Genomic DNA, 54,785 nt, shown 5'->3' on the forward strand with positions numbered 1-54,785 from the left:
ATGTCCCGCGTCATGACCGCGCTCACCGATCCCCGCCGTATCATCGGCAACATCGTCCGCATCGGCACGATCGAGTCCGTCGATCTTGCCGATGCGACGTGCCGCGTGCGTGTGGGCGAGATCGTCACCGGCGACGTATGCTGGATCGTCCAGCGCGCCGGTAACACCCGGATCTGGTCGCCGCCAACGGTCGGCGAGCAATGCCTCCTGATCTGCCCCGAGGGGGACACCGATGGCGGCGTCGCGATTCTCGGACTGTTCTCCGACGCGATGCCCGCGCCATCGAGCGACGACATCGACCTGATCCGCTTCGGCGACGGCGCGATCGTATCCTATGACGCGACCGCCCACCTGCTCGTCGCGCAGCTCCCCGCCGGTGGAAAGGTGCAGATCGATGCGCCGGGCGGCGTAACGATCACCGGGCCTGTCTCGATCATCGGTGCCGTCTCGATTACCGGCAACGTCGACGTCACCGGCAAGGCCACCGCGAGCGACGACGTGATCGGCGGGGGCAAGAGCCTCAAGGGTCATAAGCACCTCGGCGTCCAGACGGGCGGCGGTGTGTCGGGTACGCCGCAATGACGGAAGCTCTGATCATTGCAGCCGCGATCATCATCGCCGCCTGCATCATTGCGGACAGCGCCTCTCCCGTTTCGCGCGGTGGCTACCGGCCGCTAACGAGGCCGTTGGCACCGCCCCCTCGATCCAATTCCGAAGCAACACGTCCGTCGAGACCGACGCGATGAACGGCATGAGCGCAACAACCGGCACGCCGCTCGACGGCGTCGCGCACATCCGTCAGTCGATCGGCGACATCCTTTCGACGCCGATCGGCACGCGTGTCGCCCGGCGCGATTACGGATCGCTACTACCCGAGCTGGTCGACCAGCCGATGAACGCGCTCGGCCGCATGCGTCTGATGGCGGCAACCGCACTGGCGATCCAGCGCTGGGAACCGCGCGTCAAACTGTCAGCCGTCGCGATTCAGCAGACCGGCCCCGCCGCCTTCTCCGCGGTCCTCGACTGCCAGCGCACCGACGTCACCGGTTCGAACGCCCGCGCCCGTCTCACCATCCCGCTGCCGAGCAGCAGCACCACCGTTTACGCCTGAAGGAACCACCATGCACGGCATCACCATCACCGAACTGACCGAGGGCGCACGTTCGCTCGTCCTGACCGCAACCGCGGTCATCGGTCTGGTTGCGACCGCGACCGCGCCCGCCGGTGCGGCGACGGATGCACTCGACGCGGCGTTCCCGCTGAACCGCCCCGTCCTCGTCGTCGACCTCGAGGCGGCGATCGGCGTCGCCGGCACGACCGGCACGCTGGCATCGACGCTCCGCGCCATTGCCGATCAGGCGAAGGCTCCGGTCGTCGTCGTCCGCGTCGCGGCTGGCGCAGACGCCGCGACGACCAGCGCGAACGTCATCGGCACCACCGTGAACGGTGTGAAGACCGGCATGCAGGCGCTGCTGTCGGCTGAATCGCAGCTTGGCATGAAACCGCGGATCCTTGGCGCGCCGGGTCTCGACACGCAGGCGGTCACCACCGCGCTGGTCGTCATCGCGCAGAAACTGCGCGGGTTCGTCTACGCTGCGGCGATCGGCGCGGACATTACCGCTGCGATCACGTACCGGGCCAACTTCGGCGCACGCGAGCTGATGCTGATCCATCCCGACTTCATCGCCTTCGATACGCGCGTCGCCGCCAACGCGACCAGCTACGCCGTAGCGCGTGCGCTCGGCCTGCGCGCCCGCATCGATCAGGAGCAGGGCTTTCACAAGTCGCTGTCCAACGTGACGGTCGAGGGCGTCGTCGGTCTTACCAAGGACATCCAGTTCGACGTTCAGGATCCGAACAGCGACGCCGCGCGCCTCAACGACAAGCAGGTCACTGCGCTGATCCGTGCCGGCGGTGGCTTCCGTTTCTGGGGCAACCGGACTTGCGTTGAGGCGACGTCGTCCTTCAGCTTCGAGACCGCCACCCGGACCGCGCAGGTCCTGCTCGACACGATCGGCGCTGGCATGATGTGGGCGATCGACAAGCCACTGCGGCCGAGCCTCGCCAAGGACATCGTTGAAACGATCAACATCTCGATCGCCGGCATGGTGACCGCCGGGCAGCTCATTGGCGGCAAGGCATGGTTCGTCGCCGACAAGAACCCGGCGTCCAGCCTCGCCCAGGGCAAACTGTCGATCGACTATAATTTCACGCCGGTCCCGCCGCTCGAAAACCTGCTGCTCACCCAGCGGATCACCGACACGTATCTCGCCGACTTCAGCGTCGCCTGATCGCCCCCGCTTTCCAGATCCGAACTTAGGAGCCGACCATGGCACTACCCCGCAAACTGAAGAACATGAACCTGTTCAACGAAGGCCGGAGCTATCTGGCCGAGGTTCCCTCGGTCACGCTGCCCAAGCTTGCCCGCAAGCTCGAGGAGTATCGCGGCGGTGGCATGGACGGCACCGTCAAGATCGACATGGGCGCGGAACCGTTGGAGATGGAGTTCACCGCCGGCGGTCCGCTGCGCGACGTGCTGCTGCAGACCACCGCCTCGGCGATCGGCGGGATCTTCCTGCGCTTCGCCGGTCAGTATCAGAACGATTCGGCCGGCACGTCCGACGCCGTCGAGGTGACCGTGCGCGGTCGTCACGAAGAGATCGACATGGGCGAGCAGAAGGTCGGCGAGGGCGGCGAGTTCAAGGTCAAGATGGCGCTCGTCTACTACCGCCTCGAGTGGAACGGCGAGGTGCTGATCGAGATCGACGTCCTCAACATGATCCACATGGTCGGGGGCGTCGATCGTCTCGCGGACATGCGCGACATCATCCTGTGAGGAAGCCCCGGCGCCAGCGCCGGCTTCATGACCATCCCCGCCTCAATCCACGGAATTTCGCATGACCGACACCAAGACCGAACTCGCCACCGTCAATCTCGACTTCCCGTTCACCCGCGGCGATCAGACGATCGACAGCGTGAAGGTCCGCCGCCCGCGCTCGGGCGAGCTGCGCGGCCTCAACATCGCCGATCTGGTGCAGATGAACGTCGCTGCGACTGCAAAGCTGCTGCCGCGCATCACCGTGCCGCCCCTGACCGAAACGGAGATCAACAATCTCGATCCCGCCGACCTGACGCAGTTCGGCATGGAAATTCAGGATTTTTTGTTGCCGAAAGCAGCGAAGGAACAGGGCTCCCCGGACTGATCGACGACGCGATGGCGGATCTCGCGATCGTCTTCCATTGGCCCCCCGCCGCCATGGACGAGATGACGATCGCCGACCTGATGCGCTGGCGCGTGCGTGCGGCCGAGCGGCACAACCCGGAAAGCTGACGCCATGGACCGCAACCTCCGGATCCGCATGCTGCTTGAGGCGAGCGACAAGGTCACCAAGCCCTTGCGCGATATCGTCGGCGGATCTGCGAAGGCGGCAGCGGCGCTGAAGATTACCCGGCAGGGGCTGAAGGATCTGAGCGCGCAGGCGCGTGCCATTGGCGAGTTCAAGCTCGGGCAGGTCAAAGGCGGCGAGATGTTCGCGCAGATCGACGATGCCCGCCGCCATATCCGGGGCTTGCGCGACGAGATCGCGCGGACCGAGACGCCAACCAAGCGCATGACGAACGCGCTCGCCGCGGCCGAGGCAAAGGAGCGCAAGCTCGTCGGCGCCAGTGAGGAACACAGCGCTCAACTCGTAAAGATGCGGGGCGCGCTGACGTCGGCCGGTGTCGATGTGCAGAATCTCGGCGCGCACGAGCAGCGTCTGCGCGACAACATCGCTGCAACGACCGCGACGATGGGTCGGCAGCGCGCTGAGTTCGACCGCCTCGACGAGCGCCAGACCCGCTTTGCGAAGGCGCGCGCCGGGTTCGCTCGAACGCAGAACATGGCGACCGGCATCGCCGCGGGCGGGGCGGCTGGCATTGCCACTGGTCGGACGCTCGCACGTCCGATCCTCGGTGCGGTCGAGGACGCGCAGGCATACCAGTCGGTCATGACCGATATCGCTCAGAAGGCTGATCTCGGCCGCGATCGGGCTGACAGGATGGGGCGCAACCTGCTCGCGGCTGCGCGCGCCGCGAACCAGATGCCGGACGAACTGCAAAAGGGCGTCGACACGCTGGCGGGTTTCGGCCTCGATCCGACCAAGGCGGTCGCAATGATGAAGCCGATCGGGCGCGCGGCAACTGCGTACAAGGCCGAGATCGCCGATCTGTCCGCCGCGGCGTTTGCCGCCAACGACAATCTGAAGGTGCCGATCGAGCAGACCGGGCGCGTGATCGACATCATGGCGCAGGCGGGCAAAAGCGGAGCGTTCGAGATCAAGGATATGGCGGGTGCGTTCCCGGCGCTGACCGCCGGTTATCAGGCGCTCGGCCAGACCGGTACCGGGGCGGTCGCAGATCTCGCCGCAGCGCTGCAGATCGCGCGGAAAGGCGCGGGCGATTCGTCAACCGCGGCATCGAACGTCGCCAACATCATCCAGAAGATCGCCTCTCCAGCCACGATCAAAGCCTTTTCCAAGTTCGGCATCGATCTGCCGAACGCGCTGAAGAAGGCGTATGCGGAGGGCAAGACGCCGCTCGAGGCGATTGCCGAGCTGACGAAAAAGGCGACGGGCGGCGACCTCGGCAAGATCGGTTTCCTGTTCGAAGACGCCCAGGTGCAACAGGGCCTGCGTCCGCTGATCCAGAACATGGAGGAATACCGCCGGATCCGCGCAACTGCGGCGGGCGCGAAAGGCACGACCGATACCGACTTCGCCGAGCGGATGAAGGACTCGGCCGAGCAGACCAAGCGGCTGCGGATCAATGCGAAGGTGCTGTCGGTGTCGCTCGGGTCGATGCTGCTGCCGGCGGTCAATGCGATCACGCAACGCGCCTCGGTTCTTGCTAGCGGCCTAGCGCGATGGACCGAGCGTCATCCGGTTCTGGCGAAGGCGATCGCGATCACAGCCGCTGCGCTTGCCGTCATGTTCATCATTCTCGGGGGCTTTGCGATCGTCATCGCCGCGATCATGGGACCAATCGCTATCCTCAATGGCGGGTTGATCGCCATGGGCGTGGCGGGCGGCACTGCTTCTATGGGGCTACTGCCGATCCTCGGCACCGTACTGGCGATCGTCGCTGTGATCGCGTTGCTCGCGGGTGCGGCATATCTCCTGTACGCGAACTGGGACCCGATCAAAGCTTGGTTTGCTTCCTTGTGGCAGGGGATGATCGGCGTCGTCACCGGCGTCCTCGGCTGGTTTGGCGCGCTGCCTGCGCGCTTCGGCGAGTTCGGCCGCAACATGATTATGGGAATGATCAACGGCATCACCGGGATGCTGGGGGCGCTGAAGGCGACGATCGTCGGCGCGGCATCGTCGGCCGCGAACTGGTTCAAGCAGAAACTGGGGATCCGCTCGCCGTCGCGCGTGTTCGCCGGCTTCGGCGGGTTCATGATGCAGGGTCTCAGCAACGGCATCGCGGGCGGTGCACGCGAACCGGTACGTCGGATCGACCGATTGTCGCGCAACCTGACCGGGGCCATGTCCGCCGCCTCGCTACGTCCGCCCAGTATGATGACCGATGAAGATGCTCCGGTACGCCGGGTCGATCGTCTGTCGCGCCGTCTCACCGCTGCGCTTGCGATCGGCTCCGCGCTGCCCGCGCTGACCCCCGCGACTGCTACCACGCCCGCCGGATCCGCAGCCTATGGTCGCGCGCCCCCCCCGCCAGCGCCGATCACGATCAACGTCTACGGCGCGCCGGGGCAAAGCGAGCAGGCGCTCGCTGCGGCCGTCGAGCGCGCTCTCGAGCGCGCGCAAAGCCGCCAGCGTGCCGTGTCGCGATCGTCCTTCTCCGACACTCCCGATGGAGCCGACCAGTGAACATGATGGCCCTTGGCATGTTCGTATTCTCACTGCCGACGCTGGCCTATCAGGAGATGCAGCGCAAAAGCGCCTGGCGGCATGCGCGCAGCGGCCGGATCGGCGCGATCGACGCGACGCAGTTCGTCGGCCGCGAGAACGATACGATCAGCTTGTCGGGAACCGCCTTTGCCGAGCTGATGGCAGGACGCACATCGCTCGACGATCTACGCGACATGGCGGCGAAGGGCGAAGCGTGGTCGCTGATCGATGGCACCGGGCGGGTTTACGGTGCCTTCGTCATCACCGGCATCGACGAGGGTATGAAAGAGATCTTCGCGGACGGCACGCCGCGCAAGATCGATTTCACCGTCGAGCTACTCGAGATCGCCGATAGCGCGACGGGTGCGGCATGACCGCGGTCAACAACGTCCCGGACTTCAAGGTAACACTCGACGGCGCCGACCTCACCGATCGCATTCGTCCGCGCCTGATCTCGCTGCGCCTTAGCGAGAAACGGGGCGGCGATGCCGACCAGCTCGAGATCACCGTCGACGATTCGGACGGCAAGCTCGCGGTGCCGCGTGCCGGCGCAACGCTGACGGTACAGCTTGGCTGGTCGGCCGGTGCCGGCGTGACGGTCGGTCTGGTCGACAAGGGCAAATTCACCGTCGACGAGATCGAGCATAGCGGCCCGCCCGACCAGATCACGATTCGGGCTCGAGCGGCCGACTTCACCAGCGCCATCGCCACCCGGCGCGAGAAGAGCTGGCACGACACGACCCTCGGCGCGATCGTCAGGGAAATCGCCGGGCGCAACAAGCTGACGCCCCGCTGCGCGCCTGCACTGGCGTCGATTGCGGTCAAGGCGATGGCACAGACCCGGGAAAGCGATATCGCGCTCCTGCGCCGTCTGGGGCGGGAGAACGACGCTGTCGCGACGGTCAAGGCGGGCGCGTTGATCCTCGCACCCACCGGCGCTGCCACGACCGCGACCGGCACGGCGATTTCAGGGATCACGATCCGCCGCGCCGACGGCGATCGGCACAGCTTCCGCCTCAAGAAGCGCGACGAGGCCGGTAGCGTGTCGGCCGACTGGCATGACCGTAAGGGGGCGAAGAAGAAGACCGTCACGGTTGGCACCGGCACCGGCGAGACGAAACGCCTGTCCCGCGTCTACTCGTCCGAGGATGCCGCCCGCCGCGCCGCAGCTGCCGAGCAGGGCCGCGCCGCGCGCGAGCCGCGCATATTGGACCTCGGGCTCGCCCTCGGCCGGTTGGAGATCTACCCTGACCGACCGGTGACGGTTGCCGGGTTCAAGGGCGAGATCGATGCAGTGAAGTGGCTCATTTCTGATGTTTCGCATGAGCTAATCGCCGATCGCGGCTTCACAACAGCCTTAACATTGGAAAGCGCAAGTTAGCTGCCGACTGCCTCGCAAAATGCAGATGAATGTCTCGCCTTGCAGTATGGTCCAACAACGTCATCGTTGTTTGGCAACCAAGTTCCGACGTCGCGCGCAGAGTCGAGTACCGTGTTTCCATCAACGCCCATGTTTGCGAGTTGCCGTAACTCCTGCGCCGGAAATGTATAATGGGCGATTTTACGACCGACCGATGCGTCGCCTCCGGTGCCACCAAGTACGACGAAATTTATTGTGTCAAGCTTCCCAGAAACCATCGATTTTCCGCTAATCAATGCTTTGCCGATCGACAGGGTTTGGTTGCCAGCCTTTTCCAATATTGCGGGGCTACGAGCGTCACCGAAATCTAGCTCAAGATTTAATACGGGTTCATAATAACCCGCCTGCTTAACTGTCACAGCCGGCGCTTGAACAGGCGGAGTCGTAGTCTGCTGACATCCAGCTGCAGCACACAAAACTAAAAGATATCTAGCTCGAAACATCAACTATCATCCTAGTATCCCATCGCCTCATCCCACGGCATTATCCTGTGTACGGCAGCGACCTGCTCCGTCGGGACAGCAAATTCTATCAGAGGATTAAACTGCCTCAGGACAACAGCACCGGGGCGGCGCCTGACTAGCTGTTTGATCAGCACGTGCCGGATCTCCTCACCGTCAAACGTAGGACCGCGCAGCTGCACCACGACATCTTCGCCGATGCCTGGGGAACGACGCGGATCTACGAGCAACCGACGGCCGGGGTCGTGTCGGGGTTCCATAGAATGGCCGGATACCTCAACAACGTAGAGATCCGGACGGCCCGTAACCCCGATCGGTCGTGCCATATAATCGAGGGGGGCTGACATGTGGACTTCCGTCTGTTCGACCAGCACGATTAGACCACCGTCGTCACCAAATTCTAAATTCGCGCCGAGGGCGGTGCCGTAGATGGGCAGCGTCTTAGGCAGGCGGTGTAGTGCTTCAGGCTTGATCGTATCGGCGGGGAATGTGCGTTCAATTCCCTGCTCGCGGCCTAGCAACCACTCGGTCGTCGTACCCAGCTCCGCAGCGATCGCATCAAGGCGGGCTGCATTCGGCATGTTGCCCCGCTTGATGTTACGAATCACGTCGGCGTTTCCAATCGCCAACGAGATTTCGCGGGCAGTTACGTTGCGCTCAAGAAGCTTCGCTTCGATACGCTCCATCAGGATTGCGGGCACGGCACTCATGCCGCGCATATGCCCCAGGCAGAAAACCCGCGCGAGAGGCGAATTCCCCGTTGACCAGTGCGGCGTATTCGCCGTACATGATCTGCATGGCACAGACTTACGAAGACGCGCTGCGGATCATAGCAGAGAGTTACGGCAAGGCGATCGCGGTCAGCGGGGGCATGTCCCTCGCCCGGATCGCCACCGTGGTTGTCAATCGCGGTTCGTTTTTTAAACGTCTGGAGCACGACACTTCCTTCTCGGCTAAGAATCTCGACCGATTTGCAACTTGGTTTCGAAACGAGAACCACTGGCCCAACAACAGCATTCCCGAGGATGCAGCGGCGGCGCTTTTCAGCATCGGCCGCCCTCCTCTATCTGCTGCACAATGCGGGGAATTCGCCTCTAAAGTCGATTTCGATCGCAGTGATGTTTTGAAGCGAGTGGCAGCGTGACCATTGTGCGTCCCCCTAAAACGTTCGCGCAGGCAACGACGACGATAGCCGGTGTGCTGAGCTGGGACGTTATGAAGAAGATCGTGAAGCGTTCGACGCGGACGATCCGGTACTGGAGCCAGCCGAACTGCAAGACGACGCCCATGCTGCACCAAGCTGCTGCGCTCGATGCCGCGTATCTCGCAGCTGGCGGTGAATATGCACCCTACGCCCAGGCGCTCGCGTTCGCGGTCGACGTCGAATATTCCAGCGAGATCGCCTGTTGCCGGGCGCTCGCTGCTGACACCGCCAAATTCGTCCGCGAAGCCGGGGAACTCGGTGCAGCTCTTATTGAAGCCGGTCAGCCCGGCGCCTCCCCGCACGCACATAGCCGTGCGCTGGTCGAGGCGCAGGAGGTTGAGACGGCACTTGGCGCGCTCATGCGACGCCTACCAAGTTTCTTCCGGTTCGGCGCGGGGTCGCACTCGGGGAAAACCGGGGGGACCCAATGACGATCTCGAAGCCTACCAAGCACAGAATTCCCGGCCTTTCCTGTCCGCATTGCGACGGTCCGGCTGGCATCCGTAACAGCGCGGCACTGACCACGACGGTTCGCCACATTCGCTATCGCTGCGAGAATGACGAGTGCGGTCACATTTTCGTCGCCGAGCTGCAGGTCATTCGCACGATCGTGCCGAGCGCCTGCCCGAACCCGGAGGTCCGCCTCCCTTTCTCGAACCCGAACGTCTGCCGGACGCGACCACTGCCGGCTAATGACGACACCCGTACACCCGCCAACGACGACGTCGTGACGTTGCCGGCAGCGACCACCCCCGTCCCTAGCTGATCCCCCGCGGCACTCGCCGCGACCGACCCCGCACTGCCTCGATCCACCCGGCGCGACCCTGTCGCCGGGAACGCCCTCCGCTTGTCCGAAAGAATTGCCCCCTCCCATGCGTTCAGATCTGCACAAAGACCTGCTGCTCCGACTGAAGGCCGACTTCGGTCTTCAGGTGAAGGGCACCTACCTGCGCGGCGGTCGATGCCCCTCCGAGCATGGCGGTTGCGGCAAGAAAGACGTGCTGTGGTCCAATGCCGAAAAGCCTTGGGTCCTGCGCTGCGGACGCGCCGACAAATGCGGCGAGACGTTTGCCGTAAAGTCGCTCTACCCTGAGATTTTCGACGACTGGTCCAAGCGCCACGTCAAGACGCCGGAGGCCCCCAACGCCGCGGCCGACGCCTACCTGTCCCACGCCCGCGGTTTCGATCTGCTCGGCCTGCGCGGCCTCTACACGCAGGAGGCTTATCATGATCGCAAGCTCGGCCTTGGTTCAGCGACCGTCCGGTTCCCGCTGCCCGGTGGCACCTACTGGGAGCGCCTGATCGACCAGCCCGGCCGGTTTGGCGACAAGAAGGCGAATTTCGCGTTCGGCGGATCCTACAAGGGCGAATGGTGGTCGATGCTGCCGATCGAGCAGCTCGCCGCAGCCGACACGATCTGGTGCGTCGAGGGCATCTTCGACTCGATCGCGATTATTCAGACCGGCGGTCAGCCGGCGGTCAGCCTCATGAGCTGCAACAACTACCCGGAGAACGCGCTCGACGCCCTGCGCCGCGCCGCAGCCGACCTCGGTAAGGCACCGCCCAAGATCATATTCGCCTTCGACGTTGGGAAGGCTGGCGTCAGCTTCACCCGCAAATTCGTGAAGCGTGCCCGCGAGGATGGCTGGGAAGCCGGGGCCGCGCAGGTCCGCCCCGATGGCGAAGGCGAAAAGCGCGACTGGAACGATCTCGCGCTCGCTGACGAGCTGACCGAGGAACATCTCGCCGAGTACCTCTACAACGGTGCCGTCACGATCGCGACGGATGCGTCTGAGAAGGCGCTGCTGATCTACAAGCGCAACCGCTATGCGTCCTTCCCGCTCATTTTCGGTGGGCGTCAGCTTTGGGCCGTCTTCTCGGTCGAGCGCATCAATCAGGTGCAGCAGCAGTGGATGGAAAGCGACGACCCTGAGTTCGCCGCTTTCAAGGATATGCCCCCGCAGGACCGGTGGGATCAGGCGGCAGCCGAAGCGATCGACATCACCGAACTCGCCAACTGCGTGTTCCGCACCCTGTATTTCCAGAAGGACCCGGCGCTTGAGGAAGGCGCATACTTCCTCCGCGTCGATTTTCCCTCCGACCGCGCGACCGTAAAGGCGACATTCTCGGGTTCGGCCGTCACCACCAGCGGCGAGTTCACCAAGCGGCTCGCATCGGTCGCGCCGGGCGCACTGTGGACCGGCACGCAGCCCCAGATCGCGCGCCTCATGCAGATGCAGTGGGGCAATATCAGGACCGTCGAGGCGATCCAGCACACCGGGTATTCGATCGACCATAGCGCATGGATCTTCGGCGACATTGCCGTTCACAATGGTCGCGTATTCAATCCCAACGAGGACGACTATTTCGTTCTCGGCAAGCGGTCGGTGAAGCTGCGCACGACCGACCGATTGCTGCGGATCTCGTACGACGCCGAAAAGCTGGATCTGGCATGGGTCCGCGATTTGGTCACGGCGTACCGCGGCAAGGGCATTGTGGTCCTCGCCTTCTGGGTCCTGTCGCTGTTCGCCGAGCAGATCCGCAACATGCAGGACTCGCTGGCGTTCCTCGAGGCGACCGGCCTGCCGGGCACCGGCAAGTCCACCCTGCTCGAATTCCTGTGGAAGCTGTACGGGCGCGCGAACTACGAGGGCTTCGACCCGACCAAGGCGACCGGCGCGGGCATCGCGCGCAGCATGGGACAGGTCGGCAACCTCCCGGTCGTTCTGATCGAAGCCGATCGCGGCAAGGACAACCCCCACGCAAAGCGGTTCGAATGGGACGAGCTGAAGACCGCGTACAACGGTCGCGCCGTCCGCACCCGCGCCATTGCCAACGCCGGCATGGAGACATTCGAACCGCCGTTCCGCGGCGCGATCGTCATCGCCCAGAACGACGTCGTCGAGGGCTCGCCAGCCATCACCGAGCGTATTCTCGGCATCCATTTCGACAAGTCGCACTTCAGCGCGGCCGGCAAGGTCGCGGCCGAGCGCCTGTCGGCGATGCCGATGGACGATATCAGCGGCTTTCCCATCCATATCGCTCGCCGCGAGAAGGATATCCTAGAGCGGTATCGCGCCGCCTTTGCACACCACGAAGCGGCAATGCTTGCGCACCCCGGCATTCGCAACGGGCGTCTGGCAAAGAACCACGCGCAGCTCGCCGCCATGCTCGACGCCATGCTGCTGGTCGTGAACATCGACCCGGCCGACGTCGGCGAAGCGCACCGCATGATCGTGAACATGCTCGAGCAGCGCCAGAAGGCCGTCGAGACCGATCATCCGCATGTCGAGTGGTTCTGGGAACGGTTCGATCACTTTCGCAGCCTCGAAGGTCCGTCGCCTGACAAGCCGATCAATCACAGCCGCACGCCGGACAAGATCGCCGTCAGCTTGGTCCATTTTGAGCAGCGCTGCGGCGAACTCAACCAGCGCATGCCGTGTGACGCCAACGAGCTGAAGCGCCTGCTGAAGTCGTCGAAGGCCCGCAAATTCGAGGCCGTGAAGACGGTCAACTCGGTCGCCGACAAGTCGGTGAATTGCTGGGTCTTCCGCAACCCCGACCACGCCCAATCCCCCGCGAACTGAAGGATCGCATGATGTTGCACGTCTCCATACCCGCGCGCCGCACAGGGAACTCCCTTGCCGCTCGCGTCATGACACCCGCCAACTACCTCCGCCTGCGCCGCAAGGCGTCCGGCCTGACGCTCGAACAGGTCGCCAAGCGGCTGATGCCCCGCGCCGGCTTCCGCCCCATGGTGGTCGCCTTCCTGCGCGTCCTCGAGACCGACGGCTGCACTGCCAAGCACCGCGATCACATCGACCGTCTGACGTCCGTCTTTCCGCTCGATACCGACGTTTACTATCAGCTCGTCAACGATCCGGCCGACAAGATGCCGCGGATCTGCTCGGGCTGTGGGTGCTCGGCTTATGACCCGTGCAAGAACGGTGACGAGGTCTGCGGCTTCGTCGCGCCGGATGCCTGCAATCGCTGCCTGGGCGAAACTGCAGAGCGGGAGGCCGCATAATGCCGCGCCCCATCGCAGGCCACGCTGAGCCCGACGATCACGCCTGCGCCAATGGCTACGAGATGTTCGTCAGCATCGTCTCTGGCCTCGCGACCGGCGGGATCATGGTCGCGCTGATCGAATGCGCGACGCCCGTAGCCCACTTCGTAACGAGGGTTTTCTCATGAACATGATGACGATGCGCACCGTGCGCGATGCCGGCGGGATGGTCCGCCACATGCCGACCGCGTTCGTGCCCAACGCGCCCGCCAAGGGCCGCAAGAAGGCGCGGGTCGTCCCCGATCCGATCAAGACGAACGGCGAGGGCACGGCAGAAGAGCTGCGCCTGCTGGTCGAGCGCTCCGAACGGATTGTTGAGGAGATCAAGGGTGCGCAGGACGATCTGAAAGACGTCATGGCCGAGGCAAAGGGCCGCGGGTTCGATCCCAAAGCGCTCCGGAAGATCATGGCGATCCGGCTCAAGAAAAAGGAGGAGTTTCAGGAGGAGGAAGCGATCCTCGAGGTCTACCTCCAAGCGCTGGGGATGATCTGATGATCGCGCAGACCAACGAGCGCTGGTCTCACCTCGCGCGCGTACGGCTGATCGTCGTCATAACGGCAGGTCCTTGGATCGCCGCGTTCGCGTGGTTCGTTTCGTGACGGCCCCTCGCTGGCAGCACGATTACGAGCTGCTCGCCTGCGTCGCCACGCGACTGCATGTGCAGCGGATCGTCGGATATCCCGAGGTGGTTCACGCCGGTCGCATGACCGCCCGCGCCGCGGCAGATGGTATCCGCGTCATGGGTACGATCGCTTGCACATGGTGGGCGATCGCCGAGGGTCAGCCCGAGGCCCTGTGGACGCGGGATCCGGATCTGGGCGGCGCATGGCCGTATGAGCGTATTGCGGCGCTGACGATCGCCGCACGCCGCCCCCGCGCCGAGGCGATCGAGCTGCCCAACGATTACGAGCTCGTCGGGTTCGCGGATGCGATCGCCACGCTGATTTGGTGGGAAACCGCGCGGCCGAGCGCGCGCCTAATCGCCGACTGCAATCGCAAGCTTCGAATGCCGGCGCGTCCCGCCGACATCACTCCGATCGCGCCTGTCGCCCCCGTTCCCCAACCTTCCGCAATCACACCGGCCGCGTCGCGCGCCGGTCAACCTTTCCTGTTCGAGGTAGCCGCATGACCACCCAGAGCACCCCAAACCGCTGGCGTAAAATGAAGACGTTGCTCGCGATCGTCGTGGCGATCATCGGTGCCCCGATCGTCATTATTGCCCTGTTCGCCAGCCTTTCCGGGGGGCGCCGCTAATGTGTGTTCTAGGAATCAGAGACGATAGGCATCAGCATCGAACGCTTCCCGGACGTGTCGTCGGCGGTCGGAGCTTCACCCATCGTTTCAAGCAGGAAATCCAGCTCAAATCGAAATGCGGCACATATCGTTTCGACCCGGTCAAAGGTCTCATCAAGCATTCCGAGATACTGAATATTATCGAATGCCAGCGCCGCATGCCGCAAGTCTGCGGCGTTATACTTCAATATGCGCCGCAAGCGATGCACAGCAACATGGGACCGCGGCGAATCAAGCGACGCCGCAAAACCGCTAGCATCCAAAATCTCTCCGAACTCCCCCAGATCTGCGCATTGCTGCGCGAAAAATATGCGCTCCACGTTACCGCTGTGCCCCTCCATCTGCGCATCGGCGAACAGCGTTCTCGCGTTCTGTATGGTGTCGAGATCGCCTTGGAATCCGCTCAAGACGCCGAGCGCCTGTTCCCGACGTACGCTATTTTGTTGATCGCGCTTCCGCGCTTCCACCCACAGCGCGCCGCCAATGGTAAGAAACGCACCCACAGCAGCCCCCAAGAAGCCCAGCAGATCGCCAGGATCAGCTATGCCTTGAAGCCCTGCGACAACGACCGCGCCGGTCGCGCCCGACGATACGCCGATGACGGCAAGCTCTGTAAAGTGCTCAATCTTCTTCTGCATAGCGCTAATCTATCTTCACCGGATGGTTTCTCGCTAGTCAAAGCACCGCCGCGCATGGACCCACGTTTCCAGGAAAAGCAGCTATTTGATTCGACGGACGTAAGGTCCCGTCGATGCCGCATTTTTCAATCCGACGCGAGCGACAGCGGTGACGCTCCATGACGCTGCTCACACCGGATGAAGCAGCCGATCGCATCCACGTCTCGACGAAGACCTTGCGCCGACTCAGACAAGACGGCCACATTCGCTACGTCGCCATCACCGATCGCAAAATTAGATACCGGCCGGAGGACTGCGACGAGTTCGTCGCGAGCCGTGCCCGGAAGGCCCCTGAATGTCCGTCTACAAGCGCAAGACCTCGCCCTACTGGCACTTCGACTTCATCTGGCAAGGTCGTCGTTTTTTCGGCTCGACCGGGTGCAAGGGCAAGCGAGAGGCACTGAAGCACGAAGAGATCGAGCGGGCGAAGGCGCGCAATGGCGGCGCGATCCGCCCGCCGATCACGCTCGACGAGGCCTGCGGCCTCTATCAGGACAAGGTGGAGGAGCTGCCATCGTGGATCGACACAAGGCGCACACTCCTATCGATGATCGACGGTCTCAATAAGAACGATCTCCTCTCGAATATTAGTCAGCGTGACCTGCTGGCTCTCGTCGCCCGCCGGCGGGTCGGCCGCGTCAACGCGTCGGTCAACCGCGAGATCGAAGTATGGCGCGCAGTTTGGCGCTGGGCTCAAAAGGCGCGCTATGACGTAGGCGAGATGCCCGATTGGGGGGCGCTGATGCTGAAGGTTGTCAGAACTGACCCGCGCGAGCTGAGCGCAGCCGAGGAGATCTTACTATTCGCCGAGATCCGACCGGACCTCTACGATTTTTGCGAGTTCGCACTCAAGACCGGCTGGCGGCGGGGCGAGGTCATCGGCCTGCGCTGGTCCGACGTCGATCTCGGCACCCGAACCGCCACGACGCGGATCAAGGGCGGCGACGTCGTGAAGCGTCCGCTAACTCAAGACATGCTGGTCATCATCGCCAACCAGAAGAAGGTCGGGCCGTTCGTCTTTACCTATATCGCAGCGCGAACGAAGGCCGAGTTCGTTGACAAGCTGGGTCGCAAACAGCCGGCGCGCAAGAAAGGCGATCACTATCCGATGACCGCCCAGGTGCTGCGCAAGCCATGGGCGGTCGCCAAAAAGGCGGCGGACATTCACGGTTTTCGGTTTCATGATCTGCGGCACACCCGCGGGACGCGGATTCTCCGCGCGACCGGCAACCTCAAAGCCGCCCAGCGCGCGCTGGCGCATCGTTCGATCAAGACGACACTACGCTACGCCCACGCAACCGACGAGGACGTTCGCAACGCGCTAGATGCGAGCGAGCAGCATTTTATTCGGACAAATGCCGACCGTCGAACACGCCGTAGCGAATAACGTCGCTGCGGCTTTTATTAAGTCGATATAATATCGTCCAAATTTGGATCAGGCACCGGTTCATCAACAGGCCGCTCATCATCCTCACGGATTTGCGCCAATGCCTCACCATAATATGAGTCGAGGGCGCTTGCGACGATAGTATCAAGCAATCCAAGCTCTTGGCCCAGCTCATCCGAACGACGACCTTTGCCATTGGCTGCAACGAGATACTCGCGAAGAGCGGGGGGAATAAGTGCGAGTAGCGCCATCCATCGAGCTTTCAGCTCCACAGAAATCGCATCATTAGTTTTTTGAAGAGGCTTGTTCTGTAGATCGCGTAGGAACTGCGCAAGTTTATCTGCGCTGTCCGTCCAGCTGTCTGGCGGATCGAAGCAATGCATCAATTCCTTCACCAACACATAGTGAAGGTAGCGAGGATCGTCGTCCATTTTGGAACAGTAGCTGATTTGCGCTACGTATACCGGGTCATCATACCGGTCTTCACGCTCGTCGAACAAGGTGAACCGAGCATCATACGAGTGCATATCGCTTGGCTCTCGCCAAATAATCACTTCACTAATGAATGACTTATCAGCAGTAACCGCGGCACTAAGGAAATTAAACCCTACCGGACGCCATGCTCCGGTTTCTGCCTGCGTTTTGATTACAGCTTGCTGTACTTTATTCAGTAGATCAGAAAATTTCATGACGCCCCCTGGGGAGGGCGTCAGTACGTCAGCCCGCTAGCGACGTCAAATGCGCATCAACATCGTTGATTCGCAACGCACGATTGCCGCGAATGGCAGCCTCAGAGAGAACTATCCGCTCTGCGAGTCGCTCGGCCGATACGTTATCAGAGCCACCACACAGAAATCGAACGTTTAGCGCACAACGACCTTCGCCGAACAGCACGGCGGCCGCACGATCAATAGCGATAGTCATCCGACACCTACTCCATCTGCCCATCCGGGCCCGAGAAAACGTAAATCTTGGTGGTCTCCCATCCGGTCTACCAACGTGCCACCTCCACGTTGTATCCTGATACCCACACCAATCTTACACCCGCGTTAACGTGCAGAAGTAGATTCTCGTGGTAGGACAGCCCTGACAGTCGCTTAGCGGTTCAGTACTATTTTGGCAACAACCTATGCCGCTACGTACATTACGTGGATGCTGACGTTCCAATTTCAAGTTGGCATCGGCGACACAAACCCGGTTCACGCGGATTCCAGTCACGGGCTAATCCCGACCTATTCCCGACGTGAAAAAGACTAAGCCACAAAAAGGCTAGGATTTCTGCGGCTCACAGCTATCTCGGTACACTCAGTGTAAACGAGACGCTCTACCAACTGAGCTAATCGCCCCTCTCGGGTTGGGGTGCGATGCCAAAGCCGGACGGCCGGGGCAAGCTAAAAGGGTGCGGGCCGTCACGGAATCCGCAGGTCGGCGCCTCTGGTGGCCACGATATACCCGCGCATCGCCTCGCTCGCGCGATCGGAGAGCACCATGAACGCGCGCCGCCGGTCGTGCATATCGGGGCGGCGTTCGAACAATCCGGTGTCGGTCATCCGCGCGATCCAGCGCAGCGCGGTGGTCGGCGCGACCGCGGCGGCGATGCACAGGCTCGACACCGACACGCGGCCACGCTCGAGTTCGGCGGCGTAGAGATCGAGCAGCATGTCCCAGCCGGGATCCTCGAACAATGCGGTGCCGAAGAACTGGTCGCGCAACCGTCGCGCACGGATGGCACGCCGGACGTCGGCGGCGCTCGGCTCGGTCAGCGATGGCGGCGCGCCGTAGCGGTTCGTCCGATCGCCGACGATCGGCGCGGCGGGGGCATCGCCGTCGATCTCCGCACGGGTCAGCCGGGCAAGCGCTTCGGCGATCCGCGCGACCTCGGTGTTCAATCGCTCAAGCCGCGTACCGTCGGTCTCGCGCGTGACATCGAACACCCCCGCCGGGCTGCGGACGCGCTCGGCGGCGACGACGATCGCCGCGATGCAGTCCGCGACGCTCGGATCGACCAGCAGGATCGTCCCGCCGCCAAGCGTTGCCGCCGCGACCGCGTCGATCTGGTCGCTCCCCATCGCGACCACCAGCCCCGCCTCCAGCACGGCCGCGCGCTCGACGATCCGCGGCAGATGTTCGGCAAGGATTGCAACGTCCACCCCCGCGGTCTCGACCACGATAACCTGCGGCGTGGCATGCAGGCCGAACGGCGCCTGCCAGTCGATCGTGGCGACCACCCGCCCCCCATCGCGGCAAGCGCGGCGGAGAACCGGTCGGGCGCGTCGGTCGCTGCAACAAGGACCGCGGCGATACCCGTATCGTAGCGCGTGTCGTCGGCCTCGCCGTCCGGTAGGATCATGATCATCTCCGCTGTGTCGCGAAGACTAACCTCGATCATCTCCGGATTTACACTCGAACTGGATCGACTTCGGTTGGATTGAGGGCCCGCCTATACGAGACCTAGTCGAGCGCCTTGACGATATCCTCGACCATCTTCTTCGCGTCGGCGAGCAACATCATCGTATTGTCGCGGTAGAACAGGTCGTTATCGACGCCGGCATAGCCGACGCCGCCCATCGACCGCTTGATGAACAGCACGGTCTTGGCCTTTTCGACGTCGAGCACGGGCATGCCGTAGATCGGCGAGGACTTGTCGGTCTTGGCGGCGGGATTGGTCACGTCGTTCGCGCCGATCACGAACGCGACGTCGGTCTGCGCGAACTCGCTGTTGATGTCCTCAAGCTCGAACACGTCGTCATACGGCACGTTCGCCTCCGCCAGCAGGACGTTCATGTGGCCCGGCATGCGGCCCGCGACGGGGTGGATCGCGTATTTCACGCGGACGCCCTCGGCCTTGAGCTTGTCGCCCATCTCGCGCAGGACGTGCTGCGCCTGCGCGACCGCCATGCCGTAGCCAGGGACGATGATCACTTGCTCCGCCTGGCTCATCAGGAACGCGGCATCCTCCGCCGAGCCACGCTTCCATGGGCGATCGCTGGCCGCAGCCGGACCGCCGGCATCCGACGACTGGCCGAAGCCGCCCGCGATCACGCTGATGAAGCTGCGGTTCATCGCGCGGCACATGATGTAGCTGAGGATCGCGCCCGAGCTGCCGACCAGCGCGCCGGTGATGATCATCGCGCTGTTGTGCAGCGTGAAGCCCATCGCTGCCGCCGCCCAGCCCGAATAGGAGTTGAGCATGCTGACCACGACCGGCATGTCCGCGCCGCCGATCGGGACGATCAGGAGGAAGCCGATGACGAAGCTCAAGACCGTGATCGTCCAGAAGATCCACGCCGACTGATCGGTGACGAAATACGCGATCAGTCCGAGGATGCCGGCGAGCAGCGCGATGTTGATGACGTGGCGACCGGGCAGCATGATCGGCTTGCCGCCCATGTTGCCGTTGAGCTTCAGGAACGCGATGACCGAGCCCGAGAAGGTGATCGCACCGATCGCCACGCCGAGCCCGAGTTCGATCCGGCTGACCGGGTGGATGACCGCGAAGGGCTGGCCGATCAGCGGGATGACGAGGTCGGAGATCCCGAACGCCTGCGGGTTGAGGTACGCGGCGACGCCGACCAGCACCGCGGCGAGGCCGACGAGCGAATGGAAGGCGGCGACGAGCTGCGGCATTGCGGTCATCGCAATGCGGCGTGCGGTGACGAGGCCGATCGCAGCGCCTACGCCGATCGCCGCGAGGATTTCGACGACCGTGACCCAATCGATGGTGCGCACGGCCATCGTAGGTCCGGCGTCCGAAACGAGAAGATGCTGAACGACGGGCACATGCGTCACCAGCGTCGTCACGACCGCGATCGTCATGCCGATGATGCCGAAGCGGTTGCCGCGCTGGCTCGACGCCGGGCTCGACAGCCCGCGCAGCGCGAGGATGAAGCACACCCCCGCGACCAGATAGGCGAGCGATGCCCAGGGGCTGACCGTCAGTGCGTGTTCCATTCCATCCCCTTGCCGTCATGCCAGCGAACGCTGGTATCTCCCGGTAGTCGCACGCGTCCCTGCGGCACGAGACCCCAGCGTTCGCTGGGGTGACGGCCTTAAGGCTTCGCGACCGGCCGTTCCTTCTTCTTGTACATCGCCAGCATCCGCGCGGTGACCGCAAAGCCGCCGAAGATGTTGATGCTCGCCAGCACCACGGCGAGCAGCCCGAGCGCCTTCGCGACGCCCGACCCGGCTCCGATCGCCCCCAGGACCGTCGGCGCCGCGGCGGCTATAAGCGCGCCGACGATGATCACGCTTGAGATCGCGTTGGTCACCGCCATCAGCGGCGTGTGCAGCGCCGGCGTGACCGCCCACACCACGAAATACCCGACGAAACACGCCAGCACGAAAATCGACAGGATCGCGATAAAGTCCATTATTCCTCCCCGCCACGGGGAGGGGGACCAGCCGCAGGCTGGTGGAAGGGGCTGGCCGCGGACGATACGATCATCGTCACCACAGCCTCGATATCCCTCAGCACGTCGCCTGCCGCCACTCGCAGCACCCGGTAGCCATTCTGCTCAAAAAACTTGTCGCGCTCGGCGTCGCGCAGGGGTCGGTCGCCGCGGCCGTGGAATTCGCCATCGACCTCGACCGCCAGATGCACGGCAGCGCAGTAGAAGTCGCAGACGTACGGCCCGATGGGATGCTGGTGGCGGAACTTGAAGCCGGTCTTCTGTCCTCGGAGATGCTCCCATAGGAGCACTTCCGGGAGGCTCATCTCTCGGCGCAGACGGCGCGCGAGCAATACTTCGGGGCGTAGCATGTGCGGAACGCCCCCTCCACCGGCTGCGCCGGTCCCCCTCCCCGTGCCGGGGAAGATTATCACAACAGCAACCGCGGGTTCACGATCTTGCCGCCCTGCGTCAGCCGCACCGCGTCGCCGATCTCCGCGTCGAGCACGGGTTTGCCCGCCTCCTTGTCCCAGAAGGCGTTGAGGAAGTTGAACAGGTTGCGGGAGAACAGCGCGCTGGCGTCTGCCGCCAACCGCGACGGCACGTTGCGGTGGCCGACGATCTTGACGCCGTTCACCACGACCACTTCACCCGCGACCGAGCCCTCGACATTGCCGCCCTGCTCGACCGCAAGATCGACGATTACCGAGCCCGGCTTCATGCTGGCCACCTGCGCCGCCGAAATCAGCCTCGGCGCCGGACGCCCGGGGATCAGCGCGGTGGTGATGACGATATCCTGCTTGGCGATATGACCCGACACCAATTCGGCCTGCGCCGCCTGGTATTCGGGGCTCATCTCGCCGGCGTATCCGCCCGTCCCTTCGCCCTCGATCCCAGCGACCGATTCGACGAAGATCGGTTTCGCCCCAAGCGACTGGATCTGCTCGCGGGTTGCGGCGCGGACATCGGTCGCCGACACCTGAGCGCCCAGCCGTCGTGCCGTCGCGATCGCCTGGAGTCCGGCGACACCGACGCCCATCACGAATGCCTTCGCCGCGGAAATCGTCCCCGCCGCGGTCATCATCATCGGAAACGCGCGACCATATTCGGCCGCCGCGTCGAGCACCGCCTTGTAGCCCGACAGGTTAGACTGCGAGGACAGGATATCCATCGACTGCGCGCGCGTGATGCGCGGCATGAACTCCATCGCCAGCGCCTCGTACCCGGCCGCGGCATAGGCTTCGACCCGGTCTCGCTCGCCGAACGGATTGAAACTGGCGACCACCCACGCCCCCGACGATACGCCGACGAACGTCGCGGGATCCGCCGCCTGCACGCCGAGCACGATATCCGCCCCCGCCAGCGTCGCCGCACGGTCGCCGACCGACGCACCCGCATCGGCATAGCCAGCATCCGCGATCGACGCGGTCTCGCCCGCCCCGGCCTCCACCGCCAGCACCGCCCCCAGCGCGATGAACTTCTTCACTGTTTCCGGCGTCGCGGCGACCCGCCGCTCGCCGTCCGCTTGCTCTTTCAGGACGGCGATCTTCATGATGTTACGAAATCAACCAGATGACGAGCGCGACGACCAGCGCGCACCCGACCGAGCCCCATTTCATCATCCCCGTCACGCTCGAATAGGTCGCAACGTGCGCCTTCATGTCTCCGTTGCCGGCCATGGTTCGTGCCCCTGTCTTTTGGCCCCAATCTGCGGAGCGCCATCCTCTATGGCACCGACCTTAACCCGCACATCCGGGATCGCCAAGCGCGACATTTAAGGCGCTCTTTACTAGCCTGCGCTATTGCACGTGCCGGAACGGGACAGGATTCGCCATGACGCGCAACGGCCAGCGCCTAGTATTATTGATCGACGACGAGCCTGCACAGCGCCGGTTGGTGGCGACGCTTGCCGCCCGTGGCGGCTGGCGTGCGGTGTTCGCGACCGATGGCGAGATGGCGATCGCCACGCTCGGCACGCAGGACGGGATGCAGCTCGATGCGATCCTGCTCGATCATTCCGCCCCCGATGGCGACGCGACCGCGCTGATCGCCGAACTGCGCGAACGTCGCCCCGCGCTGCCGATCCTGATGCTCACCGCCAATGGCTCGGTTGCGCACGCGGTCTCGGCGATGCGCGCGGGCGCCACCGACTTCCTGGTCAAGCCGCTCGCCCCCGACCGCGTGCTCGCCGCGCTCGAGGCCGCCGTCGCCGGCACCGCGGCGGGCGAACTGCGCCCGCTCACCGAAAAGATTCCCGCGCTGCTCGCGTTCGACGAGATCGTCGGCTCCTCCCCCGACTTCCGCGCCGCGCTGGCGATTGCAGCCAAGGCGGCGCGCGCGCGCGTCGCGGTGCTGGTCGAGGGCGAGAGCGGGGTCGGCAAGGCGGTCGTCGCCGAGGCGATCCACGCCGCCTCGCCGCGCGCCAAGAAACCGATGATCACCGTCAATTGCGCGGCGATGCCCGCCAATCTGATCGAATCGGAGCTGTTCGGCCATGAGGAAGGCGCGTTCACCGGCGCGTTCGAGCGCAGGATCGGCCGCTTCCACGATGCCGATGGCGGCACCTTGTTCCTCGACGAGATCGGCGAGATGCCGCTCGAGGCGCAGGCCAAGCTGCTCCATCTGCTCCACACCGGCGAAGTCCAGCCGATCGGCGCACGGCATGCGCGCGATGTCGATGTCCGCGTAATCGCCGCGACCAACCAGCGGCTGCTCGACGAGGTCGAGGTGGGGCGCTTTCGTGAGGATCTGTATTACCGGCTGAACGCGGTACAGGTGACGATTCCGCCGCTTCGCGAACGCACCGGCGACATTCCCGCGCTGGCCCGTCACCTCCTCGCGCGGATCGCCGAGCAACCGGGGCTACGGCCGCTCGGGATCACCGACGCCGCACTGAAGCTCCTCGTCCAATACGACTGGCCTGGCAACGTCCGCCAATTGCAGAACGCACTCTTCCGCGCTGCCGTACTGTGCGAAGGCGCCGCGCTGACCGAAGAGGATTTCCCGCAGATCGCCGCGCTCGGCAACCGCCAACGCGGCCCTGCCGCAGTTGCAGCAGGCGGCGGCGGCGTCACGCTGTTCCGCCCCGACGGCAATTTACGCGCCCTGGAAGAGATCGAGGCCGACGTTATCCGCCTGGCTATCGGCCATTACCGCGGCCGCATGACCGAAGTCGCCCGCCGCCTCGGCATCGGCCGCTCGACGCTGTATCGCAAGCTCAGCGACCTAGGGATCGACAACGCCGCATGAGGCAAAACGGGATGGCGACCGCCCTGCCGTCGGAATAGCCTATCCCAAGCTTGGACAATCGAGATTGCTCGAATCGCCGTTTGTGCAGCCGATTTTACGTTTCGAGTCAGATTTTCCTGCTGGCACCAGTTCTGCAACGCCCCCGTCCGAAAACTTGATGTGCAACGTCCTCGCTTGCAGCGACCATGCGTTCGCTATGTGCATTTTTCGCCAGAAACGATCGGCGACCTCGGTTGCGCGCCCGTCTAGGCATCCGACAACCGTAGTAATCGTCGCTTCGGTCCGATCGCGTTTGACCGCGCCTGCCTTGCCGGAGGGGCCCGAAAACCACTTGAGCTCGTTGCCGCCGACATCGTTACAGACGGATGTTCCCACGACGCCGTGATCGGCCAGGAACTGAATGGTTGCCGTTTCGGGGCGGGCGCGGTGCACAGATTTGCCGTCGAGCCGGCGAAGCGCCCATACTTCGTTGGTCACCTCGGTTCGTAAGGTTGGCTGCTCGACGGCGGCTGATCCGCCACATCCCGAAACGGCCATGAGGACGAAAGCTGGCCATCGGAAGGCCCGAAGAACGCCAGCGTGCGGCATCACCCAAACCACGCCGAGGAAGATAAGGCTTTGGCCGGCATTATCCGCGTCAGGTCCGTTTTCGCCGGTTCTGGCCCGCTGCCAAGACGACGACTGCGGTCGACAGAAGAATACCGGAAACGAGCACACCGACCGAAAGCAGTCCGACACTTGTCATGCGGGCGTCGAATGTCACGCGGGTTCCGATGTGGACCGACACTTCGGCAGCGGAATAACTCCCGCCGCCGCTTCGTTCGATATGCTGCGATTTCGCCATGCGTAAAACTGGGCTGTAGTTCGCCGTTGGACAAGTCATTTTACGTGCCGTCGACCTGACGGTCTTGCCGCGACCGCCGTCTGCCGCGGTTCAAATTACCAGAGCACACCCTTGTCGGGCGTCAACGGCTCGGGTGCGGGATCGCCGATCGCCTGGAGCAGGTCGATCTCGATCGTCCGGCACATCGCGTTGAGCGGCACGTCGTGGATCGTGTCCGCGAACGGATCGACCAGATCGTCACCGATCTGCAGCACGGCGAGGAACATCAGCCCGGCGATCGTCGAGCCGACCGGGGTCGCATAGCCCAGCGTCTCGACCAGGCCGATCGGGAGAAGGACGCAGAACAGTCGCGTGAACAGGCTCGGGAAGAACCGGTACTGGTTGGGCAACGGCGTGTTCTTGATCCGCTCCATCCCCCCTTGCGCATTGGCGATGTCGACCAGGATCGCCTCGAACTGCGTCTGCTGGATGGTATCGATCCAGCCGTTGCGCCGCGCGATGTCGATCCGGCGGCCCGTGCCGTCGAGCAGGCCGTTGGCGATGTTGGTCCGCTCGAGCGCAAACGACGCCTCCTCCTTCGACAAAAAGCGCAGCACCTCGGGCGGTGCGGGCTGCTTGCGCAACTGACAGCGCAACGCATTCACATACGCGATCTGGCGGAGCACGATGGTCCGCTTCATGTCGTGGCCCTCGGGCTCGGGCAACATGTTGCGCGCCATCCGCGCCAGGTTGCGCGAGGCGTTGATCATCAGGCCCCAAAGCCCGCGGCTTTCCCACCAGCGCTGATACGCCGAGTTATCGCGGAAGCCGAGGAACAGCGCGAGCGCGGTGCCGAAGAGGGTCAGCGGCAAGGCCGGCGCGTGGAACGGCAGGACGTAATAGGTGATCGTGACGATCACGTCCCAGACGAAGAGGCCGAGCAGCGGGCGCCAAACCTCGCTCAGGATCTGACTGAGGCGCGGTGTTGCAGTGACGATCAAACGAAAGCTCCCTTGTTTAATGCGCTTTTAATGCGCGAAGAGGCGTTTCGCTGCAATGCAGCGCCAGTTACCGTCGACGATCAGCCCCCGACGAGCGACTGATCGCGCAGGCCGCGCCAGATCTTCACCGCCTGGACCGTCTCGGCGACGTCGTGGACGCGCAGGATCTGGACGCCGGCCTCCGCGCCTTTCAGCGCCAGCGCGAGCGAACCGGCAAGCCGCTGGTCGACCGGCGCTTCGTTCGAGAGCGCGCCGATCAGCCGTTTGCGGCTCGCGCCAAGCATGATCGGGCAACCGAGCCCGTGGAAGATCGCGAGGCCGTTGAGCAGCGCGAGGTTCTCGGCGAGCGTCTTGCCGAAGCCGATGCCGGGGTCGACGAGGATCCGCGATCGCTCGACGCCGCCCGCTACGACCGCGGCGATGCGGGTTTCGAGCCAGTCGAACACGTCGGTCAGGACGTTGGTGTAGCCACCGTCGCCGTGGCCGCCTTTCTTGGGGTCGGGCGAGTGCATCAACACGACCGGGCAGCCGCTTTTCGCGACCACGTCGAGCGCGCGGTCGTCCCACAGAAGCGCGGCGACGTCGTTGACGATGTGCGCGCCGGCGGCGAGCGTCGCCTCCATGACCGCCGCCTTGCGCGTATCGACCGAGACGATCGCGCCGGCGCGCGCGAGGCGTTCGACGACAGGTACCAGGCGCGCGATCTCGTCGCCTTCCCACACCGCGGCGGCACCGGGGCGGGTGGATTCACCGCCGACGTCGATCATCGTCGCGCCGGCGGCGGCCATGTCGATCCCGGCAGCCGCAGCGGCGGCAGGGTCGTCGACATGCTTGCCGCCGTCGGAGAAGCTGTCGGGGGTGACGTTGAGGATGCCGGCGACGATCGGCTGGTCGAAGCGAAGCGTGCGTTCGCCGAGCTGGAGTGCAGCGCGGGGGGCGATGATCGCGGCATGGAGGTGCGCGGCGCGCTCGCCCAATGTTGCGACGTCGGCGACGGGGATCGTGCGGCGAGCGCGGCCTTCGATCACCTCGTAGGCGGCGAACCATTGCATCCCGCCCGCGAGGCGCGCGACGCTGCCGTCTTCGTGGCCGATGGGGGTGTCGACGAACTGGACGGGGCGGAGGTGGAGGCTGGTCATCGGTGTGATCTACTCCAGTCCATCCACTCCGCGAAAGACGTTGCGCTCGCTAACCGTCACGTTCGCCGGACCGGCGCGTAGCCAAACCGGCACGTCTGCCAAGACCCGTCATCCCAGCGAAAGCTGGGATCTCCCGCCGCATCCGTGGCGCGTCGTCGCGGGAGACCCCAGCTTTCGCTGGGGTGACGGACTTGGTTGAACGGGACGGGGTTGGTCGGACGGGACAGACTCGTCCGCGTGGCTCAGACCGTCGTCGCGAGCAGATACGTCTGGCGGAGGTCGTCGATCGGTTTCAGCCCTTTGTCGCTCTCGTAATGCCAGAAACTCCAACCGTTGCAGGCGGGGGCGTTCTGGAGCGTCGAGCCGAGCTTGTGGATCGAGCCGATCGTGCCGCAGTCGCTGAGCAGCGAGCCGTCCGCGCGGATCGTCGCGCGCCAGCGACGCTTCGAGTCCGTCAGTACCGCACCGGGGGCGAGGTACGCGTTCTCGATGAGCACACCGAACGCGACCTTGGGCTGCGTGCGCGGGCTCATCATCGTGCGGATCGCCGATTCGTCGAGCGGCAGCGCGGCCTCGATCCGCTCCTGCGCCGCCTCGATATAATCGCCCTCGCGATCGATGCCGATCCAGCTGCGGCCGAGGCGCTTGGCGACCGCGCCGGTCGTGCCGGTGCCGAAGAACGGATCGAGCACGACGTCGCCGGGCTCGGTGCAGGCGAGCAGGATGCGGTAGAGCAGCGCCTCGGGCTTCTGCGTCGGATGGACCTTGGTGCCGTTCTTCTTCAGCCGCTCGGCGCCGCCGCAGGTCGGAAATTCCCAGTCGCTGCGCATCTGGAGCTCGTCGTTGAGCGTCTTCATCGCGCGGTAGTTGAAGTGGTATTTCGCCTTCTCGCCCTTTGACGCCCAGATCAGAGTCTCGTGCGCGTTGGTAAAGCGGGTGCCCCGAAAATTCGGCATCGGGTTGGTCTTGCGCCAGACGATGTCGTTGAGGATCCAGTAGCCGAGATCCTGCACCGCCGCACCGACGCGGAAGATATTGTGATAGCTGCCGATGACCCAGAGCGAGCCGTCGTCCTTGAGGATGCGGCGGGCTTCCTTCAGCCAGGCGCGGGTGAAGCGATCGTAGGCGGCGAAGGTGTCGAACTTGTCCCAGTCGTCGGTGACCGCGTCGACGTGACTGCCGTCGGGGCGATAGAGTTCGCCGCCGAGCTGGAGGTTGTACGGCGGGTCGGCGAAGATCATGTCGATCGAGTTCGACGGAAGCGCCTTCATGTGCTCGATGCAGTCGCCGCGTAAAATCTGGTCGAGCGGGAGGACCGGCTGAACTGCCGGCTCCGCTGCCTTCTTCGCACGCGGCCGCGCGATCGTGTCGATCAAACCCATGATTTCCGCCCCTTATCGACGCCCATAGCGGCGGAATTGTCCGACTCCGTCAAGCAAACATTCGTTAACGGCGTTTCGGTGCGATTCCGCCGTTGAGACCAATCGAGTCGGCTTCGTCCAGATGTTGAGTCGTGGGAGACTCGCGGCTCAAGCCCTTGGGGTGTGGCGCGAAAGACTCAGCTCGTCGTTTCCTTCGCGAAAAGTCCCTCGCGCGCCAGATAGGCGGCGGCGACCGGCGCGAAACTGCGGCGGTGAATCGGCGTGGGGCCGTGTTCGCGGAGCGCCTTCATATGGTGCGCGCAGCCGTAACCCTTGTTCGAATGCCAGTTATATTCGGGATGCACGTCCGCCGCGGCGATCATGATGAGGTCCCGCGTGTGCTTGGCGACGATCGAGGCGGCGGCGATCGACAGCGATTTCGCGTCGCCGCCGACCAGCGGCGTGGCGGGGTAAGTCCAGCGGGGCAAGCGGTTGCCGTCGACGAGGACGTGGCCGGGGGCTTGGCCGAGTTCGACCGCCAGCGCGTCAACCGCGAGCGTCATCGCCTTCATCGTCGCCCAGTAGATGTTGAGCGTGTCGATCTCTTCCGGCTGGACGATACCGATGCCAACGATCGCACAGCCTTTGAGGCGCGCGCAGAGCCGTTCGCGCTCGGAGGCGGAGAGTTTCTTCGAATCGTCGATGCCGCGAGGGACACCTTTTGATGGGAGGATCACCGCGGCGGCCACTACGGGCCCAGCAAGAGGCCCCCGCCCTGCCTCATCGACACCGGCGACAGGGCCGATGCAGAGTTTTTCGTGTTTCATGCCGGGCATTAGGTGTCTTTCAACTGGTCAAAAGGGCTGGTGCCGAGTGCGTGCCCCATCGGGCCGTGCCCTGCGCCGAGCCCCGGTGCGCTGGCAAGCGCGGCACGGACGAACGCGATGGCGCGCGCGATTGCGGCGTCGAGCGACAGGCCCTGGGCGAGCCCGGTGGCGATGCCGCTGGCAAGCGTGCAGCCTGTGCCATGCGCGTGGCGGGTTTCGATGCGGGGGTTGGTCCAGCGGGTTTCGCCGGCGTCGGTGACGAGACGGTCGACGATGTGAAGACCTTCGGCGTGGCCGCCCTTGATGAGAACTGCGGGGCCGAGCGCGCGGATCGCGGCCTCGCCGCCAAGGGCTGCGAGTTCGGGGAGGTTGGGGGTTACGAGCGTGGCGATCCGCATGAGGCGCGCGAAGGCGGCGATCGTGTCGCTGTCCGCGAGGACGGAGCCGCTGGTGGCGATCATCACGGGATCGAAGACGATGGGAACGCACGCAGGGTGATGGTGCCCTGCCCCCCCTTGTTCTCCCGCGAAGGCGGGAGTCCAGTCTGGGCCCCCGCCTTCGCGGGGGAACAAGGAGGGCAGAAGGTCGGCTACGGCGTTTGCCGTGGCTGCCGAGCCGATCATGCCGATCTTCACCGCATCGACGCCGATATCCGACACGATCGATTCGATCTGCGCAAGGACGATGTCGGTCGGAATCTGGTGGACCGCCTGAACGCCGAGCGTGTTCTGTGCGGTGATCGCGGTGACGGCGGTCATCGCATGGCCGCCGAGCATGGTGACGGTCTTGATATCCGCCTGGATGCCGGCGCCGCCGCCGGAATCCGAGCCGGCTATTATGAGGATTCTGGCGGTCATTGGAGGTCGGCGGAAAAAGTGAAGTATAGGAAGTGTAGACGCTCGCACGGTTTCGTTTGGGCGCCGTTTGGGGTCGCTGATCGGGGTTTGGCGGGGTTGGCGGTCATATGCTGGGCTATGTCATACCTGGTGAGATGTAGGACAGGGGTATGCCCCCTTTACCACCCCGGCGGAGGCCGAGGCCCAATTGGGAAGGGCAAAGTAACGAAGCGATGCCCTTGGTTAGCACCGTCCCCCCATTTGGGCCCCGGCCTTCGCCGGGGTGGTAGACGGGGTTAAAGTGGCCGAAAGGAGCCAGGTGGCGCCTAATCGAACGGCGCCTAGTGCCGCCTGCCCGCTGCTGGCTTTTGCGGCGGTGCCTCGCCCAGCCTTGTCGGGCGGTCGAGCAGTTCGCCACCGCAGTTCGGACAACGCTCGTCGAGCGCGTCCGCACACTCCGCGCAGAAGGTGCATTCGAACGAGCAGATGAATGCGCCGGGTGCATCGGCGGGCAAGTCGGTCGTGCAGCGTTCGCAGGTGGGGCGCATCTCCAGCATCAGGCGGCGGCCTTCCGGACGGCGTCGCAGATCCGGTCGACGACCTGTTCGACCTGCGTGAGATCGTCGCCCTCCGCCATCACGCGGATCACTGGTTCGGTGCCCGACGGGCGGATGACGAGCCGTCCCTTCCCCGCGAGTTCGGCCTCGGCTTCGGCGATCACCGCCTTGACCGCGTCGTGGTCGAGCGGCTTGCCGCCGGCGAAGCGGACGTTCTTGAGCAGCTGCGGCAAGGGCTCGAAGCGGTGGAGCACTTCGCTGGCCGGTGCGCCCGAGCGCTTCACTTCAGCAAGAATCTGCAACGCCGCGACGAGGCCGTCGCCGGTCGTCGCATAATCGGACAAGATGATGTGGCCCGACTGCTCGCCGCCGACATTATAGCCGCTGGTGCGCATCTTCTCGAGCACGTGGCGATCGCCGACCTTGGTGCGGACGAGGCCCAGGCCCTGCGCGGCGAGGTGACGCTCCAACCCGAGGTTGGACATCACCGTCGCAACCAGCCCGCCACCCGCGAGCCGGCCCTGCCGTGCCCAGCTTGCCGCGATCGTCGCCATAAGCTGGTCGCCATCGACGATCGTGCCGGTCTCGTCGACCACGATCAGCCGGTCGGCGTCGCCGTCGAGCGCGATGCCGATGTCCGCGCCGCTGGCGACGACCGTCTCGGCAAGCGCTTGAGGCGCGGTCGAGCCGACGCCGTCGTTGATGTTGGTGCCGTTGGGCGAGACGCCGATCGCGACGACGTCCGCGCCGAGTTCCCACAGCGCCGACGGTGCGACCTTGTAGGCGGCGCCGTTCGCGCAATCGAGCACCACGCGCATGCCGTCGAGGCGGAGGTTCTCGGGGAAGGTCGACTTGGCGAAGTGGATGTAGCGGCCTTGCGCATCATCGATCCGACGCGCGCGACCGATCTGGCTGGAGGGCACGAGCGGGATATCGCCGTCGATCAACGCCTCGATCGCCTGCTCGGCTTCGTCGGACAGCTTGTAGCCATCGGGGCCGAACAGCTTGATGCCGTTGTCCGCGTACGGGTTATGGCTCGCGGAGATCATCACGCCGATATCCGCGCGCATCGACTGGGTGAGCATCGCCACCGCGGGGGTCGGCATCGGTCCGACCATCACCACGTCCATGCCGACGCTGGTGAAACCCGCGACCAGCGCGGATTCGAGCATGTAACCCGACAACCGCGTGTCCTTGCCGATCACGACGCGGTGACGGTGATCGCCGCGCTGGAAATAGGCGCCCGCCGCCATGCCGACCTTCATCGCCATCGCCGCGGTCATCGGCGCGGTGTTGGTGGCCCCACGAATGCCATCGGTGCCGAAGTATTTTCTTGCCATCGCGTCCGCTTTCCGTCCCGTATCGGTGTCCGATCCGTTGATAGCGCGGTACATCAAGAAGGGCGAGCATGTCGCAGACTACACGGATTCTCGCCGCCCTGATCGGCGGCATCGCGATGGGCATCGCCGCGGCGGCATGGTCGCCGGCGAACGCGATCGCAGCGACGGCGGTGACGCAGCCGATCGGCTCGGCGTGGCTGCACGGGTTGCAGATGGTGATCGTGCCGCTCGTCGTCGGGCTGCTCGTAACCGGGATCGGCGCGACCACCGAGGCCGCGCGCGCCGGGCGGATCACCGTGCGCGCGATGGTGATGATCGTCGTCATCCTGTGGAGCACGACGATCATGTCCGCGCTGGTCATGCCGTTGATCCTCGACGCCTTCCCGTTGCCGCACGCGCTGGGCTCCGCGTTGCGCGCCGCGCTGACCGGCGCCGCGCCGGTCGGGCCCGTGCCGGGGATCGGCGCGTTCTTCGATACGATCGTGCCGACCAACATCGTCGCGGCCGCGTCCAGCGACTCGTTCCTGCCGCTCACCGTCTTCGCGCTGACCTTCGCGTTCGCCGTGACGAAGCTGCCCGACGATCGCCGCCGCATCCTGACCGGCTTCTTCCAGGCGGTCGTCGACGCGCTGCTGATCATCATCCAATGGGTGCTGAAGCTCGCGCCGATCGGCATCTTCGCGCTCGCTTACGGGGTCGGTGCGCGGACCGGGACGGCGGCTTTCGGCGCGCTGCTGCACTACATCGTCTGCGTCTCGGTGATCGGCTTCATCGTCCTGCTCTCCGCCTATCCGATCGGGATGATCGGCGGCCGGGTCGGCTTCGGCCGGTTCGCGCGTGCGGTCGCGCCGGCGCAGGCGGTGGCGATCAGCACGCAGTCGTCGCTCGCCTCGCTGCCGGCGATGCTGAAGGCGTCGACCGATCTCGGCGCGTCGCCCGCCACCGCAGGGATCGTCCTGCCGCTGTCGGTCGCGGTGTTCCGCGCGACCAGCCCTGCGATGAACCTCGCGGTCGCGCTGTACGTCGCGCACTGGCTGGGGCTGCCGATCGGGCCGGGGCAGATGGCGGCGGGCGTGGCGACCGCGGCGATCACGACGATGGGGTCGATCTCGCTGCCTGGCACGATCAGCTTCGTCGCGTCGGTCGCGCCGGTGGCCTTGGCGATGGGGATCCCGCTCGAGGTGCTGGGTCTGCTCATCGCAGTCGAGACCATACCCGACCTGTTTCGGACCGTCGGGAACGTGACGATGGACACCGCCGTTACCATCTCCGTCGCAGCGCGGTCCGATCACGGGAACGGCGCTCAGGAGATTCCGCATGAAGTATCGCACGCTCGGCCCTGATTTCGAGATTTCCGCGCTGGGTCTCGGCTGCATGCCGATGGCCGGCATCGGCAAGGGCATGTACGGCGAGGCGAACGCCGATGAGAGCATCGCCACGATCCACCGCGCTATCGAGCTGGGCGTGACGCTGTTCGATACTGCCGAGATTTATGGCCCGCTGGTCAACGAGGAGCTGGTCGGCAAGGCGATCCGCGGCAAGCGCGACGGCGTCGTGATCGCGACCAAGTTCGGGTTTCGATACGACGAGAACGGGATGACGGGGGTCGATTCCACGCCGGCCAACGTGCGGCGGGCGTGCGAGGGATCGCTGAAGCGGCTGGGGGTCGAGACGATCGACCTGCTGTACCAGCACCGCGTCGATCCGGGCGTACCGATCGAGGATACGGTCGGCGCGATGGCGGAGCTGGTGCGTGAGGGCAAGGTCCGGCATCTCGGGCTTTCGGAGGCTGGCCTCGATACCATTCGCCGCGCGGCGGCGACGCATCCGATCGCGGCTCTGCAGAGCGAATATTCATTGTGGGAGCGCGATGTCGAGGACGCGATCCTACCGCTGTGTCGCGAGCTCGGGATCGGCTTCGTACCGTATTCGCCGCTGGGGCGCGGGTTTTTGACCGGGCAGATTACCGCGCGATCGGATCTACCCGAAGGCGATTATCGGCGCAACGATCCCCGGTATTCGGAGGAGAACTTCGCCAAGAACATGGAGATGGTCGCGGTGGTGAAGTCGATTGCTGATGCGCATGGGGCTTCGCCGGCGCAGGTGGCGCTCGCGTGGTTGCTCGCACAAGGCGACGACATCGTGCCGATCCCGGGGTCGAAGCGCCGGGTGACGCTGGAGGACAGCATGAAGGCCGCGGACGTGACGCTAACGGCGGACGATCTGGCAAAGCTGGAAGCGGCCGCCCCGCGCGGCGGGACGGCCGGGCCGCGCTACGGCGAGAAGGCGCTGTCGATGACACGGATCTGACCTTCTCCCCTCCCGCTTGCGGGAGGGGTCGGGGGAGGGGTGTGCCTCACAGGCCGGACGCCAGTGCGTACGTCGCGCCCTCCCCTAGCCCCTCCCGCGAGCGGGAGGGGAATTTCTGCATCAGCCCCGCGGTACCTGCTCGCCGCGCGTATCCAGCCCTGCAGCACCGGGCTCGCCAAGTTCGTTCTGGCCGGCCATCGCGTGATCCACCGCACCCAGCTGGTCGAGATGCATCAGCTTGGTGACGAACGGCGCGAGCACCAGCACGACGACGCCGACGCCGATCGCGAACCAGCCGATCCGCCCGTAGACTTCGAGTACCCGCCCGACGCCAGCGCCCTCGCCGCCGGTCGCCTGCGCGATCAGGCCGGCGAGGAAATTGCCGCCCGCGGTGGCCAGGAACCACGTGCCCATCATCAGCCCGGTCATGCTCGGCACCGACAGCCGCGTCATCGACGACAGCCCGATCGGCGAGAAGCAGAGCTCGGCCATCGAGTGCAGCATGTAGAGCAGCACGACGAAAATCGCCGGAGTCAGGCCCTGTGCGGGCGCGCCGAGCGTCAGCACAAAGAAGCCTGCACCGACCAGAATCAGGCCGATGCCGAACTTGAACGGCGCGCTCGGCTCGCGCCCTGCCCGCCCGAGCTTGGTCCAGAGCGCCGCGAAGACCGGTGCCAGCGTGATGATGAAGAACGGATTGACCGACTGGAATACCGACGCGGGGATGGTCCAGCCGAACACGACGCGGTCGACCGACTGGTCGGTGTAGACGTTGAGCGACGAGCCGGTCTGTTCGAACAGCGCCCAGAACAAGGGCGCGAGCGCGATCAGGAACAGCGCCGCGAAGATCCGGTCGCGGTCGACGCGCGGCAGCTTCGCGACCGCGGTCCATAGGATGTAGCCGACCGTGACGAGCGACGCGACGATCAGCGCGGTGCCGACGACGCCCTGGCTGCGCACCAGCCACCACGAGACGGCGACGCCGACGATCCCGCCGAGATAGATCAGCCATTCGATCGACAGCCCGCCAACCGGCTTCGACGCGAGTACGGCGGCGTCGGGCGCTTCGCCGACACCGTGCAGCTCGCGCTGGAACAGGATGAACATGACCAGCCCGAGCGCCATGCCGATGCCCGCTGCGCCGAACCCGTACGACCAGCCAACCGTCTCGCCGAGGATGCCGACCGCGATCGGGCCGACGAACGCGCCGGTGTTGATCCCCATGTAGAAGATCGAGAACGCCCCATCGCGCCGCATGTCCTCGCGCGCGTAGAGCTTGCCGACGAGCACCGAGATGTTCGCCTTCAGGAAGCCGGTGCCGACGATGATGAAGGCGAGGCCGAGATAGAAGCCGTTGAGGGCAGCGCCGTGCACGCCCTGCGGCGCCTCGACGATCGCCAGCAGCAGATGGCCGAGCGTGATGAAGATGCCGCCCGCGAGCACCGCTTTGCGTGGCCCCAGGAAGCGGTCGGACAGATAGCCGCCGATGATCGGCGTGATGTATACCATCGAGGTATACGCGCCGTAGATCGCGTAGGACGGCTCGTCGCCAAACAAGAAATGCTTGGTGAGATACAGCACCAGGATCGCGCGCATGCCGTAGAACGAAAACCGCTCCCACAGCTCGACGAAGAACAGCATGAACAGCCCGCGCGGGTGCCCGAAAAACGTCTTCGCATCGGCGGGAACGCCGCTGCTTGTACTCGCTTTGGCGATAGCGCTGGCCATGGGGTGGTGATGCTCCGTGTGTGCGCCGCTGACGGACGCTCGATCGCGCGCAACTTAACGACAAAGCCCGGACTGTAAATATCACACATCAGGGCCTATCTGCCGGGACATGCTCAACGATCGCTCCACGCCGCTCTCGCTGCTCGCCACCCGAAGGTCGGGCAAGCCGCGCGATTTGATTTCCCCCGGCCCCGATTCCTACCAGCTGGCGACGATCCTGGAGATCGCGGCGCGGACGCCCGATCATGGCAAGCTGGCGCCGTGGCGGTTCGTGGTGGTCGGCGACGAGCACCGCAGGGCGCTGTCGGCGCTGATCACCGACGCGTACCTCGCCGATCGTCCCGACGCGTCGCGGCTCGAGCTGGAGTCGCTTGATCAGTTCGCGCATCAGGCGCCGACCTTGGTGGTTGTCCTGTCGTCGCCGAAGGAGAGCAAGATCCCGCTGTGGGAGCAGGAATTGTCGGCGGGCGCGGCGTGCATGAACCTGCTTCATGCGGTCCATGCCGAGGGGTTCGCGGGCGGCTGGCTGACCGGCTGGGCGGCGTTCTCGGATACGGTGCGCGATGCGTTTGGATCCGCGTCGGAGCGGATCGCGGGCTTCATGTTCATCGGCACGCCGTCGCGCGCGCTCGACGAACGGCCCCGCCCGGATATGGCACGGTTGGTAAGCCATTGGGGTTCCTGAGGACTCGACTTCCCACGCAATTACTGTATTAAGCCACTATGACAGCGCTCAGCAGCGACGACAGCCCCGTATACATCCGCCTCCGCAGCACGATCGCCGCGGGAATCCTGCGTGGCGACCATCGTGCGGGGGATCAGTTGCCATCGGTCCGCGCATTCGCCGCGGAGCAGGGTGCGAACCCGCTGACGGTCGCCAAGGCATATCAGAGCTTCCAGGACGATGGCTATGTCGAGGTGCGGCGCGGCGTCGGGATGTTCGTGATGCCGGGCGCGGCGGAAGCGCTGCGCGTGGCCGAGCGCGAGAATTTCGTGACGACGCAGTGGCCTAGGATTTTGGGGCATATCGATTTGCTGGGGCTGGATGCGCATGACCTGCTGGAGCGTGAGCGGGCCTGAATGCTCGCGAGCGATGCCCTTCTCCCTGCGTTTGCCCTCACTCTTACGAGCTCGTCTTAGCGCTCTCCCGTTCGTGATCCCCCACCCCCGTTCGTCCTGAGTAGTCATCTAGTAAGCGCGAAGCGCCGTATCGAGAGGACGTATCGAAGGACAGGTTGGCGCGCGGCGCGGAACCCATGCTTCGATACACGCTCTCGATACGCTCCTGACGGAGCTACTCAGTCGCTACTCAGCACGAACGGCAATGGGATAGAAGCCCAACCAGGCCTCAAAAAATCCCCAGCGCGGCGACGTCCTCGACGCTCAGGTCGATCCCGAACAACAGGCTCATGCGGATCCGGTACACGCGCGGGTCGGTGACCTCGCCGACGCTGGTGTCGGTCCCCGAGCGCCGCCGGTAATTGCGCCCGATCAGCGAGGCGAAGCCGTTGGGCAGGACGATGCTGGCGATCGGCGTGTGCGTGAAACGGCTGGACGGCGCGGTCGAGGTCCAGTGGTTCGACAGCGCGAGATCCGCGTCGAACACTTGCGCGAGCGTGAAGCTATATTGCGGCTGGAACCCCTCGCCTGCCCCACGGCCGTCGGTGGTCATCGGATCACCGTCGCGGAGCAGCATCCAGCCGTTTTCGGTCGCCTCGAGGCGGAAGCGTGCGCCGTCGGGTGCGGTCGCCTCGGTGCCGTCGGCGAGCGGGAGGACGGGCGTGTAGCTGCCGCCGAAGCCGGTGTCGGCGATCCAGTCCTGCCCGTCGATCGTCACCAGCGCGAAGGTGTGGGTAAGCGGCGGCGGCACGTCGGTCGCGGCATACCACACGCGCGCGAGCAACGGGCGGGCGGTAAAGCCGAGCTCGGCGAGGGCGTCGAGGAACAGGCGGTTATGCTCGAAACAATAGCCGCCGCGGCGCGCCGTCACCAGCTTGGCGAAGACCGATGCACTGTCGATCGCGAGGCCGCGGCCGAGGACAACGTCGAGATCCTCGAACGGGATGGTTTGCCGATGCGCGAGTTGTAGCCGACCGAGACCGATCGAGTCGAGCGTCGGCCGCGCGGGCATGGCGATGCGGTGGAGATAGGCGTCGAGGTCGAACATCGGTCGGGCTTTCACAGATTTCCGCTCCCCCTTACCGTTCCTCCCGAGTTGTCGTCGAGTAATTGCAAGTCGGCCGACTATCCTGATCCTCCCCCGCAAGGGGGAGGTGGCTGGCCCTTGCCAGACGGAGGGGGAGGAAAGAGCAACCGCCGTTGCGTGTCCTCCCCTTCCGTCACCTTCGGCGACACCTCCCCCTGGCGGGGGAGGAGAGAGGATCACGATATAGGCGATGTGCCTCGCTCAGGCCGCGAACAATTCCGGCTCGATCGAGTAGAGCACCGCCGCGCTGGCGTTCGCCGCTGCGTTGAGGCCCATCGCCTCGGGGACGATCTGGTCGAGGTAGAAGCGCACCGCCGCGGTCTTCATCCGGCCGAAATCGTCGGTGCCGGCGACCTCGCCCTGCCGCTCCATCAGCCAGCCGCAGGTCGCGACCGACAGCATGGTGAGGAAGGGGTAGCTCGCGGCGAGCTTGTCGTCGGCATCCGCGGTGGCGAGTTTGCGCCCGATCGCTTCGCACGCGTCGACCAGCGCCAACAGCCGCTCGTCCTTCGCTTCAGCACGAATGTCGGCGATCAGCGCGGCGAACGCGCCGCCATTGTCGAGGCCGAGTTTCCGACCGACGAGATCTGCCGCCTGGATGCCGTTGGTGCCCTCGTAGATCGGCGTGATGCGGGCATCGCGGAAATACTGCGCGGCGCCGGTTTCCTCGACATAGCCCATGCCGCCGTACACCTGGATGCCGAGCGACGCCACTTCGTTGCCGAGATCGGTACCGTGCGCCTTGGCCAGCGGCGTGACGAGTTCGAGGCGGTTGCGCGCGGCGTGGTCGCCGAGATTGGCGCGGTCGACCTGCCCTGCGGCGTAGTAGACGAGCGCGCGCGCCGCCTGCGTCTGTGCCTTCATCCGCATCAGCATGCGACGGACGTCGGGATGCTCGACGATCTTGACCGAGTCCTTGTTCGGCGAGCCGGCGCGCGCCGACTGCACGCGGTCGAGTGCGTAGGCGACCGCGCCCTGCGTGGCGCCCTCGGCGACCTGGACGCCCTGGAGGCCGACGTTGAGGCGCGCATTGTTCATCATCGTGAACATCGCGCGGATGCCGCCGAGCTCCGCGCCGATCAGCTCGCCGATGCAGTCGTCGTTGTCGCCGAAGCTCAGCACGCAGGTGGGGGACGCGTGGAGCCCCATCTTGTGCTCGATCGAGACGACCCGGACGTCGTTGAAGTCGCCCGGTGTACCGTCTTCCTGAAGGCGGAACTTGGGGACGAGGAACAGCGAGATGCCCTTCGTGCCCGCGGGTGCGCCGGGGGTCCGCGCAAGGACGAGATGGACGATGTTCGGCGCCATGTCGTGATCGCCGAACGAGATGTAAATCTTGGTGCCCTTGATGCTCCACTTGCCGTCGCCGAGAGGCGTCGCGGTCGCACGCAGCGCGCCGACGTCGGAGCCGGCTTGCGGCTCGGTCAGGTTCATCGTGCCGGTCCATTCGCCGGTCGCGAGATGGGGGAGATAGAGCGCCTGCTGCTCGGGGCTGCCGTGATGCTGCAACGCCTCGATCGCGCCGACGGTCAGCGTCGGGCAGAGCGCGAAACCCATGTTGGCCGAGCCGAGCGTGTCGAGCACCGCGGTCTGGATCGCGAACGGCAGGCCCTGGCCGCCCCATTCCTCCTCGACGCCGATCGTGCCCCAGCCGCCTTCGACATAGTCCTTGTACGCCTGCGCGAAGCCGTCGGGCATGACCACGCCACGGTCAGTCCATTTTGCGCCGACGGTATCGCCGGTGCGATTGAGCGGCGCCCATTCGCCGGCGGCGAGCTGGCCGACGCCTTCGAGGACCGCGTCGACGACGTCGTCGCTGGCGGCGGCATAGCGTTCGGTGTCGGCGAGCTCGCCGATCCGCACGACATGGTCGAGCACGAAACGCTGTTCGGTGGTTGCTGGAGTGAAGGCCATCGCATCCTCTTATCGCTACGGTTTGGACCCGCTATAGGCCCTCAGGATGACCCGTCCACACCCCCGGATTTTACCGTACGGCACGGCCGCGATCGCCGAGGCCGCCGCGCTGATTCGCGACGGGGGAATCGTCGCGGTGCCCACGGAGACGGTGTACGGGCTCGCGGCGGACGCGACGAATGCGGAGGCGGTGGCGCGGATTTATGCCGCGAAGGGTCGCCCGAGTTTCAATCCGCTGATCGTGCATGTGGCGGATCTGGCGGCGGCGGAGCGGATCGCGGTGTTCGATGCGGATGCGTTGGCGCTGGCAAAGGCGTTCTGGCCGGGACCGTTGACGCTGGTGTTGCCGGTGCGGGAGGATTCGGGGATCGCTTCGCTGGTGACCGCAGGATTGGCGACGATAGCGATCCGGGTGCCGCGGCATCGGGCCATGCAGGGGGTGATCGCTGCGTCTGGCCGGCCGTTGGCGGCGCCGTCGGCGAATGCGAGCGGGGGGATTTCTCCGACGACGGCTGCGCATGTTGCTGGGAGTCTTGGGGGGAACGTGTCGTTGATTATCGACGACGGGGCGACCGAGGCAGGGCTGGAGTCGACGATCGTGGCGGGGCGGACTGTGCTGCGGCCGGGGCCGGTGACGGCGGCGCTCATTGCAAAACACCTCCCCGGCGGAGGCCGGGGCCCAGTTGGAACGGCGGATGTAACCGTGCGCAACGCCGATCATAGCCGTTCCCCAACTGGGCCCCGGCCTTCGCCGGGGGGGAGTGAGAGTGTGGTGACGGCGCCTGGGCAGCTCGAGAGCCACTACGCGCCGAGCAAGGCCCTTCGGTTGAATGCTACGGAGGCAGATTCGGACGAGTGGCTGATTGGGTTTGGCGATGTGGCGGGCGACGTTTCCCTGTCGGCTTCGGGAAACCTCGTCGAAGCCGCCGCAAAGCTGTTCGATCTGCTCCACGGTGCCGATGCGAACGACTGCGCCCGCCTCGCTATCGCACCGATCCCACTCGAGGGTATCGGCGAAGCGATCAATGACCGCCTTCGCCGTGCCGCACACCGTTAAAATAAAAGTGATTCACGCGAAGGCGCAAAGGCGCGAAGAGGTTTAAGTCTTTCGATATGCCGGAACGGACATACCTAAGGCCGACATCTTTGCGCCTTCGCGCCTTCGCGTGAACCCATTCTGTCTTACGCGTTAACCGCCGCCTTAGACCGTGCCGCAAAGCTCTTGCGCAGCTTCTGCAGCTTGGGCGGGATCACCGCCATGCAATACGGGTTCGAACGGCCCGAGGTTTCCCAGTAATCCTGGTGATAGCCTTCAGCCTCGTACCACGTGTCCATCGGCTCGATGGTGGTAACGATCGGCTTGGGCGAGTCGGCCTGCGCGCGCGCCAAAGCCGCTTCCATCTCAGCCTTCTGCGCGTCGTCCGCCGGGAACATCGCCGAGCGATACTGCGTGCCGACGTCGTTGCCCTGCCGGTTCAGCGTCGTCGCGTCGTGCGTCGCGAAGAAGATGTCGAGCAGATCGCCAAGCTTCAGTTGCTCCGGGTCGAAACCGATCCGGATCGCCTCGGCATGGCCGGTTTCGCCGCCGCACACCTGCTTGTAGGTCGGGTTAGGCACATGCCCGCCAATATACCCGCTCTCGGCGCTCTCCACACCGATCACATCCTTGAACACAGCCTCGGTGCACCAGAAGCAGCCGCCGGCGAGCGTTACATAATCCGTCATCACGATCTCCTTTCCGCCAATGTAGGAAGCCGCTACCGCGCAACAAAGAGGAGACGCGTATGATCGACGGTAAGGTTATGGTCACCGGCGGCGCCGGTTACATCGGCAGCCATGCGGTATTGGCATTGCTCGACGCGGGATGCGACGTCGTGGTGCTCGACAACCTCGTCACGGGATTCGACTGGGCGGTCGATCCCCGCGCGGCGCTGGTCGAGGCGAACGTCGCCGACGATGCGAAGGTGCGCGCGGCGATCCGCGACCACAACGTCAAGGCGATCATGCATTTCGCCGGCTCGGTGGTGGTCCCCGAATCGGTCAGCGATCCGCTCAAATATTACCGCAACAACACCGCCGCCAGCCGTGCGCTGATCGAGAGCGCGGTGGTCGAGGGCGTGTCGCACTTCATCTTCTCGTCGACCGCCGCGACCTATGGCACGCCCGAAAAAGTGCCTGTTGCGGAGGGCGATCCGACCGTGCCGATCAATCCGTACGGCATGTCGAAGCTGATGACCGAGGCGATGCTGCGCGACGTCGCCGCGGCGCACCCGATGAATTACGCCGCGCTCCGGTACTTCAACGTCGCGGGCGCCGATCCGCAGGGACGCAGCGGCCAGTCGACGGTCGGCGCGACGCATCTAATCAAGATTGCGGTCGAGGCCGCCACCGGCAAACGCGGCCATGTCGGCGTCTACGGCACCGATTTCGACACGCCGGATGGCACCGGCGTGCGCGATTACATCCACGTCAGCGACCTCGCCGCCGCGCATGTCGCCGCGCTGGAGGTGCTGATCGCCGAACCCGCCAAGAGCCACACGCTCAACGCGGGCTATGGCAAGGGCTTCTCGGTGCTCGACGTGCTCGATGCGGTCGACAAGATCACCAACCGCACGATCGAGCGTCGCCTCGAAGGGCGTCGTGCGGGCGACCCGGCGATGCTGATCTCGGACAATCGCGCGATCCTGAAGGCACTCGACTGGACGCCGCGCCACGCCGATCTCGACGGGATCGTCCGCGATGCGCTGGCGTGGGAGCGTGCGCTCGCCGAGAAGGGTCGCTAGGACGCGGCCGGATCAGTGGGCGGCGTGCCGAAAGCATGCCGCTCGCCGCCGATCGCCTGCCGCGCGCGCGCGGTCGCCAGCCACCAGGCGAGTGCCCACAGCGTGCCGAAGCTCCACCCGGCCAGCACGTCGCTCGGCCAGTGGACGCCGAGATACACGCGACTGCAACCGATCGCGCCAACCATCAGGATCGCGACGACGAGCATATAGGCCCGCGTCGCGCGATCCTGCGTCACCTGCGAGGCGAGACCGGCGAGCGTCAGATAGACGATCGCGCTGTTCGCGGAGTGCCCGCTGGGGAAGCTCATATGCGTGACCGTGACGAGGTGCGTGACGATGTCGGGACGCGGGCGCGCGACGTGCAGCTTGACCAACTCGACGACGATGTTGCCGCTGACGCTCGACGCGACCATCGCGAGCGCGGTCAGCCAGAGCCGCTGGACGATCAGCAGGCCGGCGACGATCACCACGACGATCGTCAGGACGATCCCGCCGCCCAGCGCAGTGACGTCGGCGGCAACCTTCGGCAGCCAGGACGGGCCACCCCAGGCGCGCAGCCCGAGGATGATCGAGCGGTCGAACGCGAACGGCCAATGGTCGACCCCGAGACCGACGAGGAGGATGAGAACGATGCCGACCGCAGCGACCGATGCGCCGGCGAGAACCGCGGGCAGGCGTCGTCGCGCACCCTCAGGCGGCGTGCCGTCGATGGTGGGTCCGCCGGGGCTCGAACCCGGGACCTCTCGATTAAAAGTCGCTTGCTCTACCAACTGAGCTACGGACCCCCGCCATCGTGGACCGCGCACCTAGTCGCGCGGGTGCCGTCGGTCAACCATCTGTGCCAATTGGCGGATCGTCCGATGGGTCAGCGGATCGCGCCATTTCGGGACGAGCGCGGCAAGGGGGCCGAGCACGAAGCCGCGCGTGCGGAACGCGGCGTGAGGTACGGTGAGTCCGGACGACGACCAGGCGCCGCCCGACCAGAGAACGATGTCGAGGTCTAGCACGCGGCTGCCCCAGCGGCGGCCGGGGCGGCGGCCGAATGTGCGTTCGATCCGTTTGAGGCGGACCAGCAGTGCGGCGGGGTCCTCCGCCGTCTCGATCAGCGCGACGGCGTTGGCATAGCGGCGGTTCGAGGGGCCGAGCGGTGCGCTCGCAACGGTCGGTGATCGGGCCACGACATCGCCGAGCGCCTCCAGCGCGGCGGCGATCTCGCGCTCGGGGGCGCCGTGTCGGCCGCGTCGGTTCGAGCCGAGCGCGATCGCATAGGTGGTTGCGGCGCGCGCGATCATCGGGTGCGGGGTTGCAGGCGACATTTGGTCCGCCTAGCGCACTCCGATGGATTCCACACCTTACACCACCGAGCTTTCCGACGCCGCGATCGACTCGACCGACGAGATCGACGTCACGACCGTCTTCGCGCCCGTCTCCGCGTTGCCCGAGACCGAGCCGCCGCGTGACTGCCCGCTCTGCCCGCGCCTCGTCGCGGTGCGCGAGCAGTTGCGGACCGAGTTCCCGACCTGGTGGAACGCGCCCGTCCCCGTGTTCGGAGATCCGGCGGCATGGCTCGGGATCATCGGCCTCGCGCCCGGCAAACACGGCGCGAACCGCACCGGACGTGCGTTCACCGGCGATTATGCGGGGCAGTTCCTGTACGAGACGCTCGGGCGGTTCGGGCTGGCCACCGGCTCGTATGGCGCGAAGGCCGAGGACGGGCTGGCGCTCGACGGCGCGATCATCCTCAACGCGGTGAAGTGCCTGCCGCCCGAGAATAAGCCGACGCCGGAGGAGATTCGCACCTGCCGGCCGTTCCTCGAGACGCAGGCGGATGCGGTGCCGAGTGCGCGCGTGTTCGTGGCGTTGGGGCATATCGCGCATCAGTCGGCGGTGAAGATGCTCGGCGGGCGTTTGCCGAAGGCGCGGTTCGCGCATGGCGCGGAGCACGTCATGCCCGATGGTCGCATCCTGATCGATAGCTTCCACTGCTCGCGGTACAACGTGAATACCGGCGTGCTGACCGCGGAGATGTTCGACGCGGTGTTCAAGCGGGCGCTGGCGCTGCGCGAGACGGTTTGAAACGCAAGCCTTCGACGTCGCCGCGGACATAAGCTGGACTCTGTTTTAATCCTCCCCCGCCAGGGGGAGGTTGCTGGCTCTTGCCAGACGGAGGGGGAGGTAAGTGCAACCCCTGCTCCGTGTCCGCCCCCTCCGTCACCTTCGGTGACACCTCCCCCTGGCGGGGGAGGATTGGCCCGCGTCTAGTCGATCACCCAGGCTTCGCCGGCCTCTGGCGTACGAAAGCGATCCGCGGCGATGTGTTCTCGCGCCAACGCTGCGCGGAGGTGGTCGGGCGGTTCGTTGATCCCCTCCGAGGTCAGTTCGAACGTGCCCCAGTGGACGCCGATCGCATAGGCCGCGCCAAGCTGTTCGAACGCGGTCACCGCCTGGTCCGGGCCGATATGATTATCGGTCTCGTGGCCGGCGAAATGATAGGCGCCGATCGGCAGGATCGCGAGGCGGACCGCTCCCGCCGCGCGCGCCTCGGTCGCCCAGCGCATATCGCCCGGACCGGTGTCGCCCGCGAAATACAGGTTGCCGCCGGGCAGCGTCACGGTGAAGCCTGCCCATAACGTCTTGTCGCGGTCGCCGGGGTCGTATTCGCTCCAGTGATGCGCGCGCTCGACGATCACGTCGACGCCGGGGCGTAGTGACACATGCCCGCCCCAGTCTCGCGCTTCTGCATGAACACCGTTGCGCTTGAGGATCTGGTCGTTGCCGAGACCGGTGACGATCAGCGGTTTGTCTCGGTGCCAGAGTTTTCGCATCGCACGCATATCGAGATGATCGCGGTGGTCGTGGCTTAAGAGGATCAGGTCGATCTTCGGCAGGTCCGCGAGGCGCACACCGGGTTCGCGGACTCGCTTCACGCCGACGAACTGGACCGGGGACGACCGCTCGAGCCACATCGGATCGGTCAGGATGTTGAGCCCCTGGGTCTGCACCAGCACGGTCGAATGGCCGATCCAGGTGACGCGCATCGCCTGGCCCTCGACGCGCGCCGGGGGCCGCGTCGGGTTTACGGAGACTTCGGGCTAGCTCCGATAGGGTGGCTTTACGAGATTGCGGAGCAGTGCGACCGGGCCCTGCTTCTGCTCGCCGGTGCTGCCTTGCACGCCGTCGGGGTTGAAGAAGCGCGTGCCGTTGAAGTGATCGCTCGACGGAAAGGTCTTGAGGGACGGCGTCGCGCAGCCGGCGAGGAGCGCGAGAGCGAGCAGTATCGAGCGGGTGCGGAGCATGTCGCGCTGACGAATATGTCACCCGACCATCAGGGTCCAGTCACGCGCGAAGGGCCACAGCGGATGGCATGGACGATGATTTCGAGGTGCGCGGGTTGCACGAGCAGCTGTCGGAAGAGCGTGCGGCCAGTGGGGAGGCGTTCGACCAGCGGATCGCGTTGTTCACCGCGATCCTGGCGACGCTGGCGGCGGTGACGAGTTTTCTTGGCGGGCATACGCAGAACGAGGCGCTGCTCCACAAGAACGAGGCGGTGCTGATCAAGGCGCAGGCGTCGGATGCGTGGGGCTATTACCAGGCGGAGGATCTGAAGCGGCATATCGCGGAGATGGAGGTCGATCTCGCACCGCCCGGGTTGGGTGCGACTCAGATGGCGAAGCATCGGGCGGATATCGCGCGGTACAAGGCGCGCGGGGCTGGGTTGAAGCGGCAGGCGGAGGCGCTCGACCGGCAATCGGCGATGGCGAACGAGGAGTCGGACGAGGCGTTGCGGCCGCATACGAAGCTGGCGCTGGCGGTGACCGCGATCCAGGTGGCGATCGCGTTGGCGTCGATTACGGCGCTGACCGGGCGGCGGTGGTTGCTGTGGGTCGCGGGGGCGGCCGCGCTGGTGGGCGCGGCGTTGGCGGGGCTGGCCTGGTTTTGATCCTCCCCAAAACTCCGTCATCCTGGGCTCGACCCAGGATCCAGGGCCACATTCGCTGCGCGTCGTAAATCTGGATCCCAGCTTTCGCTGGAATGACGAGGGCGTCAGATATCCTGGACCAGCCGGCCGTACAGATCCGGGCGGCGGTCGCGGAAGAAGCCGAAGGCGGCGCGGTGGCGCTTGACGATGTCGAGGTCGATCGTCGCGGTGATCACGCCTTCGTCGTCGCGGCCTAGTTCGGCGAGGATGTCGCCGCGCTCGTCGGCGATGAAGCTGGTGCCGTAAAAGGTCTGGCCGTGCTCGACGCCGACGCGGTTGGCGGCGACGATCGGCACGACGTTGCTGACCGCGTGGCCGACCATGGCGCGGCGCCACAGCCTTGCGGTGTCGAGCGAGGTGTCGTGCGGCTCGCTGCCGATCGCGGTCGGGTAGAACAGGACTTCCGCACCCATCAGCATCATCGCGCGTGCGGTTTCCGGATACCATTGGTCCCAGCAGACGCCGACGCCCAGTTTCCCGGCGGGATGCGGCCAGACCTTGAACCCGGTGTTGCCGGGGCGGAAGTAGAACTTCTCCTCATAGCCGGGGCCGTCTGGGATGTGGCTCTTGCGGTAGACGCCCTGGATGTTGCCGTCGGGGCCGATCATCGCCAAGCTGTTGTAATGATGCGGGCCGTCCGCCTCGAAGAAGCTGGTCGGGATGGTCACCTTGAGCGCCTCGGCGAGCGCCTGCATCGCTAGCACTGCCTTGTGCTCGCCGACCGGGGCGGCGTTGGCGAAGAGGCCCTCGTCCTCGACGCGGCAGAAATACTCGCCTTCGAACAGCTCGGGCGGGAGGATGACCTGCGCGCCCTTCGCGGCGGCCTCGTGGACGAGGCGCGACACGTTGGCGATGTTGCGGTCGATGTTGGGCGTGAAGCCCAGCTGCAGCGCGGCGACGGTGATCTCGGTCATGGCGGCGCATATAAGGTGACGCGCCGTGGAGTGCGAGCCTTCTTGCTGTTCCCCCGCGGGGGCGGGGGTCCAGGGTTGCGGGCGGTATCGTGTGTGATCCTGGACCCCCGCCTTCGCGGGGGAACGAGGGGGCGATTGACACTGCCCTGCCCTGTCCGACATGCGCCGGGGATGATGACACCCACCCTCCCCGCAAGCTGGCAGTCACTCCAAGCCGAGCTCGAGGCGCCGTATATGCGGGCGCTCGATGCGTTCCTGGAGACCGAGCGGGCGGCTGGGGCTCGGGTGTTTCCGGAGGATGCGGATCGGTTTCGGGCGCTGGAGCTTACCCCGCTCGATCAGGTGCGGGTCGTGATCCTGGGGCAGGATCCGTATCACGGCGAGGGGCAGGCGCATGGCCTCAGCTTCTCGGTGCGGAAGGGCGTGCGGACACCGCCGAGCCTGGTGAATATCTACAAGGAGCTGGAGGCGGATCTCGGGATCCCGCGAGCGCGCCATGGCATGCTCGATCACTGGGCCGCGCAGGGCGTGCTGTTGCTCAACGCAGTGCTGAGCGTGCGGATGGGCGAGGCGGCGTCGCACCAGAAGCGCGGCTGGGAGCAATTTACCGACGCCGTCATCGCGGCGGTGAACGCGCAGGACAAACCGGTCGTGTTCCTGCTGTGGGGGGCGTATGCGCAGAAGAAGGCGGCGTTCGTCGACGATATCGAAAAGGGCGGGCGACACCTGGTGATCCAGTCCGCGCACCCGTCGCCGCTAGCCGCGCGAACCGGGTTCTTCGGATCGCGGCCGTTCAGCCGGGCCAACGCCTTTCTCGAAACCCATGGGCGCACCCCGATCGATTGGGCGCTGCCGGAGACCGACCGATGAGTGACGAATACACCTATGACGAAGCAACCGGCGAATGGGTCGCCGGCGGTGCTACGACCGCGGTGGCGGTGGATGACGGCGCGGTCGTGGTGCGGGATTCGGTCGGCAACGTGCTGGCGGATGGCGATCAGGTGACGCTGATCAAGGACCTGACCGTGAAGGGCGCTGGCCAGACGCTCAAGCGCGGGACGCTGATCAAGTCGATCCGGCTAACCGGCGACGCGCAGGAGATCGACTGTCGGTACGAGGGGATCAAGGGGCTGGTGCTGCGCGCGGAATTCGTTCGGAAACGGTAAGACTGCAACCACGGCGCCGTCGATGCGCGATGAGATGGTGGACATCCGATCGCGTCGCCAAAGTCGGGGTAGTGCCCGATCCATCGCATCACAGGGACATCACAATGCCCTTCCGATCGCCATCGGCGATTGGAAGCCACGGTGTTTGGTCAGATGCCGGATGCCCGCCGGCCAGCCTTTTCGCGAAGGACCAGACGGAAAATCCGGGGGCAATCGATCAGATAGCGCCGCCACAACCGCGCAGGATTCGACATCAGGCGATGCAACCATTCCACGCCGGATTTTTGCATCCAGACCGGCGCCCTGCGCTGGCGGTCGGTCAGGAAATCGATCGACGCACCAACGCACAACGCCACGCCGGGCCGCTGCCGAAACGCGGCCAGCGCGTCGGCGAATCGTTCCTGCTTGGGCGAACCGAAACACACGAGCAGGATGTCCCAATCGGCATCCGCAGCGTCGTGCAGACAGGCAGACCAGGCCTCGCTCCCCACCGCCATGCTGCCCGGTGATGCGATGAAGGTGGTTCGAGCCTTGGGAAAACGCGCCACCAACGTTCGCCAGTCATCGTGGCTGGGTCCGATGATACCGATATTATGCATCATGTTGTTTGCCAGCAGATCGGCGACGAGATCCGAACCGGGATAGACGTCGAGCGCTACGCCGGTCATCCCGGCCAGCTTTGCCAAGACCCGGCTGTCGCAGATCTGCAGGGCGGCATGGTCGTACACCGCTTTGATCGCGGGATCCTGATCGGCCCGGGTCACGAAATCGACGTTCGGCGTGATGACGAAGCCGTAGGACTGTCGGGACAGCGTTTCGATACGACGGGTCAATGCCTCGCGGCTGCCCTGCGCGAAACGGAACCCCAGGAATGCCTTGTCGTCGTGCACCGGCATCGTTGTACTTCGCACTATATCGTCATCCTCGCACCACGGTCGACGACCGGGCAGACCACCCTGCCCCGTCATCCCGTACCGTCTCACATTATTCCTATGCTCGGCGTCCCTATCAGCGGATCGCCATAGTGCAAGCCACGACCTTCGTTCGATCTTTCCCGAACATGGCATGCCGGGATCACTATTGCGCGGCGTGCGGGACCGGCTTGATCATCGCCAATACTGCGCTCTTTTCCATGGAGACGAGGGCGCTCGCCTTGTCGCCGAGACCATAGGACATGACGACCCTGCCATCGTGCTCGGCCAACCCGGCGCAGAACTCGATACCGCGCTTTTCGAAGAAAAACGGCTCGGACATACCAACGACATTCCAGTCGGGATCCAGGACGACGAACCGATGAGGATAGAGCGGCTCCATCTTCGGCAAGCTGGCCGTCAATTTGCGCGCCGCCAGATGCGCCACGCACAGCCAATTTCCATCCCACGCGATGATCTGCGACGACCCGGACCAGTTGGCCAGCGCGGGAATACGGGTCGAACGCCGATATCGCTTCGCCAGGCGCTCGCCATCGAATGCGTAGACCTGCATGTCTTCAAGGCGGTACAGGAACGTCGGCTGCTCCGCGTCCAGCACGGGCATCCAGTTTTTTTCGCGGGGAGCGCCGTGCGGCGAGGGCAACAGCTGGAGCGGACCGACATCCGTATCGCGGATCTCGGCGATGCACATCGTGTTGCGGGTCCCCGTCCAGTCCGGCATCACTGCGCCTTCCTGATCGGGGACGGCAGCCTGCGGGGCGAGTTGCAGTGCGCTCCATAGTCCGAAGAGCCGCCCATGATCGATGAAGAGGCGTGGATCCTCCAAACCGTTCCGCGCCTCGGGCACGGTCGACCGCGCGACATGGTCGTCGAGAAGAAAGGCCGCGACGGGGTTGAGGGAGTCATCGCACTCGATCAGCCAGGTTTCCGACGCGAGATTGTCGATCCCGCCGGGCACGACATAGGCCCCCTGCGCCGTCATGCGGTAATTCGGCCGCCGCGCCGCGACGAGCCATTTTCCCTGCCACCGCAGAATGCTCGGATTGCAGAGCCCCTCGACACCCGCCACGCGCAAGGGCGTGTGCCGAACGCCTGGGCGCCTCGCCAGCAGCGGTGCGCGAACCGCAAGCAAGGCTTCGCGGATCTGACCGACTCTGAAGTCCAGATATGAGGCAGCCTTTGCGGACCAACGTGCCATGCTCATCCTCGTAAAAAATTCAGGTTTTCACCGCGCGAGCGGCGGTACTGCGGTTCGGTAGGGTCGTCCACGAAGCAAACGCTGTGCAAACCCGCCGCTGCGAGCCGAACGACACCAGATCGGCGTGCCTGATACTCGCATGTCCGGCGGGTGGACCACCGTGCTCGCGAACGTTGACGGGGGTGCACGCAACGCCTTGCAAGGCCTCGCTGCGAGACATCGGAAACACGACCGCTCGGCGTGGAATCGAGGCTTTCTACATCGGCTTTTAACCTGCTGTAAAAAAATTGTAAAAAAGTCTTGTCAACGCCAGCAAGATGGTGAACCTTGCTCATGTGTCCGCGTTTGGGACACATATGGAAACGAGACCGGGATACCGGCTTACCAATGGAGTGGGTATGAATAATCACCAGACCGTCATCCGAGAGGCTCCGTCCGCTCAAGGTGCCATGTCCCTGTTGGGCGCTGTGCTCGTCGGTATAACAGTCTGGGCTGGAGCGATTACATACCTGCTGTGACCGATGCAAAACCGCCGCTAGCGGGATGTGTCTAGCGGCGGCGGAGCAGACGCGACGCGCTTCCCCGAGCCCCCCACGGTCGTTGGGCTGTTGTTAAGAACGCGAACAAGCTTGTCCCTGACCTTGCGGACGTCCTTAAACAGATTGCTGGTTGCCGCCTTGTCACAGCCGGTCTCGGTCACAGCCAAAGTTTCCGATCCCACCGACGCGTCGACGACATACCCGCCGAACCGCTGGTAGGCACGAGCCAGCGCAGCACCTTCGCGGGTCAATCCCAGCGACGCGATATCGACGTCGGGTCGGATCCCGATAAGCGCGCCCATCGGTACAAGTCCCGCATAATTGTTCTTGCCGCCGCCGTCGCTCATGCTCGCCGGCCAGACCTTCTGGCCCGCCATGGTCGGTGATTTGCGCAGCATCGTCGTGCTAAAGACCATCGCGACGGCATGCGGGATCTCACCGCGCCGCAATTCCTCGCACCGCACCAGTCCGCCGAGCAGCGATCCGCCGAAGCCGCGAATCCCTTCCGATCGTCCCTCGCCGCTGGCAATGCCCGATCCCTTCAGATCGACGCGTACCAGATAGTTTGCGTGGATCGTCCGATGCGCCGAATCCCATTTGCCGATCCAGGCCTCATACGCCACCTGCCCGGTCGGATCGATCAAGACGGCATGTCCGTCGCTGCCACCGAGAAACTGTACCGAGGACGGCGTCCGCAGTTCGATCGAGCCATTGGTCATCGCTCCACCCGCCGGCCAGGCCGCGGTCGCCGAGCGCCGTTCGAACGTCCACCGCACGAGCGGGTCGCTCTCCTTGGCGCGGTACACGCCAAAGGCTCCGACCGCGATCCAGGCGTAGGACCCGCTGTGGTAACCCACGTCGTCGCTGTGGATCATCGCCGTTTCGGCCGCGGTATCGGACTGGAATACCGCACCACGTCCAAGCGGCGTGTTCCATATGCTCGTATCGGCAAACGGCTGGTCGGCGGCTTGCCGCGTGGTCGTCTGGGCTGGGCTCGACGTCGTCAGCACCAGGCTTGCGCCTGCCAGAGCAAGCGCCGGGCCGAACCGCGAATTCACTCTTTTCGTCACGACTGTTCCCTTCGATGCGTCTCCGTTATAGTGAGCGCAATCAGACGCGTATGTAGTGGACGCGTCCGATCCCCTTCCATTCGCCGATGCAAATGCATCGTTCGATCGATTTCGAGGGCCCTCCCCAAAATGACGACGACGCCGCGCGAATTGCGCATCATCGCCCAAGCGGCATCTGCAACATCGGGTGAGAATCCCTATACGAAGCTGCTCTACGACGGGATGTCGGGGCTTCCCGTCCGCATCATTCCGTATACGCGCCATGCCATCGCGACGCAGGCGCCCGATGTCATCCACATCCACTGGCCGGAGTTTCTCGTCAGGTGGGATGCCGGACGGGTGGCCATGATCGCCGATGTCCTCAAGGAGTTTTCGCTGCTCAGGCTGGCGAAGGCGCGTGGTGCGCGGATCGTATGGACCGCGCATGATCTCGGTGCGCATGATCGTCCGGAGGCGGGCCGGCTCTACCGCTGGTTCCTGGCGCGCTTCAACCGAATGATCGATCTGGTGATCAGCCTAAGCCCTTCAGCACTTGAATCGGTTCAGGCGCGGTTTCCCGAACTTGCCAAAACGCCCGCGCGGGTGATCCTGCATTCGCATTACATCGGCTATTATCCCGCAGCCGCGCCCATAGCGCCCGCTGCCCCGCTCGCTACTGGCCGCGCGCTCACATTCATGACGTTCGGCCAGTTGCGGCGCTACAAGAACGTCGACGGCCTGATGCGGGCGTTCGGCGAGCGTGCGGCGGGCGAACGACTCATCATCGCTGGAGAAATCCGTGGAACGCAGGCGTTCCGCGAGGAGATTCACGCGCTGGCACAGACGCCTGGGGTCGAGTTGATCGAACGACGCATCGAGGACGATGCGGTCGCCGGGCTCCATGCGCTCGCCGATGTGGTCGTGCTGCCCTACGACGTCGGCACCGCGCTCCATTCGGGCGCGGCCATCCTCGCCTTGTCGTTGAACACGCCGGTCGTCGTGCGCGACACCCCCACCATGCGCGACCTTCAGGCGGTGGTCGGATCGGAATGGCTGGGGGTGTTCGAGGGCGAGCCCGCTGCCGCGCTGGCAGTAGCGGTCGAGTTGGCGGCAAAGCCACGCGCCGCCATGCCCGACCTCAGCCGGATGGACCCGACCCTGCTCGCGCACCAGACGCTCGACGCTTACGCCGCCGCGACGAACCGCGCCGCCGTTTGAGGCCAGCAGCGATTGCGCCGTGCCGCTAGCGCGGCCGGCGCAACGTCACGAACAGCGACCGACCGCTTTGCCCTACCCAGCGCATCCCGATCGACATCAGCTCGCGCCCGAACGGGGACAGGAACTGGGCTGCGATCGACGCTGTGTAACTGACGATGAGGAGCACGCCGGGACGGACGACTGCCGGCAGCGTCGTCGGTAGCACCGCCATGACCGCCAGATCCGCCACCAGTGCGAATACGGTGACCACATGTAGACCGAACAGATGGCGGACTCGCACCGACGTACCGCGCGTTGCGGCGACGAACAGTGCCGGCGCGCGGATCGCCTCACCCACGAAATAGGCGATCGCCATGCCGAGCGGCCCCCAGGGCAGCCCGGCGACGAACCCGATGATGACGGTTACCGCCGAGAACAGGCTCCACCGGACCAGCGCCCTGGTACGCGTCGTCGCGATGAACAGCGACAGCACGGCATCGTTGACGATCAGCAGCGCGCCGGCCGCCGCGAGCCAGCGAAAGATCGGCGCGGCGCTGCTCCAGCGCGGGCCCATCAGCACCTGAACCACGTCCTCTGCCGCCACCGCGGCGACCAGGATACCCGGCACTGCGACGGCGGTGAGCGCCTGGAGGAACAGCATGAAGGCGCGTCGAAACCGCTCGCCATCGTCGCGGGTTCGCGCCAGCACGGGCAGGACGTTGCGCGACATCGGCCCGGTGAAATTCTGCAGCGGGAACAGCATCAGCTTGTAGGCGCGGTCATAGAGACCAAGCGGCGCGGCACCCCAGAACCGCGCCAGCAGCACGTTGTCGAGGTTGCGGGTGACGAACACCGAGATGTTCGCCGCCGATACGCCGCCGCCGAAGCCGACCATCGTTCGGATCGCGCTCCAGCGAAACACGAATTTCGGCCGCCATCGTTCGAGGATCAT

The 54,785-nt window shown here is 65.1% G+C and carries 62 protein-coding genes, 1 tRNA gene and 1 pseudogene (1 of these 64 running past the window's edge); 31 read left to right on the forward strand and 33 right to left on the reverse strand.

Going from position 1 to position 54,785, the window contains the following annotated elements; all coding sequences use genetic code 11:
• The 9 genes from C8J46_RS19560 to C8J46_RS19600 all read left to right on the forward strand — a co-directional run.
• A partial coding sequence (locus tag C8J46_RS19560; RefSeq protein ID WP_243643532.1) for a phage baseplate assembly protein V occupies nt 1-582 on the forward strand: 582 nt, incomplete at its 5' end.
• Nucleotides 583-751: 169 nt separating this feature from the next.
• A complete protein-coding gene (locus C8J46_RS19565; protein WP_347812391.1) occupies nt 752-1,111 on the forward strand; it encodes a GPW/gp25 family protein in 360 nt (119 codons plus the stop codon).
• 10 nt (nt 1,112-1,121) lie between these two features.
• Nucleotides 1,122-2,291, forward strand: coding sequence for a phage tail sheath subtilisin-like domain-containing protein (locus C8J46_RS19570; protein WP_132742365.1), 1,170 nt, complete (start codon nt 1,122-1,124; stop codon nt 2,289-2,291).
• Nucleotides 2,292-2,329: 38 nt separating this feature from the next.
• Complete coding sequence (locus tag C8J46_RS19575; RefSeq protein WP_132742366.1) at nt 2,330-2,836, forward strand: phage major tail tube protein; 507 nt, start codon at nt 2,330-2,332, stop codon at nt 2,834-2,836.
• A gap of 61 nt (nt 2,837-2,897) precedes the next feature.
• A complete protein-coding gene (locus C8J46_RS19580; RefSeq protein ID WP_132742367.1) occupies nt 2,898-3,203 on the forward strand; it encodes a phage tail assembly protein in 306 nt (101 codons plus the stop codon).
• Nucleotides 3,204-3,214: 11 nt separating this feature from the next.
• Nucleotides 3,215-3,331 (forward strand): GpE family phage tail protein, encoded by a 117-nt coding sequence (locus tag C8J46_RS19585; RefSeq protein ID WP_132742368.1) that lies wholly within the window; start codon nt 3,215-3,217, stop codon nt 3,329-3,331.
• A 4-nt stretch (nt 3,332-3,335) separates the two neighbouring features.
• Nucleotides 3,336-5,867, forward strand: coding sequence for a phage tail tape measure protein (locus tag C8J46_RS19590; RefSeq protein ID WP_132742369.1), 2,532 nt, complete (start codon nt 3,336-3,338; stop codon nt 5,865-5,867).
• A gap of 2 nt (nt 5,868-5,869) precedes the next feature.
• Nucleotides 5,870-6,262, forward strand: coding sequence for a phage tail protein (locus C8J46_RS19595; protein ID WP_243643538.1), 393 nt, complete (start codon nt 5,870-5,872; stop codon nt 6,260-6,262).
• Nucleotides 6,259-7,269 (forward strand): contractile injection system protein, VgrG/Pvc8 family, encoded by a 1,011-nt coding sequence (locus C8J46_RS19600; RefSeq protein WP_132742370.1) that lies wholly within the window; start codon nt 6,259-6,261, stop codon nt 7,267-7,269. The genes C8J46_RS19595 and C8J46_RS19600 overlap by 4 nt, the downstream gene beginning before the upstream one ends.
• On the opposite strand, the gene C8J46_RS19605 is transcribed toward C8J46_RS19600, so the two are convergent.
• Both C8J46_RS19605 and C8J46_RS19610 read right to left on the reverse strand, forming a co-directional pair.
• Nucleotides 7,266-7,667, reverse strand: coding sequence for a hypothetical protein (locus tag C8J46_RS19605; RefSeq protein ID WP_132742371.1), 402 nt, complete (start codon nt 7,665-7,667; stop codon nt 7,266-7,268). The genes C8J46_RS19600 and C8J46_RS19605 overlap by 4 nt on opposite strands.
• Before the next feature lie 95 nt (nt 7,668-7,762).
• Entirely contained in the window at nt 7,763-8,488 is a 726-nt protein-coding gene (locus tag C8J46_RS19610) for a S24 family peptidase (protein WP_132742372.1), read from the reverse strand.
• 77 nt (nt 8,489-8,565) lie between these two features.
• On the opposite strand from C8J46_RS19610, the gene C8J46_RS19615 reads away from it, so the two are divergent.
• From C8J46_RS19615 to C8J46_RS21455, 9 genes are all read left to right on the forward strand, one after another.
• A complete protein-coding gene (locus C8J46_RS19615; protein WP_132742373.1) occupies nt 8,566-8,913 on the forward strand; it encodes a hypothetical protein in 348 nt (115 codons plus the stop codon).
• Nucleotides 8,910-9,404, forward strand: a complete 495-nt coding sequence (locus tag C8J46_RS19620; protein WP_132742374.1) for a hypothetical protein — start codon at nt 8,910-8,912, stop codon at nt 9,402-9,404. Before C8J46_RS19615 ends, C8J46_RS19620 begins: the two co-directional genes overlap by 4 nt.
• The gene (locus C8J46_RS19625) at nt 9,401-9,739 is read left to right on the forward strand and encodes an ogr/Delta-like zinc finger family protein (protein ID WP_132742375.1); all 339 of its coding nucleotides are present in this window, start codon (nt 9,401-9,403) and stop codon (nt 9,737-9,739) included. Before C8J46_RS19620 ends, C8J46_RS19625 begins: the two co-directional genes overlap by 4 nt.
• A 106-nt stretch (nt 9,740-9,845) precedes the next feature.
• Complete coding sequence (locus C8J46_RS19630; protein WP_132742376.1) at nt 9,846-12,560, forward strand: toprim domain-containing protein; 2,715 nt, start codon at nt 9,846-9,848, stop codon at nt 12,558-12,560.
• 68 nt (nt 12,561-12,628) lie between these two features.
• On the forward strand, nt 12,629-13,000 hold the full coding sequence (locus tag C8J46_RS19635; RefSeq protein ID WP_165886680.1) for a helix-turn-helix transcriptional regulator: 372 nt from the start codon (nt 12,629-12,631) through the stop codon (nt 12,998-13,000).
• On the forward strand, nt 13,000-13,167 hold the full coding sequence (locus tag C8J46_RS21045; protein WP_165886681.1) for a hypothetical protein: 168 nt from the start codon (nt 13,000-13,002) through the stop codon (nt 13,165-13,167). Before C8J46_RS19635 ends, C8J46_RS21045 begins: the two co-directional genes overlap by 1 nt.
• Nucleotides 13,168-13,286: 119 nt before the next feature.
• The gene (locus C8J46_RS19640; RefSeq protein ID WP_243643255.1) at nt 13,287-13,532 is read left to right on the forward strand and encodes a DUF2312 domain-containing protein; all 246 of its coding nucleotides are present in this window, start codon (nt 13,287-13,289) and stop codon (nt 13,530-13,532) included.
• Between the two features lie 103 nt (nt 13,533-13,635).
• Nucleotides 13,636-14,169 (forward strand): hypothetical protein, encoded by a 534-nt coding sequence (locus C8J46_RS19645; RefSeq protein WP_132742378.1) that lies wholly within the window; start codon nt 13,636-13,638, stop codon nt 14,167-14,169.
• The gene (locus tag C8J46_RS21455; protein ID WP_279388918.1) at nt 14,166-14,294 is read left to right on the forward strand and encodes a hypothetical protein; all 129 of its coding nucleotides are present in this window, start codon (nt 14,166-14,168) and stop codon (nt 14,292-14,294) included. The genes C8J46_RS19645 and C8J46_RS21455 overlap by 4 nt, the downstream gene beginning before the upstream one ends.
• A gap of 8 nt (nt 14,295-14,302) precedes the next feature.
• On the opposite strand, the gene C8J46_RS19650 is transcribed toward C8J46_RS21455, so the two are convergent.
• Nucleotides 14,303-14,971 carry a hypothetical protein gene (locus C8J46_RS19650; protein WP_132742379.1) on the reverse strand — a complete coding sequence of 223 codons (669 nt, stop codon included), beginning with the start codon at nt 14,969-14,971 and terminating at the stop codon, nt 14,303-14,305.
• A gap of 334 nt (nt 14,972-15,305) precedes the next feature.
• On the opposite strand from C8J46_RS19650, the gene C8J46_RS19660 reads away from it, so the two are divergent.
• Nucleotides 15,306-16,397 (forward strand): site-specific integrase, encoded by a 1,092-nt coding sequence (locus C8J46_RS19660; protein WP_132742381.1) that lies wholly within the window; start codon nt 15,306-15,308, stop codon nt 16,395-16,397.
• 17 nt (nt 16,398-16,414) lie between these two features.
• Here the strand turns inward: C8J46_RS19660 and C8J46_RS19665 are convergent, their stop codons facing one another.
• From C8J46_RS19665 to C8J46_RS19695, 7 genes and pseudogenes are all read right to left on the reverse strand, one after another.
• Nucleotides 16,415-17,086, reverse strand: coding sequence for a hypothetical protein (locus tag C8J46_RS19665; protein WP_132742382.1), 672 nt, complete (start codon nt 17,084-17,086; stop codon nt 16,415-16,417).
• 720 nt (nt 17,087-17,806) lie between these two features.
• On the reverse strand, nt 17,807-18,625 hold the full coding sequence (locus C8J46_RS19670) for a MarR family winged helix-turn-helix transcriptional regulator (protein ID WP_132742383.1): 819 nt from the start codon (nt 18,623-18,625) through the stop codon (nt 17,807-17,809).
• 223 nt (nt 18,626-18,848) lie between these two features.
• Nucleotides 18,849-20,348 (reverse strand): NAD(P)(+) transhydrogenase (Re/Si-specific) subunit beta, encoded by a 1,500-nt coding sequence (locus C8J46_RS19675; RefSeq protein WP_132742384.1) that lies wholly within the window; start codon nt 20,346-20,348, stop codon nt 18,849-18,851.
• Between the two features lie 98 nt (nt 20,349-20,446).
• Complete coding sequence (locus C8J46_RS19680; RefSeq protein WP_132742385.1) at nt 20,447-20,767, reverse strand: proton-translocating transhydrogenase family protein; 321 nt, start codon at nt 20,765-20,767, stop codon at nt 20,447-20,449.
• Complete coding sequence (locus C8J46_RS19685; protein ID WP_132742386.1) at nt 20,767-21,156, reverse strand: endonuclease domain-containing protein; 390 nt, start codon at nt 21,154-21,156, stop codon at nt 20,767-20,769. Before C8J46_RS19685 ends, C8J46_RS19680 begins: the two co-directional genes overlap by 1 nt.
• A 59-nt stretch (nt 21,157-21,215) precedes the next feature.
• A complete protein-coding gene (locus C8J46_RS19690; RefSeq protein ID WP_132742387.1) occupies nt 21,216-22,337 on the reverse strand; it encodes an NAD(P) transhydrogenase subunit alpha in 1,122 nt (373 codons plus the stop codon).
• Nucleotides 22,338-22,341: 4 nt separating this feature from the next.
• Nucleotides 22,342-22,470, reverse strand: a pseudogene (locus C8J46_RS19695) (aa3-type cytochrome c oxidase subunit IV); the annotation flags it as partial.
• Nucleotides 22,471-22,618: 148 nt separating this feature from the next.
• Between C8J46_RS19695 and C8J46_RS19700 the strand changes: the two are divergent.
• Nucleotides 22,619-24,034 carry a sigma-54 dependent transcriptional regulator gene (locus C8J46_RS19700; RefSeq protein ID WP_132742389.1) on the forward strand — a complete coding sequence of 472 codons (1,416 nt, stop codon included), beginning with the start codon at nt 22,619-22,621 and terminating at the stop codon, nt 24,032-24,034.
• A gap of 39 nt (nt 24,035-24,073) precedes the next feature.
• On the opposite strand, the gene C8J46_RS19705 is transcribed toward C8J46_RS19700, so the two are convergent.
• From C8J46_RS19705 to glmM, 9 genes are all read right to left on the reverse strand, one after another.
• The gene (locus C8J46_RS19705; RefSeq protein WP_165886682.1) at nt 24,074-24,511 is read right to left on the reverse strand and encodes an META domain-containing protein; all 438 of its coding nucleotides are present in this window, start codon (nt 24,509-24,511) and stop codon (nt 24,074-24,076) included.
• Nucleotides 24,512-24,671: 160 nt separating this feature from the next.
• On the reverse strand, nt 24,672-24,878 hold the full coding sequence (locus tag C8J46_RS19710; protein ID WP_132742391.1) for a hypothetical protein: 207 nt from the start codon (nt 24,876-24,878) through the stop codon (nt 24,672-24,674).
• A gap of 95 nt (nt 24,879-24,973) precedes the next feature.
• Nucleotides 24,974-25,858, reverse strand: a complete 885-nt coding sequence (locus C8J46_RS19715) for a bestrophin family ion channel (RefSeq protein WP_132742392.1) — start codon at nt 25,856-25,858, stop codon at nt 24,974-24,976.
• Between the two features lie 80 nt (nt 25,859-25,938).
• Nucleotides 25,939-26,997, reverse strand: a complete 1,059-nt coding sequence (gene folP / locus C8J46_RS19720; protein ID WP_132742393.1) for a dihydropteroate synthase — start codon at nt 26,995-26,997, stop codon at nt 25,939-25,941.
• A 242-nt stretch (nt 26,998-27,239) separates the two neighbouring features.
• A complete protein-coding gene (locus tag C8J46_RS19725; RefSeq protein ID WP_132742394.1) occupies nt 27,240-28,379 on the reverse strand; it encodes a site-specific DNA-methyltransferase in 1,140 nt (379 codons plus the stop codon).
• A gap of 176 nt (nt 28,380-28,555) precedes the next feature.
• Nucleotides 28,556-29,194 (reverse strand): ribonuclease HII, encoded by a 639-nt coding sequence (locus C8J46_RS19730; RefSeq protein ID WP_132742395.1) that lies wholly within the window; start codon nt 29,192-29,194, stop codon nt 28,556-28,558.
• Nucleotides 29,194-30,042 carry a bifunctional hydroxymethylpyrimidine kinase/phosphomethylpyrimidine kinase gene (locus C8J46_RS19735; RefSeq protein WP_132742396.1) on the reverse strand — a complete coding sequence of 283 codons (849 nt, stop codon included), beginning with the start codon at nt 30,040-30,042 and terminating at the stop codon, nt 29,194-29,196. Before C8J46_RS19735 ends, C8J46_RS19730 begins: the two co-directional genes overlap by 1 nt.
• 320 nt (nt 30,043-30,362) lie before the next feature.
• Nucleotides 30,363-30,578, reverse strand: coding sequence for a DUF1272 domain-containing protein (locus C8J46_RS19740; protein WP_120300812.1), 216 nt, complete (start codon nt 30,576-30,578; stop codon nt 30,363-30,365).
• Nucleotides 30,578-31,918 (reverse strand): phosphoglucosamine mutase, encoded by a 1,341-nt coding sequence (glmM, locus tag C8J46_RS19745; protein WP_132742397.1) that lies wholly within the window; start codon nt 31,916-31,918, stop codon nt 30,578-30,580. The genes C8J46_RS19740 and glmM overlap by 1 nt, the downstream gene beginning before the upstream one ends.
• 68 nt (nt 31,919-31,986) lie before the next feature.
• On the opposite strand from glmM, the gene C8J46_RS19750 reads away from it, so the two are divergent.
• Both C8J46_RS19750 and C8J46_RS19755 read left to right on the forward strand, forming a co-directional pair.
• Nucleotides 31,987-33,261, forward strand: a complete 1,275-nt coding sequence (locus tag C8J46_RS19750; protein ID WP_132742398.1) for a cation:dicarboxylase symporter family transporter — start codon at nt 31,987-31,989, stop codon at nt 33,259-33,261.
• Complete coding sequence (locus tag C8J46_RS19755) at nt 33,236-34,228, forward strand: aldo/keto reductase (RefSeq protein ID WP_132742399.1); 993 nt, start codon at nt 33,236-33,238, stop codon at nt 34,226-34,228. The genes C8J46_RS19750 and C8J46_RS19755 overlap by 26 nt, the downstream gene beginning before the upstream one ends.
• A gap of 120 nt (nt 34,229-34,348) precedes the next feature.
• Here C8J46_RS19755 and C8J46_RS19765 read toward each other — a convergent pair whose 3' ends face one another.
• On the reverse strand, nt 34,349-35,956 hold the full coding sequence (locus tag C8J46_RS19765) for a peptide MFS transporter (protein WP_132742401.1): 1,608 nt from the start codon (nt 35,954-35,956) through the stop codon (nt 34,349-34,351).
• 109 nt (nt 35,957-36,065) lie between these two features.
• On the opposite strand from C8J46_RS19765, the gene C8J46_RS19770 reads away from it, so the two are divergent.
• Nucleotides 36,066-36,641 carry a nitroreductase gene (locus C8J46_RS19770; RefSeq protein ID WP_132742402.1) on the forward strand — a complete coding sequence of 192 codons (576 nt, stop codon included), beginning with the start codon at nt 36,066-36,068 and terminating at the stop codon, nt 36,639-36,641.
• 38 nt (nt 36,642-36,679) lie between these two features.
• Nucleotides 36,680-37,036, forward strand: a complete 357-nt coding sequence (locus C8J46_RS19775; protein ID WP_132742403.1) for a GntR family transcriptional regulator — start codon at nt 36,680-36,682, stop codon at nt 37,034-37,036.
• Nucleotides 37,037-37,304: 268 nt separating this feature from the next.
• Here the strand turns inward: C8J46_RS19775 and C8J46_RS19780 are convergent, their stop codons facing one another.
• Together C8J46_RS19780 and C8J46_RS19785 are read right to left on the reverse strand one after the other, a co-directional pair.
• Nucleotides 37,305-38,123, reverse strand: coding sequence for an arylamine N-acetyltransferase (locus tag C8J46_RS19780; protein ID WP_132742404.1), 819 nt, complete (start codon nt 38,121-38,123; stop codon nt 37,305-37,307).
• A 240-nt stretch (nt 38,124-38,363) separates the two neighbouring features.
• Nucleotides 38,364-40,076: an acyl-CoA dehydrogenase gene (locus C8J46_RS19785; RefSeq protein WP_132742405.1), complete on the reverse strand. Its 1,713-nt coding sequence runs from the start codon at nt 40,074-40,076 to the stop codon at nt 38,364-38,366.
• Between the two features lie 46 nt (nt 40,077-40,122).
• On the opposite strand from C8J46_RS19785, the gene C8J46_RS19790 reads away from it, so the two are divergent.
• Nucleotides 40,123-41,133 carry an L-threonylcarbamoyladenylate synthase gene (locus tag C8J46_RS19790; RefSeq protein WP_132742406.1) on the forward strand — a complete coding sequence of 337 codons (1,011 nt, stop codon included), beginning with the start codon at nt 40,123-40,125 and terminating at the stop codon, nt 41,131-41,133.
• A 125-nt stretch (nt 41,134-41,258) separates the two neighbouring features.
• Here C8J46_RS19790 and msrA read toward each other — a convergent pair whose 3' ends face one another.
• On the reverse strand, nt 41,259-41,801 hold the full coding sequence (msrA, locus tag C8J46_RS19795) for a peptide-methionine (S)-S-oxide reductase MsrA (protein ID WP_132742407.1): 543 nt from the start codon (nt 41,799-41,801) through the stop codon (nt 41,259-41,261).
• A gap of 59 nt (nt 41,802-41,860) precedes the next feature.
• Between msrA and galE the strand changes: the two genes are divergently transcribed.
• Nucleotides 41,861-42,859: a UDP-glucose 4-epimerase GalE gene (gene galE / locus C8J46_RS19800; RefSeq protein WP_132742408.1), complete on the forward strand. Its 999-nt coding sequence runs from the start codon at nt 41,861-41,863 to the stop codon at nt 42,857-42,859.
• Here galE and C8J46_RS19805 read toward each other — a convergent pair.
• The 3 genes from C8J46_RS19805 to folK all read right to left on the reverse strand — a co-directional run bounded on the left by C8J46_RS19805 (nt 42,856) and on the right by folK (nt 44,175).
• Nucleotides 42,856-43,329 carry a phosphatase PAP2 family protein gene (locus tag C8J46_RS19805; RefSeq protein WP_165886683.1) on the reverse strand — a complete coding sequence of 158 codons (474 nt, stop codon included), beginning with the start codon at nt 43,327-43,329 and terminating at the stop codon, nt 42,856-42,858. The two genes, galE and C8J46_RS19805, sit on opposite strands and share 4 nt — an antisense overlap.
• Nucleotides 43,330-43,568: 239 nt before the next feature.
• Nucleotides 43,569-43,644 (reverse strand) — tRNA-Lys (locus tag C8J46_RS19810).
• A gap of 21 nt (nt 43,645-43,665) precedes the next feature.
• Complete coding sequence (folK, locus tag C8J46_RS19815; protein ID WP_243643533.1) at nt 43,666-44,175, reverse strand: 2-amino-4-hydroxy-6-hydroxymethyldihydropteridine diphosphokinase; 510 nt, start codon at nt 44,173-44,175, stop codon at nt 43,666-43,668.
• 22 nt (nt 44,176-44,197) lie between these two features.
• Between folK and C8J46_RS19820 the strand changes: the two genes are divergently transcribed.
• Nucleotides 44,198-44,935, forward strand: a complete 738-nt coding sequence (locus tag C8J46_RS19820; RefSeq protein WP_132742410.1) for a uracil-DNA glycosylase — start codon at nt 44,198-44,200, stop codon at nt 44,933-44,935.
• Between the two features lie 182 nt (nt 44,936-45,117).
• Here the strand turns inward: C8J46_RS19820 and C8J46_RS19825 are convergent, their stop codons facing one another.
• Both C8J46_RS19825 and C8J46_RS21360 read right to left on the reverse strand, forming a co-directional pair.
• Complete coding sequence (locus tag C8J46_RS19825) at nt 45,118-45,897, reverse strand: MBL fold metallo-hydrolase (protein ID WP_243643534.1); 780 nt, start codon at nt 45,895-45,897, stop codon at nt 45,118-45,120.
• A gap of 54 nt (nt 45,898-45,951) precedes the next feature.
• Nucleotides 45,952-46,155, reverse strand: a complete 204-nt coding sequence (locus tag C8J46_RS21360) for a hypothetical protein (RefSeq protein WP_243643535.1) — start codon at nt 46,153-46,155, stop codon at nt 45,952-45,954.
• A gap of 68 nt (nt 46,156-46,223) precedes the next feature.
• Between C8J46_RS21360 and C8J46_RS19830 the strand changes: the two genes are divergently transcribed.
• Nucleotides 46,224-46,799: a DUF4337 domain-containing protein gene (locus tag C8J46_RS19830; RefSeq protein ID WP_132742411.1), complete on the forward strand. Its 576-nt coding sequence runs from the start codon at nt 46,224-46,226 to the stop codon at nt 46,797-46,799.
• Nucleotides 46,800-46,903: 104 nt separating this feature from the next.
• Here the strand turns inward: C8J46_RS19830 and aguB are convergent, their stop codons facing one another.
• Nucleotides 46,904-47,752 carry an N-carbamoylputrescine amidase gene (gene aguB / locus C8J46_RS19835; RefSeq protein ID WP_060526045.1) on the reverse strand — a complete coding sequence of 283 codons (849 nt, stop codon included), beginning with the start codon at nt 47,750-47,752 and terminating at the stop codon, nt 46,904-46,906.
• A gap of 174 nt (nt 47,753-47,926) precedes the next feature.
• On the opposite strand from aguB, the gene ung reads away from it, so the two are divergent.
• Together ung and C8J46_RS19845 are read left to right on the forward strand one after the other, a co-directional pair.
• Entirely contained in the window at nt 47,927-48,622 is a 696-nt protein-coding gene (ung, locus tag C8J46_RS19840; RefSeq protein ID WP_207894245.1) for a uracil-DNA glycosylase, read from the forward strand.
• A complete protein-coding gene (locus tag C8J46_RS19845) occupies nt 48,619-48,918 on the forward strand; it encodes an alkylphosphonate utilization protein (RefSeq protein WP_132742413.1) in 300 nt (99 codons plus the stop codon). Before ung ends, C8J46_RS19845 begins: the two co-directional genes overlap by 4 nt.
• A gap of 149 nt (nt 48,919-49,067) precedes the next feature.
• On the opposite strand, the gene C8J46_RS19850 is transcribed toward C8J46_RS19845, so the two are convergent.
• From C8J46_RS19850 to C8J46_RS21050, 3 genes are all read right to left on the reverse strand, one after another.
• Nucleotides 49,068-49,814: a WecB/TagA/CpsF family glycosyltransferase gene (locus C8J46_RS19850; protein WP_165886684.1), complete on the reverse strand. Its 747-nt coding sequence runs from the start codon at nt 49,812-49,814 to the stop codon at nt 49,068-49,070.
• Between the two features lie 181 nt (nt 49,815-49,995).
• The gene (locus C8J46_RS19855; protein ID WP_132742415.1) at nt 49,996-51,048 is read right to left on the reverse strand and encodes a hypothetical protein; all 1,053 of its coding nucleotides are present in this window, start codon (nt 51,046-51,048) and stop codon (nt 49,996-49,998) included.
• Nucleotides 51,049-51,583: 535 nt separating this feature from the next.
• Entirely contained in the window at nt 51,584-52,657 is a 1,074-nt protein-coding gene (locus C8J46_RS21050; protein ID WP_165886685.1) for a hypothetical protein, read from the reverse strand.
• A 129-nt stretch (nt 52,658-52,786) separates the two neighbouring features.
• Between C8J46_RS21050 and C8J46_RS21055 the strand changes: the two genes are divergently transcribed.
• The gene (locus tag C8J46_RS21055; RefSeq protein ID WP_165886686.1) at nt 52,787-53,854 is read left to right on the forward strand and encodes a glycosyltransferase; all 1,068 of its coding nucleotides are present in this window, start codon (nt 52,787-52,789) and stop codon (nt 53,852-53,854) included.
• A 25-nt stretch (nt 53,855-53,879) separates the two neighbouring features.
• Here C8J46_RS21055 and C8J46_RS19870 read toward each other — a convergent pair whose 3' ends face one another.
• A protein-coding gene (locus C8J46_RS19870; RefSeq protein WP_243643536.1) for a lipopolysaccharide biosynthesis protein crosses the window boundary here: on the reverse strand, nt 53,880-54,785 show its 3' portion. The gene runs 570 nt beyond the window's last position; 906 of the gene's 1,476 nt are visible here — the last part of the coding sequence; the start codon falls outside the window, past its right edge; its stop codon occupies nt 53,880-53,882.

It is taken from the genome of Sphingomonas sp. PP-F2F-A104-K0414 (assembly GCF_004340945.1).
GTDB lineage: Bacteria > Pseudomonadota > Alphaproteobacteria > Sphingomonadales > Sphingomonadaceae > Sphingomonas.

Coding starts and splice junctions, on each gene's coding strand:
- C8J46_RS19565 (WP_347812391.1), top strand. CDS start 752: ATGAGCGCAACAACCGGCACGCCGCTCGACGGCGTCGCGCACATCCGT.
- C8J46_RS19570 (WP_132742365.1), top strand. CDS start 1,122: ATGCACGGCATCACCATCACCGAACTGACCGAGGGCGCACGTTCGCTC.
- C8J46_RS19575 (WP_132742366.1), top strand. CDS start 2,330: ATGGCACTACCCCGCAAACTGAAGAACATGAACCTGTTCAACGAAGGC.
- C8J46_RS19580 (WP_132742367.1), top strand. CDS start 2,898: ATGACCGACACCAAGACCGAACTCGCCACCGTCAATCTCGACTTCCCG.
- C8J46_RS19585 (WP_132742368.1), top strand. CDS start 3,215: ATGGCGGATCTCGCGATCGTCTTCCATTGGCCCCCCGCCGCCATGGAC.
- C8J46_RS19590 (WP_132742369.1), top strand. CDS start 3,336: ATGGACCGCAACCTCCGGATCCGCATGCTGCTTGAGGCGAGCGACAAG.
- C8J46_RS19595 (WP_243643538.1), top strand. CDS start 5,870: ATGATGGCCCTTGGCATGTTCGTATTCTCACTGCCGACGCTGGCCTAT.
- C8J46_RS19600 (WP_132742370.1), top strand. CDS start 6,259: ATGACCGCGGTCAACAACGTCCCGGACTTCAAGGTAACACTCGACGGC.
- C8J46_RS19610 (WP_132742372.1), bottom strand. CDS start 8,488: ATGCGCGGCATGAGTGCCGTGCCCGCAATCCTGATGGAGCGTATCGAA.
- C8J46_RS19615 (WP_132742373.1), top strand. CDS start 8,566: ATGGCACAGACTTACGAAGACGCGCTGCGGATCATAGCAGAGAGTTAC.
- C8J46_RS19625 (WP_132742375.1), top strand. CDS start 9,401: ATGACGATCTCGAAGCCTACCAAGCACAGAATTCCCGGCCTTTCCTGT.
- C8J46_RS19630 (WP_132742376.1), top strand. CDS start 9,846: ATGCGTTCAGATCTGCACAAAGACCTGCTGCTCCGACTGAAGGCCGAC.
- C8J46_RS19635 (WP_165886680.1), top strand. CDS start 12,629: ATGACACCCGCCAACTACCTCCGCCTGCGCCGCAAGGCGTCCGGCCTG.
- C8J46_RS21045 (WP_165886681.1), top strand. CDS start 13,000: ATGCCGCGCCCCATCGCAGGCCACGCTGAGCCCGACGATCACGCCTGC.
- C8J46_RS21455 (WP_279388918.1), top strand. CDS start 14,166: ATGACCACCCAGAGCACCCCAAACCGCTGGCGTAAAATGAAGACGTTG.
- C8J46_RS19650 (WP_132742379.1), bottom strand. CDS start 14,971: ATGCAGAAGAAGATTGAGCACTTTACAGAGCTTGCCGTCATCGGCGTA.
- C8J46_RS19660 (WP_132742381.1), top strand. CDS start 15,306: ATGTCCGTCTACAAGCGCAAGACCTCGCCCTACTGGCACTTCGACTTC.
- C8J46_RS19665 (WP_132742382.1), bottom strand. CDS start 17,086: ATGAAATTTTCTGATCTACTGAATAAAGTACAGCAAGCTGTAATCAAA.
- C8J46_RS19675 (WP_132742384.1), bottom strand. CDS start 20,348: ATGGAACACGCACTGACGGTCAGCCCCTGGGCATCGCTCGCCTATCTG.
- C8J46_RS19680 (WP_132742385.1), bottom strand. CDS start 20,767: ATGGACTTTATCGCGATCCTGTCGATTTTCGTGCTGGCGTGTTTCGTC.
- C8J46_RS19685 (WP_132742386.1), bottom strand. CDS start 21,156: ATGCTACGCCCCGAAGTATTGCTCGCGCGCCGTCTGCGCCGAGAGATG.
- C8J46_RS19690 (WP_132742387.1), bottom strand. CDS start 22,337: ATGAAGATCGCCGTCCTGAAAGAGCAAGCGGACGGCGAGCGGCGGGTC.
- C8J46_RS19700 (WP_132742389.1), top strand. CDS start 22,619: ATGACGCGCAACGGCCAGCGCCTAGTATTATTGATCGACGACGAGCCT.
- C8J46_RS19710 (WP_132742391.1), bottom strand. CDS start 24,878: ATGGCGAAATCGCAGCATATCGAACGAAGCGGCGGCGGGAGTTATTCC.
- folP (WP_132742393.1), bottom strand. CDS start 26,997: ATGACCAGCCTCCACCTCCGCCCCGTCCAGTTCGTCGACACCCCCATC.
- C8J46_RS19725 (WP_132742394.1), bottom strand. CDS start 28,379: ATGGGTTTGATCGACACGATCGCGCGGCCGCGTGCGAAGAAGGCAGCG.
- C8J46_RS19730 (WP_132742395.1), bottom strand. CDS start 29,194: ATGCCCGGCATGAAACACGAAAAACTCTGCATCGGCCCTGTCGCCGGT.
- C8J46_RS19735 (WP_132742396.1), bottom strand. CDS start 30,042: ATGACCGCCAGAATCCTCATAATAGCCGGCTCGGATTCCGGCGGCGGC.
- C8J46_RS19740 (WP_120300812.1), bottom strand. CDS start 30,578: ATGCTGGAGATGCGCCCCACCTGCGAACGCTGCACGACCGACTTGCCC.
- glmM (WP_132742397.1), bottom strand. CDS start 31,918: ATGGCAAGAAAATACTTCGGCACCGATGGCATTCGTGGGGCCACCAAC.
- C8J46_RS19750 (WP_132742398.1), top strand. CDS start 31,987: ATGTCGCAGACTACACGGATTCTCGCCGCCCTGATCGGCGGCATCGCG.
- C8J46_RS19755 (WP_132742399.1), top strand. CDS start 33,236: ATGAAGTATCGCACGCTCGGCCCTGATTTCGAGATTTCCGCGCTGGGT.
- C8J46_RS19765 (WP_132742401.1), bottom strand. CDS start 35,956: ATGGCCAGCGCTATCGCCAAAGCGAGTACAAGCAGCGGCGTTCCCGCC.
- C8J46_RS19770 (WP_132742402.1), top strand. CDS start 36,066: ATGCTCAACGATCGCTCCACGCCGCTCTCGCTGCTCGCCACCCGAAGG.
- C8J46_RS19775 (WP_132742403.1), top strand. CDS start 36,680: ATGACAGCGCTCAGCAGCGACGACAGCCCCGTATACATCCGCCTCCGC.
- C8J46_RS19780 (WP_132742404.1), bottom strand. CDS start 38,123: ATGTTCGACCTCGACGCCTATCTCCACCGCATCGCCATGCCCGCGCGG.
- C8J46_RS19785 (WP_132742405.1), bottom strand. CDS start 40,076: ATGGCCTTCACTCCAGCAACCACCGAACAGCGTTTCGTGCTCGACCAT.
- C8J46_RS19790 (WP_132742406.1), top strand. CDS start 40,123: ATGACCCGTCCACACCCCCGGATTTTACCGTACGGCACGGCCGCGATC.
- msrA (WP_132742407.1), bottom strand. CDS start 41,801: ATGACGGATTATGTAACGCTCGCCGGCGGCTGCTTCTGGTGCACCGAG.
- galE (WP_132742408.1), top strand. CDS start 41,861: ATGATCGACGGTAAGGTTATGGTCACCGGCGGCGCCGGTTACATCGGC.
- folK (WP_243643533.1), bottom strand. CDS start 44,175: ATGTCGCCTGCAACCCCGCACCCGATGATCGCGCGCGCCGCAACCACC.
- C8J46_RS19820 (WP_132742410.1), top strand. CDS start 44,198: ATGGATTCCACACCTTACACCACCGAGCTTTCCGACGCCGCGATCGAC.
- C8J46_RS19825 (WP_243643534.1), bottom strand. CDS start 45,897: ATGCGCGTCACCTGGATCGGCCATTCGACCGTGCTGGTGCAGACCCAG.
- C8J46_RS21360 (WP_243643535.1), bottom strand. CDS start 46,155: ATGCTCCGCACCCGCTCGATACTGCTCGCTCTCGCGCTCCTCGCCGGC.
- C8J46_RS19830 (WP_132742411.1), top strand. CDS start 46,224: ATGGACGATGATTTCGAGGTGCGCGGGTTGCACGAGCAGCTGTCGGAA.
- aguB (WP_060526045.1), bottom strand. CDS start 47,752: ATGACCGAGATCACCGTCGCCGCGCTGCAGCTGGGCTTCACGCCCAAC.
- ung (WP_207894245.1), top strand. CDS start 47,927: ATGACACCCACCCTCCCCGCAAGCTGGCAGTCACTCCAAGCCGAGCTC.
- C8J46_RS19845 (WP_132742413.1), top strand. CDS start 48,619: ATGAGTGACGAATACACCTATGACGAAGCAACCGGCGAATGGGTCGCC.
- C8J46_RS19850 (WP_165886684.1), bottom strand. CDS start 49,814: ATGCCGGTGCACGACGACAAGGCATTCCTGGGGTTCCGTTTCGCGCAG.
- C8J46_RS19855 (WP_132742415.1), bottom strand. CDS start 51,048: ATGGCACGTTGGTCCGCAAAGGCTGCCTCATATCTGGACTTCAGAGTC.
- C8J46_RS21055 (WP_165886686.1), top strand. CDS start 52,787: ATGACGACGACGCCGCGCGAATTGCGCATCATCGCCCAAGCGGCATCT.